Consider the following 57228-nt stretch of genomic DNA (forward strand, 5'->3'; position numbering starts at 1 on the left):
CACCCACCCGACCAGGCCAGGCCACCGTGGGGGGCTCGGGGGGCTCGGCCCCCCCGGCAAAATAAGGAAGCCCCCACCGGCGCAGCACGCACCGGTAGGGGCTGACGTGGGCGAGGGGGGAGTTGAACCCCCACGTCCGCTAGGACACACGGACCTGAACCGTGCGCGTCTGCCATTCCGCCACTCGCCCGAGTGGGACTATCTCTTAACCAGGGGACACGCTATCACGTCGGAGATGTCCGCTGCGTCGGGGGGTCGCCTACCGCGGTGGACCTGTCAAGCGGCCGAGCCGTGGGGCGTCCGCGCCCTGGGGCATACGATCTCACAGACCGGGAGAAGGGAGGTCGAGCATGGGCGTGCTACAACGCTTCGAACGGCGCCTGGGCGGCCTCGTCGAGGGTGCGTTCGCCAAGGTGTTCAAGGGCGGGGTCGAGCCCGTGGAGATCGCCAGCGCGCTGGCCCGGGAGACCGACGACCGGCGGGCGGTCAGTTCCAACCGCGTGCTGGTGCCCAACGAGTTCGCGGTGGAGCTCGCCAGCGGCGACTTCGCCCGGCTCTCCCCGTATGACCGAGCGCTGTGCGACGAGCTGGCCGAGATGGTTCGCGAGCATGCGGCCGAGCAGCGCTACACCTTCGTCGGCCCGGTGTCCGTCCGGATGTCCGAGGCGGCCGACCTCGACGTCGGCGTCTTCCGGATCCGCAGCAGCGTGGCGGCGGCGGACCCGGGGGTCGTCAGCGGGCGACGCGGCCGTCCGCGCCCGAGTGCGCCCGGCACCCCCCATCTACTGATCACGACGAAGGCCCCGGGCGGGACGGGGGGCGGCGGGGAGCGGGAGTACCCGCTGGACGCCGAGACCACCGTCATCGGGCGCAGCGTCGAGTGCGACATCCGGCTGAACGACACCGGAGTGTCCCGGCGGCACGGGGAGATCCGCCGGCTGCCGGACGGGCAGTTCCTCTATGTCGACGCCGGCTCGACGAACGGCAGCCTTGTCAACGGCCGTGCGGCCACCCAGGTCAAGCTCGTCAGCGGGGACCGGATCGAGCTTGGCACCGCGACCATCGTGTTCCGCCGTGAGGACGGCCGGGGCAGCGTCGCAGGCCGGACGCCCTCCCGCGCGACCCCCCCGCCGGAGCGGATCGGGCACCGCACGACGGCCCCGCCGGACCGGCGCCCCACGCCCCCGCCGGACGACCCGTACCGGCGTGGCTCGACCCCGCGCGGCGGCCGGCCGGAGCCGTACGAGGAGCGGGAGCCGCGCGGCGGCCAGCCCTACCCGACGGATCCCTACCGGGACCGTCCCGCCCGGGCGGGCAGCGACCCCGGCTACCGTGGGCGCGGCCACGACCAGGGGTCGGATGTCGGCCGGGTCCGTGACCAGGCCCGTCCGCCCCGCCGCGATCCCGGCCCCCGGGACCCGGGCCGCGACACCGGACCGGATCGCCCCCTGCCTGATCGCTCGCTGCCGGATCGCCCGCTGCCGGATCGTGGCGGGCGAGACCCGTATCGCCGCGATCCGCGAGACCGCCGCGACGACGGTCCCCGCCGGCCCGACCCCTACCGGGAGGACGCCGTCGACCGCTACCGCGAGCCGGCCCGGCCCGCCCGCGGCGCGGCGGGGCCCGACGGCGGCCTCGAACCGCTGGACGACGTGTACGACGCGCAGACGTACCTGCCGGGCCAGCTCGACCCCCCGGCGGGCGGCGACGGTGGGCGTGGGCGGTCGCGGTCGGATCGGGGCTGGTAGCGGCCGATGGATCCGACCGAGCCCAGCGAACTCGTCCTGCTGATCGTCAAGATCGGTTTTCTCGCCCTGCTGTGGGGATTCGTCCTGGTCGCCGTGCGCGCCGTCCGGCTGGACATGTTCGGCCCGACGAAGCGTCAACAGCGGCGCGAGCCACCGCCGATGGCGCGGCCCACACCCCCTCGGACCCCGCCACAACCGGCACGCAAGCCACAGTCTCCGAGCAAACTCGTGGTGACCAAGGGGCACTTGGCAGGCACAACGATTCCCCTAGGATCGTCACCTGTCACCATCGGACGGGCACAGGACTCGACTCTGGTCCTCGAGGATGACTTCGCATCAGGGCGGCATGCGAGACTCGTGCCCCACGACGGACAGTGGTTCGTCGAGGACCTGGGCTCGACCAATGGCACATTCCTCAACCGTTCGAAGGTGACCAGTCCCATGCCGGTACCTCTCGGCGCGCCGGTCAGGATCGGGAAGACGGTCCTGGAGCTCCACCGGTGAGCCTCAGGCTTCACTTCGCCGTCCGCTCCGATGTCGGGCACGTACGGGAAGGAAACGAAGACTCCGCCTACGCCGGGCAGCGCCTGCTGGCGGTGGCCGACGGCATGGGGGGGCACGCCGCGGGCGAGGTCGCCAGCTCCATGGTGATCTCCCGACTGGCCGACCTCGACGACGACATCGACAGCGACGACCTCGTGACGGAGCTGAACGAGGCCGTCCGCGACGCCAACCGTCAGCTGCGCGAGATGTCGCTGGAGAACAGCGCCCTGGACGGCATGGGCACCACGGTGACCGCGGTGCTCTCCTCCGGCGACATGCTCGGGGTCCTGCATGTCGGGGACTCGCGGGCCTACCTGCTGCGGGAGGGCATCCTCAGCCAGGTCACCCACGACCACACGCTGGTGCAGGACCTGGTCGACCAGGGCCGGATCACTCCCGAGCAGGCGAACACGCACCCTCAGCGCTCGCTGCTGATGCGGGCGCTGGACGGCCGCGAGGTCGAGCCCGACCTGTCGGTGCGCCAGGCCCGGGACGGGGACCGCTACCTGCTGTGCACCGACGGCCTGTCGGGGGTGGTCAGCGAGGAGACGATCCTGGAGACGCTGCTGCTGCCCACCCCGCAGGAGGCGGTGGACCAGCTCGTCGACCTGGCGCTCAAGGGCGGCGGCCCGGACAACATCACGGTCGTCGTCGCCGACATCTCCGAGGACCACGGCGAGAGCCGGCCCTACCCGCTGGTCGCCGGTGCCGCGGCGGAGAAGCGGGTGGTGCCCGGGGCCGCGTCCGCGCGCAGCGGGCCCGACCCGCGCTACCCGGACACCGAGTCCGCGGCGGCCAAGGCGGCCCGGATCGGCCGGTCGGGCTTCCACCGCCGGGACCGCCAGGAGCAGGCCAGCGACCGCGGCGACGGCGAGAGCGACGACGCGGACGGAGAAGGGGACGGCCGACGCCGCTCGGGTCGGCGGATCCTGTTCGTCTCCACCGTCGTGTTCGTCCTCGTCGTCGCGGGGGCCGCGGCGGGGTGGACCTACGTGCGCGGCCAGTACTACGTCGGCGTCGACGAGAACGGGCGGGTGGCCCTGTTCCAGGGGGTGAAGGGCAGCATCGCCGGCGTCCATCTCTCGTCGAAGGTCTCCCACAGCGACCGCCTGCTGTCCGAGATCTCCCCGGCCGATCAGGACGATGTGCGCCACGGCATCCCGGCCAACAGCCGGGACGAGGGGAAGCAGATCATCGCCCAGCTGCACACGCCGGCCCCCACGCGGCAGCCGGTCACCGCGACGCCCAGCCCGTCCCCGACCAACCGTCCCAAGTCCCCGTCGCTGGACCCCGCCGGTCTGATGTCCGCGGCGTGCCAGTCCGCGAGCCCCGCCGGCGCCGCCGTCCCAGGCTGCCCGAGCACGCCCGTACCCACCACGTCCCCGTGACCTCAGGCCAGCGATGACCCGCCCGCCGATACCCCTTCCTCCGCTGCGCAGGCCGAGGTCGGCGGACCTCACCGCGACGTTCGCCGGCCTGCCGCTGCCCCAGGGCACCGACCTGCCGCCGTACCGCCGCCGCGAGCTCGTCCTGCTGGTCTTCGCCGGGGTGTTGGCGACCAGCGCGCTGGCCGCGCTGACCTTCGCCGACATCGGCGAGCTCTCGCTCGGCATCTTCTCGATCGGCCTGGGCTTCTTCTGCCTGTGGGCGCTCGCACACCTCGCGGTCCGCCGGTTCGCGCCGGCCGCCGATCCGGTGCTGCTGCCGGTCGTCGTCGCCCTCAACGGCCTCGGCCTGGTCATGATCTATCGGCTGGACCTGGCCAAGAGCCAGGCGGCCAAGCAGGCCGGCACCCACATCCCGCCCAGCGCCGCGCAGGTGCAGCTCGTCTGGACGCTGCTGGCGGTCGTGGTCTTCGTCCTGGTGCTGGCGCTGGTGCGCGACCACCGCAACCTCTCCCGCTACGCCTACACGGCCGGGCTGATCGGCATCGTCGGCCTGTTGCTGCCCATCGTGCCGGGCATCGGCACCTCCATCAACGGCGCCCGGCTCTGGCTGCGGGTCGGGCCGTTCTCGTTCCAGCCCAGCGAGGTCTCGAAGATCATTATTCTGATCTTCTTCGCCGGCTATCTGGAGAACAAGCGGGACGTGCTGTCCCTGGCGTCGCGGTCCGTGCTCGGGGTGAAGCTGCCGCGCGCCCGCGATCTCGGCCCGGTCCTGGTGGCGTGGCTGGCGAGCCTCGGCATCCTGGTGGTGCAGAACGACCTCGGTTCCTCCCTGCTGTTCTTCGGCATGTTCATGGTCGTGCTCTACGTCGCCACCGAGCGGGCGTCGTGGTTCCTGATCGGGTTCGTGCTGTTCATGATCGGCGCCGTGCTCGCGCACAGCTTGTTCAGCCACGTCCAGGTCCGCGTCGACGGCTGGCTGCACGCCTTCGACGGCGACAACCCGTCGAGCACCTCCTACCAGCTCGTCCAGGGCCTGTACGGGTTCGCGGCCGGCGGGCTCACCGGCACCGGCCTCGGCGAGGGCCACCCGCAGAAGGTGCCCTTCGCCAACACCGACTTCATCATGGCCAGCCTCGGCGAGGAGCTGGGGCTCACCGGGGTGATGGCGATCATCACGCTGTACGCGCTGATCGTGCTGCGCGGTATGCGTGCGGCCCTCGGCGCGAAGGACGCCTTCGGCAAGCTGCTGGCGACCGGGCTGTCGTTCACCCTGGCGCTCCAGGTGTTCGTGCAGGTCGGCGGGGTTATGCGACTCATCCCACTGACCGGGCTCACCCTGCCGTTCGTCTCCTATGGTGGGTCGTCCATCGTGGCGAACGCCGCGATCATCGCGTTGCTGTTGCGGGTCAGCGACAGCGCGCGCCGTGCGCCCGAGCCGGCGTCGGACGCCCCGCTGTTCGATCCGGGCGCGGTCGCCGACAGCCCCACCCAGGTGGTGAAGACGACATGAACCGCCCGGTGCGCAAGGTCGCCGTCGCCTGCCTGGTCCTGTTCGCCGCGCTGCTGGTGAACGCCAACTGGCTGCAGGTCGGCGAGGCGAGCGACCTCAAGACCCAGCCGACCAACGGCCGCCAGATCACCGAACGGCTCGAACGCGAACGCGGGGCGATCCTGGCCGGCGACGTGGAGATCGCGCGGTCCACCCCGTCGAACGACCAGTACAGGTTCCAGCGGCAGTACCCGGCCGGCTCGCTCTACTCCGACGTCACGGGCTACTACACGCTGTTCACCGCGGCCGGGCTGGAGCGCTCCCAGGACGTGTTCCTCTCCGGCGACGACGACCGGCTGCTCGCCAGCCGGGTGACCGGCCTGCTCACCAACAAGCAGCGCCGCGGCGGCTCCGTGGTCACCACGATCGTGCCCGCGGTCCAGCAGGCCGCCGCGCAGGCGCTGGGCAACCGCAAGGGCGCCGTGGTGGCGCTGGACCCGTCCACCGGTGCCATCCTGGCGATGGTGACCAGCCCGTCCTACGACCCGAGCCCGCTGGCCAGCCACACCGAGAAGACGGCGACCAACGCCTACGGCGTGCTCTCCGGCGACCCGGCGCAGCCGCTGCTGAACCGGGCGACGCAGCAGACCTATCCGCCGGGGTCGACGTTCAAGCTCATCACCGCCGCGGCGGCGCTGTCAGCGGGTCGCAGTCCCGACACCCGCGTGTCGGCCCCCGACGAGCTCCAACTGCCGCTGAGCACGGTGCGGCTGCCGAACTTCGACGGCGAGCGGTGCGGCGACGGTGAGACCGACACGATCATCCATGCGCTGACGATCTCCTGTAACACCGCCTTCGCGCAGCTCGGCATCGATCTCGGCGCCGAGACGTTGCGCCGGCAGGCCGAGGCGTTCGGCCTGAACTCGACCTTCCCCGACTTCCCGCTGCAGCAGGCCCGCAGCGTGTTCCCGACCAAGCTCGACGGTGCGCAGACCGCGCAGTCGGCGATCGGCCAGTACAACGTCCGGGTCACGCCCCTACAGATGGCGGAGGTGGTCGCGGCGATCGCCAACGGTGGCACCGAGATGAAGCCCTACCTCGTCTCCGAGCTGCGTGGCCCGGACGAGAAGACGATCAGCCGGACCGGTCCCAAGGAACTCGGCAAGCCGGTGAGCAGCGACGTCGCCGACGAACTCAGGACCATGATGGAGAGCGTGGTGACGTCGGGAACGGGCCGCAAGGCGCGCATCGACAACGTCTCCGTCGCCGGGAAGACCGGAACCGCGGAACACGGCACGGGCGAGCCGCCGCACGCCTGGTTCGTCGGGTTCGCCCCGTCGGACGCGCCCAAGGTGGCGGTCGCCGTCATCGTCGAGGACGGCGGGGGTGAGCTGAGCACCGGTGGTGCCATCGCCGCCCCCGTCGCGAAACAGGTCATGCAGGCCGCATTGGACAGACCATGAACAACTCGCCGGGTAACCCCACCTCACCGTCGCAGCCGTTCGCGGGCGCCGCCTCGCCGAACACCGTCCTGGACAACCGCTACCGGCTCGACGGCCGGATCGCCGCGGGCGGCATGGGCGAGGTCTGGCGGGGCCTCGACCAGACCCTCGGTCGCCCCGTCGCGGTGAAGCTGCTGCGCCCGGAGTACGCCAGCGACGAGTCGTTCCTGGTGCGCTTCCGCGGCGAGGCCCGCCACGCCGCCCGGCTGTCGCACCCCGGGGTCGCCTCGGTCTACGACTACGGCGAGGTCGCCACCGCGGACGACTACCCCACCGCCTACCTGGTGATGGAGCTGGTGGAGGGCGAGCCGCTGTCGGCCGCGCTGCACCGGGAGAAGCGGCTGTCGCCCGAGCGGATGCTGGACATCCTCGGCCAGGCCGCCGACGCGCTGCAGGCCGCCCACGCCCTCGGCGTCGTCCACCGCGACGTCAAGCCCGGCAACCTGCTGCTGCGCCCGGACGGCGCCGTCAAGGTCACCGACTTCGGCATCGCCCGCGCGGTGGACGCCGCCCCGCTGACCGCCACCGGCATCATGATGGGCACGGCGTACTACGTCTCCCCCGAGCAGGCGTCGGGGCGGCCGGTGACGCCGGCCAGCGACGTCTACTCGCTCGGCGTCGTCGCCTACGAGTGTCTCGCGGGTCGCCGGCCCTTCGACGACCGCAACCCGATCGTCGTCGTGATGGCCCACCAGCAGGACACTCCGCCCCCGCTGCCCGCCGACGTCCCGTACCAGGTGCGGGCCCTGGTCGAGTCGGCCATGGCCAAGGACCCGGCCCGCCGGCCGAGTTCCGCAGGCGCGTTCGCCCGCTCCGCCGCGGGCATCCGGCGCAGTCTGTGGAGCCCGGACACCGGTCGATGGCCGGGCCCGGGCGACGCGCCGGACGCGACCGCGCGCCACCCCGGTCCGGGCACCGGCCTGCCCCCCTCGGGGCCCGGCAGCCGCCGGCCCACCTCCCGTAACCGGCCGCCCTCCTGGGTCACTCCCCCGCCGCCGACCAGCGGGCGAACCAGCGGGCCGGGCCGGGCCGGCGCCGGGTCGGACCACACCCAGGCGGTGCCCGGCGGGCCGGCGGGCCCCCCGCACGGCGCCGCCGAGCTGCCCGCGACGGCGATGCACAGCCCGTCGTTCGGTCCCGACACGGGCTATGGCGACCATCGCGGCGAGCAGGGCGGCTACGGCGCCGAGACGGCGTACGGCGAGCAGGGCTACCGGGCGGGCGACCGCGGCGACCGGGCGGGCGACCGCGGCGACCGCCGCGACAGCCGAGACCCGGGCACCCTCTACCGACCGGGTCCCCCGTCGTGGTCCCGGCCACCGGGCGGCCCGCCAGGCCCGGCCGAACCGGACCCGGCTCGGCCGGGCCGGGCGGCCCGGCGCCGATCCGGCCCGGCGGCCCGACGGCCGATGCCGCTACCGGTCCTGATCATCCTGCTGGTCCTGACGGTCGCCATCACCGCCTTCGTGACCAACAAGCTGTTCTCCAGCAAGGGCTCCGAATCGAACTCGGCGGCCACTCCACCAGGAGTGGTGTACGCGAACGCATTCGGTGATGAAATCGTCAGCGGCAACGCCGGGTCGGCGCTCTCCGACGCGGGAGGGGCGACGGCAGGGGAGTATTCGTGACCGACGCGACGGAGATGTACACACCCGACGCGGCGCCGCAGCTCATCGGTGGCCGCTACGAGCTGGGCGCGGGCATCGGCTACGGCGGGATGGCCGAGGTCTTCCGCGGACGCGACATCCGGCTCGGGCGTGAGGTCGCGATCAAGACGCTGCGTCCGGACCTCGCCCGCGACCCCACGTTCCTCGCCCGGTTCCGGCGGGAGGCGCAGTCCTCGGCCGCGCTGAACCATCCGGCGATCGTCTCGGTGTACGACACCGGCGAGGACGTCATCAACGGGACCCACATCCCGTACATCGTCATGGAGTTCATCGAGGGCCGGACGCTGCGCGACGCGCTGCAGGCCGAGGGCCGGTTCACCGAGCGCCGCGCCATGGAGATCACCTCCGACGTCTGCGCCGCGCTGGACTACAGCCACCGGATGGGGATCATCCACCGGGACATCAAGCCGGCGAACGTGATGCTGAGCCCGGACGGCTCGGTCAAGGTGATGGACTTCGGCATCGCCCGCGCCACCACCGCGACGTCCTCGACGATGACGGCGACGGCGGCCGTGATCGGCACCGCCCAGTACCTGTCCCCCGAGCAGGCCCGCGGGGCCCGCGTCGACGCCCGCAGCGACGTCTACACCACCGGGGTGCTGCTCTACGAGCTGCTCACCGGCTCCCCGCCGTTCCGCGGGGACAACCCGGTGGCAGTCGCCTACCAGCACGTCCGCGAGGATCCGGACCCGCCGTCCGCGCACGACCGCGACATCTCCCCCGAGGCCGACGCGATCGTGCTGAAGGCGATGGAGAAGGACCCGGACGACCGCTACCTCACCGCGGGTGAGATGCGCGACGATCTGGAACGGGCGTTGGCGGGACGCCGGGTGCAGGCGATGATGGGAGGTGGTGGCGCCAGCGGTGCCGCCACCACCCTCGGCCCCGCCGCCACCGCCGGTACCGCGCTGCTCGGCCGGGGCGACCGGGCGGGCTACCCGACCCGGGACCGCTACCCCGACGACCGGTTCGACGACGACGCGACCTCCTACCGCGACGACGCCTACGACGACGGCCGCTTCGGCACCGGTCCGTTCGACCGCTACGACCTCACCGGCGCCATCGACCGCCGGGCGGTGCCGGACCAGCAGCGGTCGCAGACGTTGAAGTACGTCCTCGCCGGCCTGAGCATCGTCGTCGTGTTCGTCGCGGTGGTCCTGCTCGCGACCACCTTCCTCGGCGGTGGCGGCGGCGACCACACGGCCAAGTCGTTCACCATGCCCAAGGACCTCGTCGGCCAGTCCGAGCAGTACGCCCGTGCCCGCCTCCAGAGCGCCGGCTACACCGGGAAGCCGACGATCGTCTCGGTGGACGCGCCGGACATGGCGGGCCGGGTCACCAAGGTGGACCCGGACGGGGGCAAGCAGGTCGACGTCGACGCGGTGGTCACCCTGTCGATCGGCAAGGCCGCCGGCGACATCGCGATCCCGGCCGACCTCGTCGGCAAGTCGCAGGCCACCGCGGAGGCGGAGCTGCGCGGGCTCGGCCTGGTGCCGAACTCGGTCCCCTACGCGAACGCGACGAGCCACAAGGTCGGCACGGTCGACAGCACCGATCCGCAGGTGGGTTCCGCCGTCAAGCCCGGCAGCACCGTCCTGCTGAACGTCGTCAGCGACAACGTCAACGTCCCCGACGTGCGCAACCGCTCCTTGGACAACGCCGTCGCCGAGCTCGGCCGCTTCGGCCTGAAGGCGGCCCAGCAGTCGGTGGCGAACAACAACGTGGCCCCCGGCACCGTCGTCGACCAGCAGCCCTCCGGTGGCAACGTCCCCCGCGGGTCGACGGTCCAGCTCTCGGTCGCCGCCCAGGTCCAGACGACCCCGCCGCCGAGCCCCACCCAGACCCCGCCGAGCGACCAGCAGCCGACCGAGCAGCCGGACACCGCCAGCCCGAGCCCCGCGGCCACCCAGCCCCAGCCGAACCCGTCCCCGAGCCGCACCGGCCTGCTCGGTGCGGTCGGCGCCAACCGTGGCAGCGGCACCGGCGCGGGCCCCGGCGCCGGTGGCGGTGGCGGCGCAGGTGCCGGAGCGCCGCAGAACGGGACCGGGACCGGGACCGGATGAGTCCGAGTACCGAAAAGCAGGGAGGTGGCGCGCTGATGCGCATCCTGGTCGTCGACAACTACGACTCGTTCGTCTTCAACCTCGTCCAGTACCTCGGCCAGCTCGACACCGAGTGCGTGGTGCGCCGCAACGACGAGATCACGCCGGCGGAGCTCGGCGACCTCGGTGTCGACGGCGTGCTGCTGTCCCCGGGGCCGGGCACGCCCGAGGCGGCCGGGGTGAGCATCCCGATGGTGCGCGAGTGCGCCCGGCGCGGCACCCCCCTGCTGGGGGTGTGCCTGGGACATCAGGCGATCGGCGTCGCGTTCGGGGCGACGGTCGACCGCGCACCGGAGCTGCTGCACGGCAAGACCTCCCAGGTCCACCACGACCGCGTCGGCGTCCTCGCGGACCTGCCGTCGCCGTTCATCGCGACCCGTTACCACTCGCTGGCCGTGGAGGAGGGCACCCTACCGGCCGAGATCGAGGTGACCGGCCGGACCGACAGCGGCGTGGTGATGTCGCTGCGCCATCGCGAGCTGCCACTCGAGGGCGTGCAGTTCCACCCCGAGTCGGTGCTGACCCAGGGCGGTCACCTGATCCTGGCGCGCTGGCTCGACCAGTGCGGCGACGGTGGCGCCGCGCGCCGGCTGGCACCCGAGCTGTCCGCCGAGGTCGAGACCCTGCGAGCAGCCGCCTTCGCCTGAGCCGGTCTCCGGCTCAGTCCGCCCGGCCCGTCGCGTTGCCCGGGCGGGCGAGGGTCGACGGCCCGTCGTAGGCGGGCATCCTCATGTCCGCGACCTCGCTGACGCGGTAGCCCAGCCGGTAGGCGGCGACGTACTGCTGGTAGATCGCGATCTGCGGGCTGTCGCGAAGCGCAGAGCGCAGAGCGGCCAGGCCGCCGATCGCGGTGATCCGAAACGGCGGTGAGAAGACCTCGCCATGCAGCAGCAGCGTGTTGCCCACGCACCGGACGGCCGTCAGGGCGGTGACCCGCCGATTCATGATCGTCATCGCCTCGGCGCCGCCGGCCCACAGCGCGTTCACGACCGCCTGCACGTCCTGTTGGTGCACGACCAGATCGTCCGGCCCCGGAGCGAGGATCCCCGCCGGATACGGGCCGCGGCGGCTCTCCCGCGGCGCGTCGTCAAGCTCCACGGTCAGCGCCGGCCCGTGCACCGGCGCCAGCCCGGCGGCCGCCGCCAGGCCCGTGACCGGCCCCCCGCCGGTTCTCGGCGACCCGCCGGACTCCGCCGCCGGCCCGGTCGCGGCCGAGCCGGTCGCGGCGGCCGCCGCGGGCCGGCGGGACGCCTCGGCCACCGCGTCGCGTCGCGCCGCGACCCGCTCCGACTCGTCCCCCACGACCTCGGCGATGCCGCCGGGACCCAGGGCGGTGCTGGCCGGGGAGTCGCGCACGCCGTCAGGATCGGCGAACGGTCCGGCGCTGGCGGCGGCGACCCCGGCCAGCAGGCCGAGGCAGCACACCAGCCCGATCGCCACCAGCCGCCGAGCTCGCCGGCCACCCGCCCAGCCGCCGGCAGTCCGATTCCAGCCAGCCAGCCGAGCCGCGCGGATCAGCCGGCCCGCGCTCGCCATCCGACGCCCCTCCCCCTGTCGGCGGATCACCGGTCGGCGGCGCGCGGACACGCCACCACGGACCCGGCCGGGCGATCCGTCCGCCGCGTCGGAGGTATCGCCTCTCGCCGCAGGCTACGCGGCCGGCGACACCCGCGATGCCACGTCGCGACGATCGCCTGACCCCGGTCACCAGCCGCTGCCCGCGCTTTACCCGCTGCCCGCCGTCCAATGTGTTGCCCGCCGTCTAACCTGTTGCCCAGTGCGGGACCGCTACCCGCCGAACCGGAAGGGCGGCGGCGGTCGCCGCTCGTCCACGCACGGCCAGCCGAGGAGTCCCGCAGTGCCCGAGTCACGACGTCGCAAGCCGAAGAAGCCGACGCCGAGCGTCAACGCCAGCCAGACCCGCCGCAGCAGGCCCCCGTCCCCGCCCTGGTTCGGCGGGCTCATCCTGGCCTTCTTCCTCATCGGGATCGCCTACCTGCTCGTCTACTACTTCTCCAACGGCGGCGTGCTGGGAATGGAGGGGTTGGGCGGCTGGAACATCCTCATCGGGTTCGGCTTTGTCGTCGTCGGCCTCGCCGTGTCGACCCAGTGGCGTTAGCCGGGTATCCGCCTGGCCGGCAGTCGTTCCGGCCGGCGCCCGGCACGCACTCGGGCGGACTTCCAGCGGTGTCATTTATCCACAACCGTTGTCCACAAGTGTGGATATCAACCCCCGCGCGCCATTGACGGATAGCGACCACATGAATACCGATCGTCAGCTCATCGCCGGAACATCCCCGTTCGAGGCGACCATCGGATTCTCCCGGGCTGTCCGGGTCGGTGACCGGGTGTTCGTGAGTGGTACGGGCCCGGTCTGGCCGGACGGATCGGTGGCCGCGGACGCGCAGGCGCAGGCCCGGCGCTGCTTCGAGCTCATCGGCGCCGCGCTGGAACAGGCCGGGGCGAGCCTGCGCGACGTCACCCGCACCCGCATGTTCCTCACCGGCACGCAGCACGCCGCAGCGGTCGGGGCGGTCCACCGGGAGCTGTTCGCGACGATCCGTCCGGCCGCCACCATGGTCGTGGTCGCCGGCCTGCTCGACGAGCGTTGGGTCGTCGAGGTGGAAGCCGAGGCGATACTCGGGATTGAGTAGGGCGTCGGTTGTGTCAGCGGGCGAGGACCGCGGCGCGCAGCCGGGACACGGTGCTCTCGGCGTCGTCGGCACCGATGATCAGCCGCCGGAACTCCCCGCCCGGGCGGACCTCGACGACGACCGCCGGCCGCCCCCGGTAGACGGCCGCGAAGGCCTTGCCGTCGCGGGAGCGCCACGTGCCGAGCGCGATCACGCGCGGGATCCCGGTCCCCGGCAGCCGCCATCCGCAGAGCTCGGCGAACGGTTCCGGCGCCGGACGGACGTCGAGGATCTCGTCGAGGGATACCGAGACGTCGCCGCGTAGCGCGCCGAGCCGCTCCAACCCGCTCATGACGACCTCGACCCGCTTGTCCCTGACCTCCAGGCTTGCCACGCCCCCACGTTAGTGCCACAACCGCCGCCGACGCCGCGAATACGGCCGAGGCTCAGGTGGACGGGGACGGGCGGGCGTACGCCTCGGCGTCCTCGGCCCGGATCACGTACATCACGGCGTTGATCAGGGCCAGGTGGGTGAACGCCTGCGGGAAGTTCCCGAGGTGGCGTCCGCTGTTCGGGTCGATCTCCTCCGCGTAGAGGTCCAGCGGGCTGGCCAGGCTCAGCAGCCGCTCGCAGAGCTGGCGGGCCCGGGTCAGCTCACCGATCTCGACCAGGGCCGACACCAGCCAGAACGAGCAGATCAGGAAGGCGCCCTCGTCCCCGGCGACGCCGTCGTCGGTCTCCTCGGTGCGATAGCGCAGCACCAGGCCGTCCTCGGTCAGCTCGTCGGCGATCGCGAGCACGGTCGCCTTCACGCGTTCGTCCGACGCGGGCAGGAAGCCCAGCAACGGAATCAGCAGCAGCGAGGCGTCCAGCGCCTTCGACCCGTAGTACTGGGTGAACACGCCGCGATGGTCGACGCCGGAGTCGCAGACCTCCGCGTGAATCTCCTCGGCGATCGCCTTCCACCGCGCGGCCGTCTTCGTGTCACCGCGCATCTGGGCCAGCCGGCGGCCCCGGTCCAGCGCCACCCAGCACATCATCTTCGACACGGTGAAGTGCTGCAGCGCGCCGCGGACCTCCCACATCCCGCAGTCGGGTTCCTGCCAGTGGGCGGCGGCGGCCTCGACGAGGCGCACCAGCACCGGCCACAGCCGCTCGGAAAGGTAGTCGCGCGACTTGGTGTGCAGGTAGACCGAGTCCAGCACGACGCCCCACACGTCGTGCTGGCGTTGCAGCGCGGCGGCGTTGCCGACCCGGACGGGCGAGGCCCCCTCGTAGCCCGACAGGTGACCGAGGATCTCCTCGTCGATTCGCGGCTCCCCGCCGACCCGGTACATCACCTGGATGTTCTCGTCGTGCTCCGCGACGTCGGCGATGAACGAGAAGAAGTCGTTGGCCTCGTAGTCCAGACCCAGCGTGTAGAGGCCCCACAGGGCGAAGGTGGAGTCCCGCAGCCAGCTGTACCGGTAGTCCCAGTTCCGCTCGCCGCGTGGCGTCTCGGGCAGCGAGGTGGTGGCCGCGGCCAGCAGGGCGCCCGTCGGCGCGTAGGTGAGTCCTTTCAGTGCCAGGGCGCTGCGCTGCAGGTGGCGCCGCCAGGGGTGGTCCGGGAACATCCCGCGCGAGAGCCACTGCCGCCAGAACTCGGTCGTACGGTCCACGGCGCCGCAGGCCTGCAGGTAGGTGTCCGGCAGCAGCGGTTCCTCGGGACGCCAGGTCAGCGCGACGAAGGCCGTGTCGCCCTCCCGCAGGGTCGTGCGGGCCAGGGCACGCCGGCCGTCGAAGCCCAGCCGGAGGTCCGTGCGCAGCCGCAGCGTGATGTTGCTGCCCGCGTTGGCGATCACTCCCGAGGAGTAGTCGTCCTCCTCGTACTCCCAGGACTCCGCCTGGCGGCCGTAGTCGAAGTTCGGTTCGCAGACGAGGCTGAGGTCGACCGAGCCGTGCTCGCAGCGGGCGAGGCGCAGCAGCACGTGGTCGGCGTCCCAGTCGCTGGGGGTCCGCCGGTGGGTGTTGGAACGCTCGTGGGTGCGGTGCCAGCGGCCGACGACCAGGCAGTCGGTGACGATCAGCCAGCCGTTCGGCGTCTGCCAGGTCGTCTCCAGGATGTTCGTCCCGGGCAGGTAGCGGCGCCCGGCCGGGATCTGCGTGCGGTCGGGCCCGAACCGGAAGCCGCCCGCCGAGCGGTCCAGCACCGAGCCGAAGACGCTGGGTGCGTCCGGCCGGGGCACGCACATCCACTCGACGTTGCCGCTGGGCGCCACCAGGCACGTCGTCTCGCAGTCGGACAGGAAACCATACTCGGCGATCGGCGGGAACGGACTGCCCCCGCTGCGTCGCACCGGTGAATGTGCCACCCGTACCCCCTGATCACGACCTGCCACGGCATCTCTCACGCCATCGCCACCCCACCGAGATCAATACAATGAGTGTTGATGAGATAGCGAATAGTAGCCGCTACCCAGCATGGTGCAAGCACCTCGGCCGCCCGGCAACTCGGCAATGTGGTTGCGTGGTGGCGTGACCACGCAGCCCACCGGGTCCGGGGAACCGCCCGGCGCCGACCGTCCGCCGACGTCCGCCGCCTGGTCGCCGCCGCTGTGGCGGGTCGGGCTCTATGCCCTCGGCGGCACGGCGGCGGCGCTGGTGGCCGCCGTCGGTCCGCTGGCGCAGCGGGTCGGCTCGCTCGACGCCGCCGGCCGGCTGCTCGTCGGGGTGCTCGCCGCCGGCCTGTGGGTGCTGGCAGTGCGCGACCTGCTCGCCCGGCCGACCCTGCGGGTCTCCCCCGCCGGACTCGACCTCGTCGACGGGCTGCGCCGCCGGCACCTGCCGTGGGCGGCCGTACTCCGGGTGCGCGCCGGCACCCTCACCCACAATCGGCGCGCGGTGCATCTGCGCACCCTCGAGGTGGAGACGATCGACGGCCCGATCCTGCTCACCCGCCGCCAGCTCGGCACCGATCCAGGCCCCGTGGCCGAGCGCGTCGAGGAGATCCGGCTCCGGCTGGGCTGACCGGCACGGCCGGGGCCACCGCGGCGACCGGCGGGCTACACCAGCGTCGAGGACTTGACGGCCGCCGCGACGAACAGCAGCGCGATCAGGCCGACGACGCCGCCCGCCTGCGCCCACGCCCGCCGCGGGGGCACGTAGGCGTAGATCAGGCCGACGATCACGCCGGCGGCGAGACCGCCGAGATGGCCCCACTTGTCGATGTTGCTGAACGAGAAGGTGATGAGCAGGTTGATCCCCAACACGACGAGGATCTGCCGCGAATCGACCCGCAGCCGGCGGGCGATGACGTAGTAGGCGGCGAAGAAGGCGAAGATCGCGGTGGACGCGCCGACCGAGGCCGTGGACAGGCCGCCGAGCAGGTAGCTCAGCGTGTTCCCACCGACCGCGCCGGCCACGAACAGGCCCAGGTAGCGGGCCCGGCCGAGGATCGCCTCGAGCTGGAAGCCCAGCAGGTACAGCGCGTACATGTTGAACAGGATGTGCAGCACGCCGGCGTGCAGGAAGGCCGCGGTGAGCAGCCGGTAGTACTGGTCGTCCGCCGCGATCCGGAAACCGATCATCGCGAAGTCGTCGGTGAACCGGTTGCTGTTGTCGCCGCCGGCGAGCCCCGGCGCCCCCTGGAGGATGTACGCGACCACGCACAGCCCGATGAGGATCTGGGTGACCAGCCCCTGCCGGGCGAGCTGCGCCCGGCCACCGAGGGTCGTGCGCGGCTCGCGCTCGGGCGGGGCGATCCGCCCGCCCGCCGGGCGGCCCTCCTCCGGGCAGTGGAACCCGACCGCCGCCGGCCGCATGCAGTCCGGGCAGATCGGCCGGCCGCAGCGCTGGCAGGAGACGTAGGTCTCCCGCTCCGGATGGCGGTAGCAGTGCGGAATCGACGGCGCAGGCGAGCCGGGTTGCGGGGTCCAGCCGGGGTGGCCGGCCGGCGGGCCGACGGTGGGCCGCCAGCCCGCCCCGGCCGGGCCGGAGCCCGCGTCGCCCGCGGGTCCGCCCGGCTCCGGCGGCGGCTGGGTCATCGGCCGACCCCGTGAGCGCGGCCGGGTCGCACCCGCCGCGCCGGGCACGACCGGCCGGCCGGCGGCACGTCCGGTGGTCTCATGGTCGTACTCCCGCGGGGTCGGGTCCGGCCGGCCGAACCGGTCAGGCCGGCCGACGGTCGATGACGATCTCCTGGATCACGATGTCGGTCTTCGGGCGGTCCTGCGCGGCGGTCGGCGCCTTGGCGATCGCGTCGACGACGTCGGTGCCCCGGGTGACCTCACCGAAGATCGTGTGCTTGCGGTTGAGCCAGTCGGTGGGCGCGACGGTGACGAAGAACTGCGAGCCGTTCGTGCCCGGCCCGGCGTTCGCCATCGCGAGCAGGTAGGGCTTGTTGAACGTCAGGTCGGGGTGGAACTCGTCGGCGAACTGGTAACCCGGGCCGCCGCGGCCGGAGCCCAGCGGGTCCCCGCCCTGGATCATGAAGTTCGGGATGACCCGGTGGAAGATCGTGCCGCTGTACAGCGGGGTTCCGGTCTTCTTGGCGCCGCTCGCCGGGTCCGTCCACTCCTGCGTCCCGGTCGCCAGCCCGACGAAGTTGCGGACGGTCTTGGGAGCGTGATCGGGGAACAGACGGATCTCGATATCCCCCTGAGTCGTCCGCAGCGTCGCGTACAGCTCCTCGGCCATGAGCCTCTCTTCTCTTCAGGTCTGGGTCGATGTCCGGTCAGACGGCGCCCGAGCCGGACCCGATCGTATGCGCCGGGCGCAGCCGGCGTTCCGCACCGCCCGCATCGGCATGCACCGCGTGACGGACCCGGGTGCACGCCGCCGGTGCCCCGTGCACACCCCCGGTGCACAGCCCAGGCATGTCACGCCAGGTCGGCGTGACACGCCTGCGGGGGCCCGGCGCGTTGGAGAGGGCGGCCAACGGGGTACGGCACACTGCACAGATCTTGACCGCCCGCGACCCCCCGCCACGATCTCGGCTCCAGGGAAGGACGCCATGAGCACCACCATCAAGGACCGTATTTCGCACGTCACCGACACCGCGCCGGTCAGCGGGCTCTCCGACGCGGCGAAGCACGCCGCCGACCGGGCCGGCACGGTCGCCCATCGCGCGGCGAGCATCGCCGGGGAAACCGCCGGCACCGCCGCGTCGGCCACCCGGGACGCCGGCGTGACCGTGGCGCACCGGATCTCCGACGTCTCCGGCTCCGCGACCCGCGGCGGAACGGCCGTCCCGCGCGTCGCGGGCAAGGCTGCGAGCAAGGCCGTCGCCGTCTCCGGGCGGGCCGGCCGGCGGATCGAGAAGGCCCGGTCCCAGGCCGAGCTGTCCGCCGAGCGGGCGCGCGCCGCCGCCGAGCTGCGCTCGGAGCGGCAGCGTTCGCGTAAGGCCGTGGCCAACGAGGCCAAGGCCCGCATCCAGGCCGACAAGGCCCAGGAGATCCTGGAGAAGCGGCTGGCCAAGGCCGAGGGCAAGCTCGCCAGGGTCCACCGTCGGCGCCGCCGCGGCCTGCTGACGCTCGCCCTCGCCGGCGCCGGCGCGGCGGGCACCGTCGCGGTGCGCCGCTACCTGGCCCAGCAGGACAGCCCGACGATCACCGCGGAGCCGGCGCCGATCGGCAGCACGACCGGTTCCGCCGCGGCCACCGACCGGGCGAGCGGCCGCGACGCCTTCGACGACCGCCTGTCGACCTCGACGAACAGCCTCGAGGAGATGCCGGGCGTGGACACGACGTTCGGCGAGCCCAGCCGGCCCCGCTGAGGCGCGCGGCGGCGGCAGCCGGCCGGCGGGCGTCGAGCCCGCCGGGGTCGGTTCCGCCGCCGACGTCCGTCCCGGCCTCGGCCTCGGCCAGGATTTCGTGCGGCCGGGGTGTGGGTCGGCCCGGCTCGGGTGGGTCGGCCCGGCTCGGGTGGGTCGGCCCAGCTCGGGTGGGCCGGGCCGGCTCGGGTGGGCCGGGCCGGCTCGGGCGGGCCGGGCCGGCCGGTCAACGGCGCGGCGCCGCGGCCGGATCGCCGATGCGGTACGCGCCGGGGGCGTCCGCCGGAACGGCCGGTCGGGCCGGCGCGCGGGGATCGACCCGCCGGTAGGGCTGGCCCATCGTCGGACGGGGGTCCGCTTCGCCCTTGTTCGGCCAGAACGACATGGCCCGTTCGGCCTGGGCGGTGATGGTCAGCGACGGGTTCGCCCCGAGATTCGCCGAGATCGCCGCGCCGTCGGCCACGTGCAGGCCCGCATAGCCGAAGACCCGCTGGTAGGGGTCGATCACGCCGGTGGACGGGTCCGCGCCGATCGGGGCGCCGCCGAGGATGTGCGCGGTCATCGGGATGTCGGCGATCTCCCCGACGGAGCCACCGGGGTAGCCGCCGATCCGGGCTGCGATCCGGCGGACGGCCTCGTTGCCCGCCGGGATCCACGACGGGTTCGGATCGCCGTGGCCCTGCCGGCTCGTCAGCCAGCGAAGACCGAACGGGCCGCGCCGCAGCGACACCGTCAGCGAGTTGTCGCGCGCCTGCATCACCAGAGCGATCATGGTCCGTTCGGACCAGCGCCAGGGCAGCCCCATGGCCAGTGCGTGGTGCGGGCGGACCAGTAGTTCCCGCAGGTACTTCAGCCACCGCGGCGCCCGGCCCCCGCCGTCCGTCATCGCCGCGCTGATCAGGGCCATCAGGTTGCTGCCCCGGCCGTAGCGGACCGGTTCGACGTGGGTCTGCCCGTCCGGGTAGAACGACGACGTGATCGCCACTCCGCGGGCGACCCGGCGGTCCGGGCGGAACCGCGTCGCGCCGAGGATCGACTCGGAGTTCGTCCGGGTGAGCTCGCCGAGCCGGGGGGACAGGGCGGGCAGGTCCCCGCGCTCGCGCGCCGAGAGCAACAGACGCTGGGTCCCGAGGGTGCCGGCGGCCAGCACGACCTGCCCCGCGGTCAGCGTGCGCCGCCCGCGCCGGGGCATCCCCGGCGTCCGGGCGACGTCGACCTCGTACCCGCCGCCGGGCCGCGGGCGGATGGCGGTGACGGTGGTGTCGGGCAGGACCCGCGCGCCGGCCCGCTCGGCGAGGAACAGGTAGTTGCGGTCCAGCGTGTTCTTCGCTCCGCGGCGGCAGCCGGTCATGCACTCGCCGCATTCGACGCAACCCGTGCGGCCGGGCCCGACCCCGCCGAAGTAGGGGTCGGGTACCCGGACTCCCGGCTCCTGCCGGCCGTCGCGGCCGAAGAAGACCCCGACCCGCGCCGGGGCGAAGCTCGGCCCGACGCCCATCTCGTCCGCCACCGCGTGGAACACCTCGTCGGCGTACGTGGTCGTCGGATTCGCGGTCACCCCGAGCATCCGCTCGGCCTGCTCGAAGAACGGGGCCAGCTCGGCCCGCCAGTCGGTGATGCCGCGCCACTGCGGGTCGGCGTAGAAGGCGTCGAGCGGTCGGTACAGGGTGTTCGCGTAGACGACCGATCCGCCGCCGACCGCCGTCCCGGACAGCACGATGACCCGACCCAGCCAAGTGATCTTCTGGATGCCGTGGCACCCCAGCCGCGGCAGCCACAGGAACCGGCGGATGTGCCAGTTGTTGCGCGGCAGCGTCCGCGGGCTGAACCGGCGACCCGCCTCGACGACGAGGACCCGGTAGCCCTTCTCCACGAGGCGCAACGCGCTGACGCTGCCGCCGAAGCCACTGCCGACCACGATCACATCCGCGTCGAGGCCACCCGCGTCGAGGCCACCCGCGTCGAGGCCACCCGCGTCGAGGCCACCCGCGTCGAGATCGTCGCCGGATCCGCGTTCCGCCATGCCTGTCACCTGCCGCCGTCGACGCCGGCCTTCCATGATGACCCAGCGACCGGCCTGCGCAACACCGCTCGGCGGGCGCGGCCCACCGCCACCCGGCGGGATCCGCTCAGGCCGCGCCGTCCGCCGCCTGCTGCCGTTCCCGCAGCCTGGCCTCCCGCGCCGCCTGGGCGGCTCGCTCGATCGCCTCGAGCGGCGGCCGCGGAATCTCCACCGGCGGTGCCTCGGTCGTCGCGGCCGCGGAGCGTTTCGGCTCGGCCGCGGCCGGCCGGCCGGCGCCACGACCTGCCCCACTCGGGCGGTTGAACCGGCCCCGGGGGGAAGGGGCTGACGGCGACTTCAACTGGTCGGCCCGGCGCTCCCGGCAGGAGCGGCACTCGCAGTCGGTCGACGCCCGCGGCAGCCGGTCAAGGCGCCAGGACAGGTTGTCGATCTCGTCACCATCCCCGACCAGTACCCCGGTCTGGATGATGTGGACGAGGTGCAGGGCCAGCGTGACCGGATCCCAGTTGTCCTCGTCGAAGATGATCTGCAGCTTGCCGAAGATCTCCAGGAAGTCGGAGGTCGGGCGGCGCATCGCGTTCGCCAGCACGTTGATCACCTGCGTGGCGGCGAGAGTCATCGGCGCGGGCGGCGGCGGGGGCAGCGGAACCGTGGGTGCCGGAGCCTCGTCCGCCGCGTCCTCGTCCGCCGCGTCCTCGTGCACCCCGTCCTCGTGCACCCCGTCCTCCCGCGGGGCCTCGTGCCCGAATGCGTGCGCGGTCGCATCGTCCAGCGGGGGCCGCGCTGCGGGCGCCTGGTAGGCCGCTGCCTGATCCGTGGGCTCCGCCGCGGCGGCCTCGGCGGAGATCGGCTCGGTGACGGCGGTGGCCGTGGGCGCGGCCGGGTGCGGCGGCGCGGCCGGCGCGACGGTGGCCGGTTCGTCCGGCACTACGGGTGCGTCCACCGGCTGGCGCGGATGGTCCTCGCGGCGCCAGTCCTCGGGACGCTGATGGGGCTCGGCTCGCTGATGGGGCTCGGGATGCTGGGTCGCCTCGGGGCCGAAGGGACCACGATCGCGCGAGGGGACGAGGTCGACGACGAAGCCGCCGGCCCGGTCCTGCGCCTCGCCGCCCACGGTCGCCATCTCGCGCTCGCGGGTGCGCCGCCGGGCGGCGCCCTTCGGATGGGAGCCGGCACGGCTGCGGCGCCCGCGGCGGCGGCCCGACTCACGCGAGGACTCGTGGGTTCCCGCGGCCCCGGCGCGCGTCTCGCCGGTCGGTCCGGCGGTCGCCTCGAGAGGCGACTCGACCAGGCGGACGAGACCGTCCCGGACCATCGAGTCGGGGATGCTCAGGGCGAACCGGGTCGTCCTGCCGGCGGCCGGCCGCGCCACGGTGGTCAGCCAACCCTGCCGGCGCAGCAGGGAAACCTGCCGCTGCACGTGGGTCCGGCTGTAGCCGGTCTCCTCCTGCAGGGTGATCAGCCCGGGACCGCTCACCGCCGCACCGGCGGGGAGGAACTCCGGTGCCTCGGCGAGGTGGCACGCCAGGGTGCACGCGACGAGTTTCGCCGCGGAGGGCATCGATGCGCGCAACACGGCCCGCTGCCATCCGCTGCGGTCCGCGATCAGGGTTCCCGGCTCCTGCACCGTCTGGACCGAAACCAGAGCACCAGGGATGGTGAGCTGGATCGTGTCCGGCGGCACAAGCCTCCTTCCCTCGGCTGGATCACTCGATGCTGACGGACTGCCCGGACCCGATGCGGTCACGGCCGGGTGTCCGGGGATCAGTCCCACCGGAACGGGCTCGGTGGGACGAGAGCGGGTCGACGTCTGTTCAGGCACCGTACTCCGCACCGGGTCAAGCGGCTCCTGTGGAGGGCCACCGCGGTCACATGAAGAGGACATGACTCCATCACCGCCGTTGGGTGGTCGTGGTGTGACAGAAACATCAAACATCGCCCGACTGCTGCAAAGCAAAAAGATGGCGGCGCGGCCACGAAAGGGCCACACCAATGCCGCAGAAAGGCAAGGCCAAAGCAGCCGAACAATTCGGCCGATCAAGCCGCCGAGGACAACCAGGCATCGAAATGATCGGTATTCTTCGGCCGAGTCCCTGGCCTTCCGACGAGGCGGCGGAGGTGACCGTGAGCAGGAGGCCTTCCGCACCACGCCCACGCCGGGCGGCACGCCCGACTCTGGTTCACCCCACCGCCCGGCGGCCGCCCGCGTCGCCTCCCGCCGGACGCCGTCCCGGTCCGCCCCTGGACACCCGCACGGCGGGCGCGCAGACGACCGGATCTGCCCCGGGCGCGGCGCCCGGCGCACAATCATCGCCTCTCCTCGGCCATCCCAGGCCTGCAGGGGATGGCCATTCACCAGCGGCCCCGCCCGGCCACACTCCCGACGCCGCCACGAACCGGACGGGCCGGCCGCAGCCCCGCGCGCCGCGGGGAAGCGGCGGCGGCGAGGTGGCCTGGAGGCCGCGGAAGGCTGGCCGCGGGAATTCCAGACCCCGCAGTGACGCTTCCCCGTCAGGGCCGAGGCCCCGAGAACCAGCGGCCCCGCTGCCGGCGGACAGGGCGGACAACACCGCTCCGCCGGCGAGTCAGCGCGCGACGGGCCGCCATTCTTCCGAACATCACGTCATATCCTTGCGCGATCTTTCCGGGTGATTCTGGCGTCCATTCCCCGCGCGTCCGGAGCCCGCCGCGGGCCGGGGCACCGTGCGACAACCACCGACCGACGGCGCCGGCCCGGGTCGGCCGGTACATCAATGCCGGAATTGCGGGGCAGGGCACGGCCGGCAACATCCCGTCGCGCCCGGTGACGAATGCCGCCCGGCGGCACCGTGATTCGCGCGCGGCCAGATTGGCATGATCTGCCGGATCATATGGATCATTGCCGGATCACGGCCAACCGAGACGGTCACGGATCAGATACAGCCGGGCTTGCCCAACCACGGCTCACACTCCACCGACTTTCCCGCCGGCAGGTGGGACGGAAAAGTCCCGGGTAGCGCGTGCGCGGCGACAACCCACGGTGAGAACACCACAGCGGGCCGCCATGCGGCCGGCTGCGCCCCGGACCCTCCGGACAACCGGGAAACGGCGGCCAGGAACATCGAACCCATCCGTCTGCCTATGGAGTCACCACGCCGCGGGCCCCGGTGGCCCTGGCCGGGTGGTCGGCCAGGGCGGTCGGACCCTGGGTGATCGGGTCATGGTGGCCAGCCCAGGAGGGTCGGCCCAGGAGGGTCGGCCGCGCGGGGCGGACCGCCGGCCGGGCCCGCTCGCCCAGGGTTCCCCACCGGCGGGCGGGGTATTCCGACCGTGCTTCCGCGAACGCGGCGCCACCCGGGCGGCGAAGGAGGCGGCGGATGGCCGACATCGTGGTCGGGGTCGACGGCTCAGCGGGCTCCCACGTGGCGTTGTGCTGGGCGTTCGACGAGGCTGAGCGGCACGGCTGCGGGCTGCGGGCCGTGGTCGGAATCGGGCACGGCGGACCGCCGCGGCCGGAGGCGGCCGACGGCCTGGCCGAGCGGGCGGCCCACGCGCTGCACGAGACCGTCACCGCCTCGGCCCCGGCCGGATCCTCGGTCCACGTGGCCGAGGAGGTCGTCGATCAGCCCGGGGCGGAGGCCCTGCTCACCGTGGGCCACAACGCCCGCATGATCGTGGTCGGGGCCCGCGGGCGGGGCCTGCTGCACCGACTGCGGGTCGGCTCGGTCAGCGCCTCGGTCGCCGTGCACTCGCCGGCACCGGTGGTGATCGCGCGCGGCGGCGACCCGGCCCAGACCCGCGGCCGACCGTCGCGAGCGGTGGCCGTGGGCGTGGACGGCTCCCCGAACTCACTCGCCGCCCTGGGCTGGGCCGCCGAGGAGGCCGACCGGCGCGGGGTTGCGCTGATCCTCGTGCACGCCTGGCTCGCGGCGATACCGCTCCCCTTCGCCGAGGCCCCCGGGGAGATCACCCAGGCGCTGGAGGAACAGGCCCGGGCCGCGCTCGACGAGGCCGTCGCCGCCGTGCACGACGCCCTGCCCGCCGGGCTGGAGCTGCGACGCCGGGTGGTGCCGGACTCACCGACCCAGGCCCTGCTCGCCGCCGGCCGGGAATGCGACCTCGTCGTGGTCGGCGCCCGCGGCCATGGCGGGTTCGCCGAGCTGCTGCTGGGTTCGGTCAGCCATCAGTGCATGATCCACTGCCCGACTCCCGTAGCGATCATCCGTCGGCGGTAGGCGGTAGCGGGCCGTCACCGGGTGGGTCCGTGCACGACCGTGTGCACGTCCGCCACGACCTGCGACCAGGCATACCACCGGACGTTGTCCGCACCCGGCGCGGGATCCCAGGGATTGCGCAGCAGCACCCGCCCCCGCGCGGCATCCACCGCCAGCGCCGGGTACGCGTGGGCGGCGACGAGCCCGCCGGACCGGGTCCGGCTCCGGGTCGCGAGCACGACGACCTCGCCTCGGTCGAGCAGGGCCGCGAGATCCGCGACGCTCGTCGCGCGGGCGGCTCGCCGGCTCGCCGGCCGTCCGGTGAGGGTCCCCAGGGCGAGCGAGGCGCTGCCGAACCCGATCGCGGGGTATCCGCCGTGCAGACGGGCGTAGGCCTTCTCGTAGAGCGCCGGCCAGAGCTCGGGCTGGCCCGCGGCGTTGTCGCCGTCCATCGCGATCTCCTGGACCCCCTCGCCACGCTCGCCCTCACGGCCGGTGGACGCGGGTGCCGACAGCCGGCGTGCGGGCAGCATCGCGGTCACCGTCACGCCGACCGGTGCGCCCGAGCCCGGGTGGAAGGTGATCGTGACGGTGCCGTTGGGGTTGCGGCGCAGCCGTTCGGTGAGCAGGGCGGGGTCCTGCCGGGCGATTCCGATCAACGCCGCGGCGAGGTAGCAGTCGGCGACGGCGCCCTGACCGACGTCGCCGGGGTCGGCGCCGTCGCGCACGATGGCGTCGCCGGACCGGTCCACCCCGACGACCGGCCCCGACCGCTCGCCGCCGGGGGGCGGCGGGGCGGCGGGTTCGAGCCATGGCAGGGCCCGCACCAGTTCGCCGAGCAGGTCGGGCGGCGCCCCGGCGAGCAGGTCGTCCGCGAGGCCCGCGAGTTCGGCCGCGGCGAGCACCGCCCCCGGCTTCGGCGTGCCGGCCAGCCGCGCGGCCATCGCGCCGAGAGCGGTCAACGGCCCGCCCCGCAGCAGCCCGATCACACCCGCGCGAGTCGGATCCGGCAGGTCCGCCAGCCGCGCCCGGACCGCCCGCAGCCGGTCGACGCCGAGAGTGTCCGGTACGGCGTCGGACCTGGCGCCGGCGCCGGCGCCGAACAGGGCCAGCAGCCCCGCCGCCACGGCCAGGGCGGTCGGCGACGCGGGCCGGGCAGGCGACGGCACGAACCGGGCGGTCGGCGAGGCGGGCCGGGCGCCGGGCGGCCGGCTGATCCGTTCAGGTGGACCGCCCGGCCCGACTCGACGCAGGGTGATCGGCGCGGCGGCGAAGCGGGCCATCCGCAGCTCGATGTCCCCGGCCGCGTTGGGAGCCTCGACCGCCACGAGCCGCAGCCCGCGCCCGGCCATCCCGACCGTCCCGGTCGGCGAGCCCATCCGCGCCAGGGTGCGCTCGGTCTCCCCGACGGCGACGGCGACCGTGCGGCCCAGCGCCGCCGCCCGGTCCGCGGCGGAGCGCAGGCGCGCGGCGAGGACGCCCAGCAGGACCGGATCGAAGCGAACCGGCGCGCCGCCGCTTCCCCCGGCCCCGGCCCCGGCCTCGGCCGACGCGGGCCGCCCGATCGGCCCGGGCGGCACGGGCGGCACGGGCGGCACCCGGGACGAGGTCGGTCCGGGCGAGATCGCCGCGGCGGACCAGGGACCTGGTGCGGGCAGCGCCCAGGCGGAGCCGGCCGCGAGCCGGTCGAGCAGCGCGGCGCGGGCCAGCAGCGCCTCGGCATCCGCGTCGAGGGCCGCCTGCCAGGCGAGGACGCGGCCGTCGAGCCGGGCGCGCAGGGGCGAACCGGTGCCACCCGTGCTGCGGACCCCGCTGAGCACCGCGGCCACCTCGGTGGCGGCCCGGCGCAGCGCGGTCGCGTGCCGGCCCAGGTCGTCAGCGGTGCCGGCCGACACCACGGCGCCACCCCTCGGAGCAGGTCCCTCGTGCATGCGCCCGTCCGTCCGACTCGGCCCATCCCGATGATCAAAGGTTAACCCGACCGATCCGCCCTCACCGCGCCGGCCGCGGGGCCGCGACCGAGGGCACCGAGGCGCGCTAAAGTTTGATCATTTAGCCACGTGTGCCGCGCGATCACGTGACCGCGGCGCCGAGCTTCCGGGAGGGCGTCCGTGACCGAGGCCGTCGTCGTCGCCGCCGCTCGCTCGCCGATCGGGCGGGCCTTCAAGGGCACGCTGCGGGGGCTTCGGGCCGACGACCTCGCCGCGACGATCATCCTGGCCGCGCTCGACCAGGTTCCGATGCTCGACCCCTTCGAGATCGACGATCTGATCGTCGGCTGCGGGCTTCCCGGCGGAGAGCAGGGGCACAACATCGGCCGGGTCGTCGCGGTCAGCCTCGGCCTCGACAGGGTGCCTGGCACGACCGTCTCCCGGTACTGCGCGTCGTCCCTGCAGGCGATCCGGATGGCGCTGCACGCCGTCCGCGCCGGGGAGGGCGATGTGTTCGTCGCCGCCGGGGTCGAGGTCGTCAGCGGCTTCGTCAAGGGCAACAGCGACAGCCTGCCCGACACCCAGAACCCCAGCTACGCCGGTGCCCAGGCGCGCACCGCGGCGCGGGCCGGCGCCGGCTCCCCGCCGTGGACGGATCCCCGCCGCACCGGCGAGCTGCCCGACGTCTACATGGCGATGGGCCAGACGGCGGAGAACGTCGCCCGGCTCACCGGCGTGGGCCGTGCCGAGCAGGACGAGTTCGCCTGCCGGTCGCAGAACCTCGCCGTGCAGGCCATCGCCGCCGGCTTCTACAAGCGGGAGCTCACCCCGGTCCGGCTGCCCGACGGCACGGTCGTCGACGCCGACGACGGCCCCCGGCCGGGCACGACCATCGAGGCCCTCGCCGCCCTGCCGCCGGTCTTCCGGCCCGACGGCACCGTGACCGCGGGCAACGCCTGTCCGCTCAACGACGGCGCGGCGGCGGTCGTCGTGATGAGTGACACCCGCGCCCGTGAGCTGGGCATCACGCCGCTGGCCCGGCTCGTCTCCACCGGCGTGAGCGCCCTGTCGCCCGAGATCATGGGGTTGGCGCCGGTCGAGGCGTCCCGGCAGGCTCTCGCCCGGGCCGGGATGACCATCGACGACGTGGACCTCGTCGAACTCAACGAGGCGTTCGCCGCGCAGGTCATCCCGACCTACCGCGAGCTCGGGGTCGACCTAGCGAAGCTGAACGTGCACGGCGGCGCGATCGCGCTGGGGCACCCGTTCGGCATGACCGGAGCACGGATCCTGACCACGCTGATCAACGGGCTGCGCACCACCGACGGGACCATCGGGCTGGAGACGATGTGCATCGGCGGGGGCCAGGGAATGGCGCTCGTCCTGGAACGGCTGTCCTGACTGCCGCCGACCCTGACGGCCGCCGACCCTGACGGCCGCCGACCCTGACGGCCCGCGACCCGAGCCGCTGGCGCCCCGGGCTTCCTCAGGTGCCGGCCACTTCTCCGGCATCGTCCTCGGCGGCGGCCCGCTGCGGCGGCGCGGCACCGGACGCATTCCCGCCGGGCGGGGCCGCAGCGCGGGCGGCGGTCGCATCGGCGGCGGCCGAGGAGCCCGTCCTGGCCCGCGGCACCTTCGACGCGGGCCGACCGGCGGCCCCTGGACGATCCTGGCCGATCGCCACGGGTGACGGCCCTACCGCCGACGTCCCCGGCGCGCCCGCCATCGCGGCGGCGGGCAGGGCCCGGACCGGCAGGCGGACGGCGATGGCCCACAGCCGCAGCCGGGCCTGGACCTCCGGCCGGGTGAGCTGGACCGCGGCCACGACCAGGCCGCCGCCGATGATGCCGTCGAGCCAGTAGTGGTTCGCCGTGATGACCACGACGATGGTCGTGATGATCGGGTGCAGGACCGCGAGCCACCGGGCTCTGGCGCGCAGGATCGTGATGACCCCCCACGCCTCCAGGATGGACCACCCGATGTGCAGGCTCGGCATCGCCGCGTACTGGTTGGCGACGGTGTCGTGCGGCCCGTAGGGCGTCGGCCCGAACACCGCCCCGGTGTCGACGAGATTCACTCCGGGCACCAGCCGCGGCAGGAATCGCGGCGGCGCCAGCGGGTAGGCGATGTGAATCAGCAACGCCGCGCCGGTCGACGCCATGATGACCGTCCGCACCCGGCGCCAGGACGGCCGCTGAAAGATCAGCACCCAGAGCAGAAAGATGATCGCCGCGGGGAAGTGCACCCCGACGTAGAAGCGGTTCGCGAACTCCAGCAGGTGGCTGGAGTGCAGCGCGAGGGACTGAATGGACGACTCGTTCGGCAGGTCGAACAGCCGCTCGACGTGCCAGACGCGCTTCGCGTGGTGCAGGGCGACGAGCTCCCGGCCGTCGGCGAAGTGCCGGCCGAGCCCGTAGAGCCAGTACAACGAGCCCAGCAGAACGACCTGACCCACGATGAAAACGCTGTTGCGCAGCGCCGCAGCCGCCCGACCAGGTCGGTCACCCCGACCGGAGCCCCGGGCCAGCGCGGCCGGCCGGACCGGCCCGCCCATCAGGGTCTGGCCCGTTGTGCTCACCATGAGCAGCTCCGAACCATCTCCGCCTCCCCATCACGACACTTCCCGTTAACCCATCCATCGTTCCTACCGACCGATCGGTAAGGAGGACCGGGAAAAAGATGTGAGATAGGGCTCAGTCCCCGGAACTCTTCTCGACATCTCACGCTGGGTCGCATAGCGGTCCCAGCCGTGAGACCGGCGGCGAACGAGTGATCGCCTTCCACGGCGGACTTACCCGCAGATTAACAACAGGGAACCCGCTGTCTCCGATTTCGTCGCAGGTTGGACGGCGCAGAGCGAACGGCCCGCCTCCGGACATGCCCGGCGTAGGACGAACGATCCGGCGACGGCGGCGGGTGTGACCGGATGGGGACCCCCAGCCGCCGGCGGTGCCCGTGATTCCCGCCGCGCGGGCTGTGCCGCCCCGGCCGACGACCGGCCGACGACCCGCCTCGACCAGCCTCGACCGGCGGAGATCCGTGCGGACCGGCCGGACTCGCCCACGACTTCGGCGACCTATCGGACTTCGGGCCGGCCGCGCCCCCGCAGCTGTGTTACGCAGATAGCGCAGGTGCATGCCATCGGTCACCACAACGGCAGGGAGGTTGACCGCCATGATGTCCGCATCCGTCGGAGACAGGTTCGTCGTCCACGGCCGCACCGTGGGCAGCCCGGAACGGCACGGCGTCGTGATCGAGATACGCGGCGCCGACGGCGGTCCGCCGTACGTCGTTCGATGGGACGACGGGCACGAGGGGCTGTTCTTCCCGAGCTGCGACTCGCTCGTCGAGCTCCACAGCGCCCGGGAGACCCTCCGGGTCTGATCGGCCGACGTCGACGGCCGGCCCGGCCCGCCCCGCCCCGCGCCGGCCGGCCGTCGACGAGCACGCCCCGCGCCGGCCGGCCAGCCGGCGATCATGTCGCGCGGCCGCCGCGCACCGGCACCATCGGGCGACGCACGGGGGAGGTGCGGGGTCGCTCCCCGGCCCGCCCGTTCCTACGGCCACCTTCAGGCCGAACGAGGGTCACCGGGACGGCCTTGCGTCTATGAGGCGTCGAGACCTCCGCCGCCGATTACGCATTGTGCCCCCTCGGTTTCATTCAGAAGTTGCACAAAAGATCAACGTCCGAGCTACTCCACTCAGATGTGATCTGCGCTATACACCGAGGGGTGTAGCCCTCGGACCGACCGGTCACTTTGCGTTGATCCGGAGGCCAACGAAGACTCCGGAGCGTGCCCGATGCCGCCAAGCACCATGCCAGCCGATGATCCGACGAGTCCTCCTGCCCCGACCGACCGCACGCGCTCGTCCGACGCGGATCCCGGCGGCCGGCGTTTCCGTGTCGTCGCCGTCGTGACCCTGCTCGTCACGCTCGTCCTCGGGTACGGGCTGAACCGGCTGGAGTTCACCACCGGCCAGGACAACTACCTCAACAGCGATTCGCAGGTGGCCCGGGACAACGTCGACTACCAGTCGTTGTTCGGCGGCCAGGCGATGCTCACCCTGTTCACGATCGAGCGCGGCGCCGACGCCGACGACCTGTTCACCCCGCGCAACATCAAGCAGTTCAGGGACCTGCAGACCGAACTCGACGCGGACCCGCGCATCCAGTCGACGATCACCCCGCTGACCGCGCTGGAGTTCACCGACAACCTGGTGCGCAGCAGGAACGGCAACGTCCTCGACAGCCCGGCCGCGAAGATCCTGCTGGGCGCCCAGAGCCGCGACCCGGACCCGGGCTCCGCGCAGCGCCGCCTCGCCGACTCGCTGGCCACCCTGAAGCGGATGCAGGCGATCCCCGAGGCGCAGCGCACGTTCGACAACCCGGCCTGGGTGGACTTCCTGCTCCACGACAACACCGGCGCGATCCGCAAGTCGCTGCGGCCGTTCTTCCCGACCCCGTCGACGGCCCAGATGGTCACCCGGCTGGAGGGCAACGCCTCGCTGGCGGCCGAGGGCGAGGGCGCGCGGATCGTCGAGCGGGCCACCTCCGGAGTGCGGTTCGACCACGCGACGGTGATGACCACCGGCGCCGCCGTGCTGCTCCGGGACATCAACAACTACCTTCGCGGCGGCTTCCTCACCCTGGGCGTCATCTCGCTGGCCCTGATGGCGGGGCTGCTGATCGTCGCGTTCGCGGTGCGCTGGCGGCTGCTGCCGCTCGGGGTCGTCGGGGTCGGGCTCATCTGGGCCTTCGGTCTCGCGGGCTACATCGGCGTGCCGCTGTCCGTGGTGACCATCGCCGGCCTGCCCGTCCTGCTCGGCGTCGGCATCGACTTCGCGGTGCAGCTCCACAGCCGGGTCGAGGAGGAAGCCCAGCTCGACCGGGCCGGCAACCCCGTGCTGGCGGCCCTGGCCGGGCTGCTGCCCGCGCTGGCGCTGGCCACGGTCGCCGCCGTGCTCGCCTTCCTGGCCCTGGAGTTCAGCCAGGTGCCGATGATCCGGGACTTCGGCACGCTGCTCGCGCTCGGGCTGCCGGTCATCGTCATCGCGACGGTGCTGCTGCTCAGCGCGTCGCTGACCATGCGGGAACGGCGCCGCCCCACGCCGCCGAAGGACTACACCCACGGCCCGCTCGGCCGCACCGTCATCCGGCTGGGCGCCCTGCCGCGGATCACCGCGATCCCGCTCGTCGTGGCCGCCGTGGCGATCTTCGTTGGTGGGATCTTCGCGGACGGCCGGCTGACGATCCAGACGGATCCCGAGAAGTGGGTCGACCAGCAGAGCCAGGTGATCAAGAACATCAACGCGCTGCGGGCGAGCACCGGCTCGGCCAGCGAGCTGGGCATCTTCGTCCAGTCGGGCGACGTGTTCGACGACGCGACGGCGGGCTTCGTCGGCAGGTTCGCCAACGCACAGCTCGCGGCCCACCCCGACGACCTGCTGGACGCCTCCAGCCTGGTCACGACGATCAGCTTCATGATGGAGGTGCCGAACACGAGCGTCGTGATGCCGACCGGCGCCGACATCCGGCTCGCCTACCAGGTGGCGCCGCCCGACATCCAGCGCGCCATGGTCAACCGCGAGCACCACGCGCTGAACCTCGTGTTCCGGACCGGCTCCGGGTCGCTGGAGCGCCAGGCCGGCGTCGTCGACGACATCCGCGACCACGTGCGCCCCCCGGCCGGCATCAGCGCCACCCCGTCGGGCCTCGCCGTCGTCGGCACCGGTCTGCTGGACAACTTCGCCAAGAACCGGGTCGAGCTGACGTACTACGCCCTGGCCGCCGTGTTCGTCCTGCTGCTGCTCTACAACCGCAGCCTGGTGCGGGCGGTGCTGTCGCTGGTGCCGGTGCTGATCGCGGTGGGGCTCAGCTCGATCATCGCCCTGCTGATCGGGGTCGACCTGAGCCCGCTCACGGCGGTCAGCGGCCCGTTGATCATCGCGTTGTGCACGGAGTTCACCACCCTGCTCGTGCTACGCCACCTGGAGGAACGCCGCCGGGGCCTGGGGCCGCTCGCGGCGGTCGAGGCGGCCGCGGCCCGCACCGGGCGGGCCTTCCTCGTCTCCGCGCTGGCCGCCGTGATCGGCGTCGCCGTGCTGGCGTTCAGCTCGCTGCCGCTGCTGCGGGACTTCGGCCTGCTGGTCGCCCTGAACGTGGCCGTCGCCCTGCTGTCCGCGCTGGTCGTCCTGCCGCCGCTGCTGGTCTGGGCCGACGAGCGGGGCTGGGTGCACCGTCACGGCGGCGGTGCGGGCTCGGTCTCGGTCTCGGCGCCCGGCCCCCTGGACAAGTGGCTCATAAGCGGACATGCGGCTACGGAGAGGACGGGAGCGTCCCGGCCGACCGACGCACCGCGCGGCGGCGGGGACGCGGCGGCCGGCACCGGTGGCGCTCGGCCGGGCGTGGCGGGAGCCGGGCCGGCAGCGGGAGCCGGGCCGGCAGCGGGTGTCGAACCAGCTCAGCGGGCATCACGGCGAGGGTGAGACGAGGGTGACGGTGATCCCGGGCCGGGCTACCCCGCCGTAAGGGTGTGATCGCGCGGTCGCGCCGCCCGACTGGCCCGGGTCTTCGTTCCCCTGCCCGCATGTGGCACGCTCAGGAAACGTGTTCCCGGGCCGGCGCATCACGGCCACCGCCTGCCGGCGGGTGGTTCCCGGGACTCCGCACCCGCCACCCAGGCTCGGCAGCCGCCCGAGCGTCGAAGGAGAAGGCATGAGTTTCGACTTCAAGGTCGCGGATCTCGCGTTGGCCGAGTTCGGCCGCAAGGAGATCCGTCTTGCCGAGCACGAGATGCCCGGCCTGATGGCCACCCGGGCGGAGTACGCGGCCAGCCAGCCGCTGCGGGGCGCCCGCATCATGGGCTCCCTGCACATGACGATCCAGACCGCGGTCCTCATCGAGACCCTGGTGGCGCTCGGCGCCGACGTCCGCTGGGTCTCCTGCAACATCTTCTCCACCCAGGACCACGCGGCCGCGGCGATCGTCGTCGGGCCCAACGGCACCAAGGACGACCCGCAGGGCGTTCCGGTCTTCGCCTGGAAGGGCGAGACCCTCGAGGAGTACTGGTGGTGCACGGACCAGGCGCTGGCCTGGCCGGACGGCGGCGCGCCGAACATGATCCTCGACGACGGCGGCGACGCGACCCTGCTCGTGCACAAGGGCGCGCAGTTCGAGGCGGCCGGCGCGGTGCCGGCGACGGACCCCTCCGACAGCGAGGAGTACGCGATCGTCCTGGAGACGCTGCGCCGCACCATCGCCGAGAAGCCCGGTCGCTGGACCGAGACGGCGGCCAACATCAAGGGCGTCACCGAGGAGACCACCACCGGCGTGCACCGTCTCTACGAGATGGCCAAGGCCGGCACGCTCGCCTTCCCGGCGATCAACGTCAACGACTCGGTGACGAAGTCGAAGTTCGACAACAAGTACGGGTGCCGCCACTCGGTCATCGACGGCCTCAACCGCGCGACCGACGTGCTCATCGGCGGGAAGGTCGCCGTGGTCTGCGGCTACGGCGACGTCGGCAAGGGCTGCGCGGACGCGCTGCGCGGCCAGGGCGCCCGGGTCATCGTCACCGAGATCGACCCGATCTGCGCGCTGCAGGCCGCGATGGACGGCTTCCAGGTCACCGTGCTCGAGGACGTCGTCGGGATCGCCGACATCTTCGTCTCCACCACCGGCAACTTCAACATCATCACCGCCGACCACATGGCGGCGATGAAGCACCAGGCGATCGTGTCGAACATCGGACACTTCGACAACGAGATCGACATGGCCGGCCTGACGAAGACCCCGGGCATCGAGAAGATCAACATCAAGCCGCAGGTCGACGAGTGGGTGTTCCCGGACGGCCACTCGATCATCGTGCTCGCCGAGGGCCGGCTGATGAACCTCGGCTGCGCGACCGGCCACCCGAGCTTCGTGATGTCGAACAGCTTCACCAACCAGGTGATCGCGCAGATCGAGCTGTTCACCAAGACCGAGAGCTACCCGATCGGCGTCTACGTGCTGCCCAAGCACCTCGACGAGAAGGTGGCCCGACTTCACCTCGACGCGCTCGGGGTGAAGCTCACCGAGCTGACCAAGCAGCAGGCGGACTACATCGGCGTGCCCGTCGAGGGTCCGTACAAGGCCGACCACTACCGCTACTAGTACCGGCGGCACCACCACCGGCGGCTACCGGTACTGGCGGCTACCGGTACTGGCGGCCATCCCCGCCGGGGGCCCTCTCCACCGCCTGGAGAAGACCAGGGCCCCCGCCGGGGCGCGGCCCGGCCGTCAGCGTTTGAAGGACGACCAGCAGACCGACGTCCACGCCGGGTTTCCGGTGTCCCCGAGGTCGTACCAGCCGTCCGGCAGGTAGGTCCCCCAGGTCACCGGCGGCCCGGCGGCACCGTTCGCGCCGTCGGCGAGGGCGGGGCGCGGCACACCGAAGGTCGCCTCCCCGCCCGGGCAGCCCTGGTGCTCGAACCGGAACGTGGGCTCGCCCGCGTCGACCCCGCGGCCGGCCTCGGTCCGGCACAGCAGCGCCGTCACCGGCCGCCAGAACGTCGCGATGTGGGCGTAGTAACCGGCCTCGAGCCAGGTCGCGCCGGTCGCCGGCGCCCCGTCCGACGCCGGCACGCTGACCTCGCTGACCTGGCCGGACGGGCAGCTCGCCCAGATCACGCCGCCGGCGCGGGCGGCCCCGGCGTCGGCCACGGCGAACAGCCCGGTCAGGGCGATCGTGGCGCCGGCCGCCGCGAGGGTCCTGCGGGCCGGCCGGGATCCGCGCAGGCACCGGCCCCGCCGGCCTGCGCTCGGCCGGGTCGGCGGGTGGTGGTCACCGGGAGCGGGCGGGGCCCCCGCGGGGGCGGGCATCGGCTGCCCGGCCCGCCGACGCGAGGCTGCGGCATACGGCATTGAATGCCTCCTTGTCGAACCCGGCCACGAACGACCGTCGGACCACAGCCGTCTGCGCGGGATCGGAACACCCGTTCCACCCTTTGGTCCGGGATTCCCGTAAATAAAACAGCAGATACCCGCCAGGATAGCGAGAGTTGTCAGGACGTTGGGACTTCGTTCGTCCCTGCCGGTGAGGACAGCGGGCGGCGGAACTCGATTTCGGTCGTGGCCGAGAGGTCGTGCAGGTCGCGGCTGTGCCCGGTGGCCTGGTAACCCAGCCGCCGGTACAGCCGGTGCGCGTCGGTGAACCTCGTGTCGGTCCACAGCCGCATCTGCCGCGCCGCCCACCGCCGGGCCTCCCGTTCCGCGCGGTGCACCAGGGCCGCACCCAGCCCTCGGCGGCGGACGAGGGCCGACACGTACAGCGTCTTCAGCTCGGCGGCCGCGCCGGGATCGGCGGCCGCCGCGGGATCCGCCGCCGGTCGCGCCCACACCGCCACGCTGGCGAGCACTCCGCCGGCCGGCCCCGCCCCGATCGGACCGGCAGCGTCCGCCGAGACCACCCACATGGCCCGAGCGGGCTCCCCCGTGCCCGCCGCGTGGGCCGATCCGGGGGCCCGCAACCACGGCTCCTCGGCGTCCACGTCGAGGACGCAGCCCGGGTACTCCGCCCAGACGGTCGCGATCAGCTCCTGGAGCGCCGCGGCGTCGGAGTCCCGCACCCGCCGCAGGCCGGGGAGCAGCTCGCGGCGCATCCACACGTGTTCGATGCCCGCCTCGACGTCGGGTTCGCCGATCGGCCGGTACCCCTGGCGGGTGTAGAAGTCCGCCACCCTCGCCTGAGCGTGCAGCTCCACGGCCGGCAGACCGCGCTCCCCCGCCCGTGCCTCCAGGGCCGCGGTGACCAGCCGGCCCAGGCCCCGGCCGCGCCAGGCGGCGGAGACGGCGACCCGCCCGATGATCCCCACCGGCTCCGCGTCCGGCCGGTGGGGCCCCGGATCGAGCAGGCGGGCCGTGGCCACCGCCCGCCCGTCGTCATCGAGGACGACGGCATGGTCCGCGGTCGCGTCGAGGCCGTCGTACTCCAGCTCCGGCGGCACGCCCTGCTCGCGGACGAAGACCTCGTATCGCAGGTCGAGCGCGGTGCGCGGGGGCGTCCCCGCGACCACGGTGACCGCGGCGTCGCCGGCGCGCCCGCTCACCGGCACCGGTCCGATCGGGGGAGGCACGGGCCGGATCCGGACATAGGCCGGCAGTCTAGGCGCCGGTCCCGCAGCCGACCGGCGGGTGCGTCACCAGGCCGACGATGCGCGACGCGTAGGTTTCCGTGGGCGGTATGTCCGGGCATCCTGCCCGATACGGACCGACCCACCAGACCCGGCATCGCGACCATCTCGACGCTCCGAGTAGAAAGCAGGACTGTACCGGTCGGGACCGACCATCCTGGGTCGACCGACTATCGACCGCACGAAGAGGAAGCGGCCCGGAATCGTGAATGTCCAGACGAGAACCAGTCGTGACGACGCGTGCGCGCGGAAGGGCCGCTGACGATGGCGCCGACCCTCTACCCGCCCGCCCGGCTGCGCCCGGTGCGGAACACGTCCGGCGCGATGATCCAGCCGACCCGCGGACTCATCCCGCACGTCCAGGTCGGCACCGGTTCGCTGTTCGGCTGGTTCGACAACGCCGCGAGCCAGGTCAGCTCCCATCTGTGGCTGTCCAGGAACGGCGACTTCGAGCAGTATGTGCCGTTCGATCAGCGGGCCTGGGCGCAGGCGGCCGGGAATCCGTACTGGATCTCGTGCGAATGCGAGGGTTACGACACCGAGGACTACACACCGGTACAAATCACCCGGCTGGCCGAGCTGTTCGGCTGGGGGATGCGGGAGTTCGGCTGGAAAGCGGAGATCGCCGACTCGCCGAACGGCTATGGCCTCGGCACCCACCGGATGGGCGGGCAGGCCTGGGGCGGACACACCTGCCCCGGCGACCTCCGGGCGGCACGCCGCGGCGACATCCTGTCGCTCGCACTCGGTGACGGTCGCGGGGTGACGTCCGATCCCCGCGAGCGGTACGCCGGCCGGCCGACGCTACGCGAGGGAGCCCGTGGCGCCGACGTCGTGGAGCTCCAGAACGCGCTGAACATCGTCTTCGGCCACGAGGCGCCGATCGGCGATCCCAACCGGATCAGTCCGGATGGCGCGTACGGTCCACGCACCACCGCGCGGGTGGCCTCGCTGCAGCGCTACGCGTCCCCGTGGTTCGGCCGCATCCCCGACGACGGCGTCTGCGGAACGAACACCTGGCGCAAGATCGGCTACATCCTCACCGGGATGAACCGCACCGTCTGACGTCGGCCCCGCCGTCCCGCCCGACCGGGCTGGCAGGGCTGGCAGGGTCGACACACTCTCGCTGCAACGTCAGCCAGCCTGGCCGGCCAGCTCCGCGCCGGCCGCGCGCAGCCAGCGCAGCGGCTCGGCGACCGCCGCCGGCGCACCGCCCGCCAACCGGGCCAGGGCGACCTCGGCGATCGCCCCCTCCGGACGAGGGGCATCGATCTGGCCCGCGGCCAGAAGCAGCGGCACGCCCGCCGCCCGGGCCAGGGTCAGCACCCCGCCCACCACCTTGCCCGCCAGGGACGTCCGGTCGAAGCGGCCCTCGCCGGTCACCACCCAGTCGGCCCCGGCGAGGGCGGCCGGCAGCCCGGCCGCCTCGGTGATCGTCTCAACACCCGGCACCAGGTCGGCGCCCCAGGCCGCGGCGAGACCGTAGGCGGTGCCGCCGGCCGCACCCGCCCCCGGAGCCGCCGGTTCACCGCCGAGCACCTCGGCCAGCCGCCGCAGCCCGGCCGCGAGCAGGTCGACGTCGGCCGGGCCCGCCCCCTTCTGCGGACCGAACACGGCGGCCGCGCCCGCGGGGCCCAGCAGGGGGGCGTCCACGTCGACCAGACAGCGCACTCCCCCGGGCGGGGGGGTGCGCAGGCCGGCCAGCTCCACCCGGGCCAGCTCCGGCAGGGCGCCCCCGCCCGGGGGCAGCACCGCCCCGCGCGCGTCGAGGAAGCGGGCACCCAGCGCGGCGAGGGCACCGGTGCCGCCGTCCGTCGAGGCCGAACCGCCCAGCGCCACCAGGATCCGCCGGGCGCCGCCGACCAGGGCGGCCCGCAGCGCCTCGCCGAGGCCGATGGTCTGGGCCCGCAGCGGGTCCGGGGCCGGCATGAGCGGCAGGCCGCTGGCTCGCGCGAGTTCGACCACGGCCACGTCGCCCGGCAGCGCCAGCCATTCGGCGTCGTGTGGACGCCCGTCCGGGCCGGTCACGCGCACCGGGTGGCGCACCGAGCCGGGCACGGCGGCGGCGAAGACGTCGAGGGTGCCCTCGCCGCCGTCGGCGATCGGCAGCGTCACGATCTCGTCGCCCGGCCGGCGCGAGCGCCAGCCGTCCCCGAGCGCCGCGGCGACCTCCGTCGCGGTCGCCGAACCCTTGAACGAGTCGGGGGCGATGACCACCCGCCGCGGCCGGTCATCCGCCACCGACCCGGCTCCGCCCACGGGGCACACCGCGGCGCCTCCGGCTGCCCGGCTCAGCCGGCGGCCGGAGCGGTCAGCGGGGCCGGCGTCGCGAGCCAGGCGTCAATGCCGGCCAGGGCCGCCGCCCGCACCGCCTGCGGGGCCGCGCCGGCGAGCACCGAGCTACGCGCGCAGGCCGCCAGCTCCTCGTCGGACAGGCCGAGCTCGCGGCGGCACAGCTCGTACTCCTCCAGGCAGGTGGGCCCGAACAGCAGCGGATCGTCCGCGTTGATGGAGCAGCGCACCCCGGCGCGCAGCAGCGCCGGCAGCGGGTGCGCGGCCAGGGAGGGCACCACCGACAGCAGCACGTTGGAGGTGGGACAGACGTCCAGGCACGTGCCCCGGTCGAGCAGGTCGTCGACGAGCGCCGGGTCCTCGATCGCCCGGATGCCGTGCTGCAGGCGGTCGGCGCCGAGGGTCTCGACGGCGCCGCGCACCGACTCCGGACCGTCGAGCTCGCCGGCGTGCGGGGTCGACAGCAGCCCGCCCTCCCGGGCCACCCGGAACGCGGCCGCGAACGGCTCCGGCGGCCAGCCGTTCTCGTCGTTGTGCAGTCCGAGACCGACGATGCCCCGATCGGCGTGGCGCAGGGCGGTGTGGGCCACCTCCACCGCCTGATCGGGGGAGTCGTAGACCCGGTCCACCGCGGCCATCCAGCGAACCGTGACCCCGTACCGCGCGCCCGCCTGTTCCGATCGGGCCAGCACGGTCTCCCAGGCGGCGTCGGCGCTGCCGAAGACGCCCAGGTGGGCATACGGCCAGAAGCTGGGCTCGAGGTAGACGACGCCCTCGTCGGCCGCGTCGCTGACCATCTCGTCCACGAGCCGCTCGAAGTCCGCGGGACGGCGGAAGACCGGCAGGATTCCGCCGATCACGTCGCTGAAGCCGCCGAACTCGGTGAATCCCCCGGTTCGGGGGGTCGCGATGCCCGCGGCGGCGGCCAGATCGGCGAGCGTCGACGGCCGCATTCCCAGCTCGAAGTGCAGGTGCAGATGCCCCTTGGGCAGGTGGCGGAGGTCCCGCATCGACGTTCTTCCTCCTCGCGGCACGGCTTCACGCCCTCGCGGGACGGCCCTGACGCCGTCCCCGCCGTCCGGACTATCACATGCCGGCGGCGGCGGTGGATCAGAACCGGTTCCGGCTCCGCGGGGCCGGGTCCGCTCCGCGGAGGCCTGTTACCTCCCTGTCATCTCCCGGCCTGCGGGCGGCGCCGGGCGACGTTCGGAGGATCAAGGAAGAGAAGGAGAAGAAGGAGGAGAAGAAGAAGCGGCGCGGCCGGCCCGAGGTCCGGACCGGCCGCGCCGCCTGTCGTGCACTGGTGCACTGGTGCACTCGTGCCTTGGTGCCTTCATGCTTCGTGCCTTCGCGCTGTGTTCAGCCGCGCTCACCAGCCGCCGGCAGGGCTCCCCGGGGTCCGGTTCTGGGCGCCGGAGGCCTGGCCACGGCCACCCGCCGCGCCGCCCGAACCGGGGGTGTACGGCGCGCCACCGGTGCCGGGTGCGCCCGAGGCACCACCCGCACCCGGGCCGCCGCCCGACCCCGGGGCGCCACCCGACCCGGGAGCGCCCGTCGAACCGCCCGAACCGGGGAAGCCCGACCCACCGGTCGACCCGGGAGTCCCCGTGGCGCCGAAGGACGGCTCGCCCGTCGTCCGGCCCTGGCGGGGATCCCCCGCACTGCCGGCAGGCCCGGCGGCATCGGGCCGGGGCACCTCGCCGCGCCAGCCGCCGGTCTCGCTCTGACGGTGCTCGATGAACGACTTGAACCGCTTGAGGTCGGCCTTGACCCGCCGGTCGTCAGCACCGAGCGCGGCACCCGCCTTCTCGGCGAGCCCCTCGGGCTGCCAGTCCATCTGGACCGTCACCCGGGTCTCGTCGTCCGCGAGCCGGTGGAAGGTCACCACGCCGGCATGCGAGGTGCCCTCGGTGCTCTTCCACGCCACCCGCTCGTCGGGCAGCTGCTCGGTGATCGTGGCGTCGAACTCCCGCTCCTGCCCGCCGACCTTCACCTTCCAGTGGGTGTGGGTGTTGTCGAGCTGGGCGATGGACTCGACACCGTCCATGAAGTTCGGAAAGGACTCGAACTGCGTCCACTGGTTGTAGGCGGTGCGAATCGGGACGTGGACCTCGATCGATTCCTGTACCGTGCTCGCCATGTTTCCTCCCGGCTGACTTCGGTGTCGGATGCAACGCTCATCCCCAGCCGCCAGCCCCTAACACACCTACGCGCCGGGCACCCTCGTCGAGGTTCGCCTGGCCGCGGCCATCGCGACCGCGGCCTGGGCGAAGCCGCGGATGACCGGGTGCGGGCGGCTGGCGTCCGAGCCGAGCTCGGGCTGGAACAGCGTCGCCAGGAAGAACGGATGGCCGGGCAGCTCGAGGACGCGGACGTCGCCGGCCTCGTCCACCCCGCTGAAGCGCAGGCCGTGGGCGAGCAACAGGCCGACGTGGTCCGGGTTGATCCCGTACGAGCAGTAGTACCGCTCGACCGTGCGGTCCGCGCCGATGACCCGTTCCGCGAGAGAGTCGCGGGTGATCCGGACGGCACCCTCGTGACCGTTCAGGGCGCAGGCGATCGGCACGATCAGCGGGTGGGGCGCGTCGGGGTCCACCTCGGCGTGCGCGGCGTCGGCGAACCCGCACACCGAGCGGGCGAACTCCAGCACGACGTGCTGGAGGCCGCCGCAGGTCCCGAGGAACGGGATGCCGCGCTCCCGTGCCGTACGGACCGCCGCGAGCGCGCCCGCCTCGCTGGCGTACGGGCTGCCCGGCACGAGCCAGATGCCGTCGAAGCCGTCGAGCGGCCCCGCGGCGACCACCTCGTCGGTCGGGATCCAGTAGGCGTCCAGCGGGAGTCCGTCGCGTCGGCGCAGCGCGTCGAGCAGGTCGGGGATGCGGCCATGCGCGGCGATCTCGGCGCTGCGGTCGCCGACCAGCGCCACGCGAGCAACCGGGGCGGACCGCGGGAAGGGGGCCGAGGACGCGACGGGTGTGGACGGTGTGACGGCGGCGCTGGAGGTCATGGCTCGATCGTCGGTGTGCACCCAGTTCAGGTCCAACGATTATCGGTGCAGCCCGGATAAGCAAGACTGATGTCGTGGATCCCCAGCACCTGCGCACGTTCGTCGGCGTCGCCACCGCCGGGTCGTTCTCGGCCGCCGCCCGCGAACTGGGCTACACCCAGTCCGCCGTCTCGCAGCAGATCGCGGCGCTGGAGGCCGACCTCGGCGTCGTGCTGCTGCACCGCCGGCCCGTAGGCGTCACGGAGGCCGGCGCCCGCCTGCTGGAGCATGCGGGGCCGTTGCTGCTGCGCCTGGCCGCCGCGCGCACCGACGTCACGCGCGCTGCCGGCGCGCCGAGCGAGCGGCTGTCGGTCGCCACCCATGCGCTGGCCGCCGACCGGCTCGCCCCGGTCCTCGCCGACGTCCTGGCCGGCCGGCCCCGGCTGGACGTCCGCGTCGTCGTCGCCGGCACCGCGGCGGTGGCCGACGGCGTGGCCCGGGGGGAGTTCGATCTCGGCCTCGCCGTCGGGCTGGCCACACCCGGCGACCCGTTGCGGCTACCCGATGTGGGGCCCGTTCGGGCGGTCGGGGTCGCCGCGGATCCGGCCGCCGTGGCCCTCCCCCGCGGGCACCCGTTCGCCCGGCGCACCGGGCTGCGGTTGGCCGACCTCGTCGACGCCCGCTGGATCGACGCGCCCGAGGTGGCGACCGCGATGGCCGATCTTCGGCTCGTGACCGGGGAGCTGCGCTTGCGGGCGCACCTGCGCTACGACGGCGCGGACGTCGCGGGCCTGCTCGCGCTGGTCGCCGCCGGCCAGGGCCTCGGGATGCTCCCCCGCCGCCTGCTCGCCGCCGGCCGGCGCCACGGTCCGGCCGGCGGCGAGGATCTCGACCCGCACGACGCCGACACGCGCGGCCCCGCCACGTCCGGCGGCGCCGAGCACGGCGGCGACGACAGCCCGGGTACCGTCCGGGCGGACCCGATCGGCGTGCCGCTGCTCGGGCCCGCCCCGGAGTTCCGCACGGAGCTGCTCTGGACCGGCCGCCCGGGACCTGCGGCTCTGGCGCTGTCCAGGGCGTTCGGCGGGTGATCGCCGAGCCCGGACCGCAGCGAGTCCGACGCTGGTACTGCGCGTCGGGCCGGGCGGGGGGTAGGCTGGAGGTGTTGCTTGTTTCTCGGTGCGTGACCTACGCGGGAGAACGGCACGACCAGACCACGGAACCGATCGGGGTCTGGTGCGAGGCCGGTACGCGAAGGACGCCTACCGGGAGCGCGGCAAGGAGAAAGTATCGTGGCGCAGGGTACCGTCAAGTGGTTCAACGCGGAGAAGGGCTTCGGATTCATCTCCGTCGACGGTGGCGGCCCGGACGTGTTCGTCCACTACTCCTCGATCGTGGCGGACGGCTACAAGTCCCTGGATGAGGGCCAGAGCGTCCAGTTCGAGATCGTGCAGGGCCAGAAGGGGCCGCAGGCGGACAACGTGACTCCCGCCTAAGGTCGCACCACCCCCAGCTTTGCGTTCGGCGCGTGGCTCCGCTCCAGGAGCCACGCGCCGAAACTGCGTTGTGGGCCGGGTCTCATCTGGCGATACTTCGCCGATGTCCTCCTTCTCGCAGTTCGACCTGCGCGGATACCCGACCGTGGACGTCCGGACCGGTTACGAACAGTGGTCGGCCAGCTATGACCAGACGGTCGAGGACTTCATGGACCTCGCGCTGTTGGACCGTCTCCGTCAGCCGGCCTGGACGCAGGTCGGGCGGGCGGCGGACCTGGGCTGCGGCACCGGCCGCACCGGCGCCTGGCTGCGCGCCCGCGGGGTCGCGGCCGTCGACGGCGTGGACCTGACCCCGGGGATGCTGGCGCTCGCGGCGCAGCGAGGTGCGCATGACCGGCTGATCGAGGCGGACGCGACCGCCACCGGCCTGCCCTCCGCCGGTTACGACCTCGTCGTGGCCTGCCTGATGGACGAGCACCTGCCCGCACTCGTCCCGCTCTACGCCGAGGCGGCCCGGTTGGCCCGGCCCGGCGCCCTGTTCGTCCTGGTCGCCTTCCACCCGCACTTCATCATGACCTCCGGCATGCCGACCCATTACACCGATCGCAGCGGCGTGCACCGGGCGATCACCACCCACGTCCACCTGGTCAGCGACCAGATCGAGGCGGGTCTGTGCACCGGCTGGGCGTTGGCGGAGATGCGGGAGAACGTCGTCGACGACGCCTGGCTCACCGCCAAGCCGCAGTGGGGACGATTCCGCGGGCATCCGTTCGCCCTCGCCCTGGTGTGGCGCCGGGGCCCAGCACTCAGCGGCGGGGCAGGCGGACGACCGTGATGAAGAAGTCGTCGATGAAGCGCACGTCGTCGACGAAGCGATCGAAGTCGACCGACTTCGTCACGTAGGCGTTGGCGTACAGGTTGTAGCTGCGCAGGATGTCCTCGGCCGCGTCCGACGTCGTGAGCACCACGACGGGGATGCGGCGCAGCTCCGCGTCGGCCTTGATCTCCGCGAGCACCTCGATGCCGTTGCGGCGGGGCAGGTTGAGGTCGAGCAGGACCAGGTCGGCGCTGGGGACGTCGGTGAACGGCGCCTCGCGCCGCAGGAACGCCATGGCCTCGATGCCGTCGTTGACGACGTGCAACCGGCCGTTGATCCGATCGTCGGCGAACGCCTCACGGGTCATGAGGACGTCCCCCGGATCGTCCTCGACCAGCAGTACGTCGAACGAGTTGACGGGCCGACTCGTCGTCATCTGGCACCTCAGGATGTGTTGGCCGACCCGCGATGCGGTCGGCCGACGGTGAAGGCGGGGGCGTCCGCGACCTCGTCGAGGAAGATCGGAGACAGCCGCTGACCAGAAGCCCGCATACAGGACCGAACTAGCGGTCGTTTGACCGTACGCCAGATGAGCTGACCTGTCGCCCTCCACCTCGGCAACGATGCCGTCACCCTGGGCACTGTAAGGCGACCGCGGCCGGCTCTGTGGCGACTGTCACAGGCGACCGCCCCGGTCGGGGTATGGCGCCGGCACTCCCGGCGGAGGGTCGCGGCCGCGCTGCCCGGCGAGACGTAGCCTCGGTAGCGGGGACCGCCTCGTTCCACCACGGCCCTGCCGGAACCCGCGCTCCACTGTCGACGCTCGGCCGACCCGGATCCCTTCGAACACGGCTGGTCCCGCGGACGGCCCGCAGCCCTGGGAGGCCAACACGGACGCCATGGCCGACAGCAGCGCGCGGGCCGACAACACCGCGCGGGCCGACAGCAGCGCGCGGGCCGACAGCACCGGGCAGCCCGACAGCAGCGGGCGGGCAGATGTGGGCGGGCGGGCGGACATCGGTGGGCGGGCGGACATCGCCGCGCTGGTGACGGAGTTCTATCGACGGGCGTTCGCCGACCCGCGGCTCGGCCACGTCTTCGTCGACGTCGCGCGGCTCGACCTGCCCGCGCACCTGCCGGTGATCTGCGACTTCTGGCAGGCGGTGATCTTCCGGGCCGGCACCTACCGGCGCAACGCCTTCGGGGTGCACGCCGACCTGCACTCCCGCGTCCCACTCACGCCCGAGCTCTTCGCCCGCTGGCTGGAGCTGTGGACGACCACCGTCGACGAGCTGCACAGCGGCCCCCACGCGGACCGCGCCAAGCTCCAGGCCCACCGGATCGCCGCCTCGATGGGCCGCCGCCTCGCCGAAGCCCCGACGGCCCCCGGGACGCCCGCCCCCGCCAGCACCCGCGCCGCCACGGCCACCGTCGCAACCGCCGTCACAACCGCCGTCACGGCCCCCGGTCGGCATCGTAGGCCGTCCGAGCCCGGCTGATCTCTGCCGCCGACGCCTCGAACAGGTCGGCCAGGGCGCGCAGCTGCCCGGCGACCCGGCCACCCAGCGGGGTCAACGAGTACTCGACCCGCGCCGGGATCGTGCTGACCACCTCCCGGATCACCAGGCCGTCGCGTTCCAGGACCTGCAGCGTCCGGGAGAGCATCTTCTCGCTGACACCCTCGACGCGGCGACGCAGCGCGTTGAACCGATAGCTGCCCTCGCCCAGCGCGAGCATGGCGAGCATCCCCCACTTGGACCCCACGTCCTCCAGCGCCGCCCGCGAGCTGCATCCCCGGGCGAAGACGTCACTGATGAGCTCGTCGCTGGGCCCGATCTCCCCGGGACACGGCTCGCGCACCGCCATATCACGCTCGGAAGACATGGTCACAAGCCTACGATCCACCTGGCGGCCACCGCTGTCTGATAGTTAGTACTTACCAAAGGAAACCGCAACCGACAGGGGAGAACACCATGGCCACCATCGCCGTCACCGGAGCGACGGGACACCTCGGCCGGCTCGTCGTCGAGGAGCTCCTCGCCCTCGGGGTCGAGCCGTCCACGATCGTCGCGGTGGTGCGGACGCCCGCCCGCGCCGCCGATCTCGCCGAGCGGGGGGTGCAGGTCCGGGCGGGCGACTACTCGGACCCGGCGAGCCTGCCCGCCGCCCTGGCGGGGGTCGACACCCTGCTGCTCGTCTCGGGCAGCGAGCTCGGTCAGCGCGTCGCCCAGCACACCGCCGTGATCGAGGCGGCGAAGGCGGCCGGCGTCGGGTGGATCGTCTACACCAGCGCGCCGCGGGCCGACGTCACCGACCTGTCCCTGGCCGCCGAGCACAAGGCCACCGAGGAGGTGCTCGCGGGCGCGGGCGTGCCCTTCACGGTGCTGCGCATCAACTGGTACCACGAGAACTACACCGCCCAGCTCGGCCAGTACCTGAGCCAGGGCTTCGTCCTGGGGGCCGCGGGCGACGGCCGGATCAGGGGCGCCTCCCGGGCCGACTTCGCCGCGGGCATCGCGAAGGTCCTCACGAGCACGGGGCACGAGAACGCGATCTACGAGTTCGGCGGCACGCCCTTCACCCTCGCCGAGCTGGCCGCCACGATCACCGAGGTCACCGGCACCACCGTCACCTACCGCGACGTCACGGTCGCGGAGCTCGCCGCCACGCTGGGCCAGGTCGGGCTCGACGAGGCGACGGCGGGCCTGTTCGCCGGCATCGACGGGTCGATCCGCGGCGGCGCGCTCGATGTGGACGCGGACGACCTGCAGCGGCTGCTCGGACGGCCGACCACCAGCCTGGCCGACTCCGTGCGCGCCGCCAAGGTCTGACGCCGCCGCACCCCGACCACCCAGCCCCGGCCTCGCCCGCCCTCTCCACAGGGACGAAGCGGAGATCGAGACGTCCAGGCGGGTGAGCCCGGACCCGGCGGGGACCGGGTGCGGTGCGCTCTGCACGGCCTGAGCCCCGAAACCGTGCCCAACGCACCGCGATGCTTCCCCCGCCGGCCCCGGGCCCCGCCGGCCCCGCCGGCCGCCCGACGACCACGGCGGGGCCGCTGCGGCCCGGGGTCGACGATGAGTCGATCCTCTCGGCGACGGTCGGGGAGCAGTCCGCCACCGACGCCGGCCAGGCCTGCGACGCGTCGCCGCGGCGCAGCGACCCGCGGCGACTCATGGTGACCCGAGGCGGCCCGAGGCAACTCGTTGTGACCCGAGCCGACCCGAGCCGCGCCAGGTCCCGCCCGACGCCGGCGGCCCGGGGATAAACCTATCCTTAGGTTTTTCCCGGGGCCGCGAGATCCTCATATCGATGGCCGCAGAGTTCGAGTCGACTTGTTTACGCTCCCTTTACAGCCGTCCTCGCCAACCGGCCCGCTCCCCTGTTACGCTTTCCTGGAAGCCGCAAGTAAGGCCGAACCGTAGAACCGGGCCGGTTCCGGTGGCACGGATTTCGTGGTCGACGACGGAGTCCACCATCGATCCGCGGGTCACCGAACACCCGGCCCGCCTTCAACACTCGACCCGTCCCGGCGACCGGCAAAGAAGGCACTCATGACGTTTGTCGTCACGTCCGCCTGCATTGATGTGAAGGATACCGCCTGCCTGGGCGAATGTCCGGTCGACTGCATCTATGAGGGCGTGCGGAAGCTGTACATCAATCCGAACGAGTGCATCGACTGCGGGGCGTGCGAGTCGGCCTGTCCGGTCGACGCGATCATGAGTGTCCGGCTGGTACCGCGGGCGGAAGCCGAGTTCGTCGTGGACGAGGCCCGCTTCTTCACCACCATCCTGCCTGGGCGGGATGCACCCGTCGGCGATCCGGGCGGCGCAGGCAGGGTAGGCCCGATCAGGGCCGACACCCCCTTCGTCGCGGGGTACGGACGCTGACGGCACAAGCCGCCGGCGAAGGCTGACGCGGCCACGGCGTCAGCGGGACCGCCGGCTACGGCCGGTGCTCAGGACCACCCCCGTCCGGGCACCGGCCTTTCAACGTCACATCATGCCGCCGGTCGGCCGCAGCGAAGCGGCCGACCGGCGGCTTTGTCGTGGGCCCCCGCCGGCAGACGATGCCCCGACCGGCGCCGCTTTCCCACTCGACTTCTCCCGGCTCAGGCCCACTCCGTGCGCCGACCCACTCCGCTCCGGCCTTCTCCCGACCTTTCCGGATCCGGCCCCCGGTTCCGGCCTTTCGCGCTGCGGCCTTTCCGGCTGCGGCCTTTCCGGTTCCAGCCTTTCCGGCTTCGGCCTTTCCGACTGCGGCCCCCGGTTCCGGCCCCCGGTTCCGGCCTTTACGGTCCCGGCCTGCCGGCTCCGGTCTCTCCCCCACCGGTCTTTCCGGCCTTCCGATACCGACCCGCCCGGACAGGTTCCCCCGTGCGGGGTCGGCCGACGCGGTATTTCCCGGGCGGCATTCCGCGGTGGTAGACCCGGCCGTGCCACACAGGAGGGGACCAGGCCGACCGGAGTCGGCCTGGTCCCCTCACATCGCGGGACGGGCGGTCCGCCCGGCCGCCCGTCCGCCCCGGCCAGGGGCGCAGCTCCCCGGCCGGCGATCTGGTTGCTAGCCGGCGTGGACCCAGGAGTCGGTGCCCTTGAGCAGCGTCCCCAGGTCCCCACGACCGCCGGGACGCGCCGTCGCGAGCCGCTCCTGGTAGAGCTGGTCGAAGCTCGGCTGGGAGACCGACCGGTACACCCCGATGGGCGGCTCGGCGAGCGACGTCTCCGCCAGGCGGGCCAACGCGTAGGCGTAGGTCGAGTTCTGGGTGCCCGGGTCGTGGACGACGACGCGGGAGTCGCCGCCGTGCCCGATGCCCAGCTCGCCGGTGCTCGGGTCGCGGATCACGCCCCACTGCTCGTTGCTGCCGAAGACGATCGGCAGGCCGGGCGAGAGCCGGATCGGGCCGTGCTCGGGCGCCCCCGGGTTGTCCGGCTCCGCGGGAGCCGCCTGGGCGGCACCCCGGCCGCCCTGGCGGGGGATCGCGCTGAACGTGGGGCAGCCCTGGCGGATCTCCACCAGCGCCGCGCCCTTGTGCGCCGCGGCGGCGGTCAGCGTCGCCGTGAGGTGGCGGCGGTCGGAGTCGATCGTGCGGGCCACGAACGTCGCCCCGGCGCCGAGCGCGAGCGCGACCGGGTTGAACGGGTTGTCGAGCGAGCCGAACGGGCTCGACGGGCCGATCGTGCCGACCTTGGACGTCGGCGAGGCCTGCCCCTTGGTGAGGCCGTAGATCTCGTTGTTGAGCAACAGGATCTTGAGGTTCACGTTGCGCCGCAACGCGTGGATCAGGTGGTTGCCGCCGATGGCGAGCGCGTCGCCGTCACCGGTGACGACCCAGACCGACAGGTCCGGCCGGTTGATCGAGATGCCGGTCGCGAACGACGGCGCCCGACCGTGGATCGAGTGGATGCCGTAGGTGTCGAGGTAGTAGGGCAGCCGCGAGGAGCAGCCGATGCCCGACACCACCACGGTGTTCTCGGGCGCGACGCCGAGGGCCGGCAGCAGCCCGCGCATCGTCGACAGGATCGCGTGGTCCCCGCAGCCGGGGCACCAGCGGACCTCCTGGCCGGTGGTGAAGTCCGCCACCGTGGGCGCCCGTCGGCCGCTCGCGCCGGCCGGCTCCTCGGCCTTTCCGTTGACCGTGCTCATCGTCCCGCCTCCCGGGTCGCGTCGTTCTGGGTACCGGTGGGGGTGCCGGTGTGTGCCGCGGGCTTCGCCGACGCCGCGTCCGACCTGGCCGCGAGGCGCGCGCCGACGTCGCCGAGCGGCTTCGTGCCCGCCTCCGGCGCGGTGTCGGCGTCGATGCCCTGGATCACCCGGGTGATGACGGAGGTGAGCTCCGCCGTCCGGAACGGCATCCCGCGGGTCTGGTTGTAACCGACGGTGTCGATCAGGGTCTCGCGGCGCAGGTGGCCGGCGAGCTGCCCCAGGTTCATCTCGGGCACGAGCACGGTGTGGTACTCGGAGAGCACCGAGGCGAGGTTCGCCGGCAGCGGCGCGATGTGACGCAGGTGCGCCTGGGCGACCTTCAGGCCCTGGGCCCGAACCTCCCGGCAGGCCTCCCCGATCGGGCCCCACGTCGAACCCCAGCCGATCACGAGCACGTCCGCGCCGGATCCGGGCGGGCCGCTCGGGTCGTCGACCTCCAGCGGCGGCACGTCGATGCCATCGATCTTCGACTGCCGGGTCCGGATCATGAGGTCGTGGTTGTCCGGGTCGTAGGACACCGCGCCGGTGAGGTCGGCCTTCTCCAGGCCGCCGATCCGGTGGGTCAGCCCCGGGGTGCCGGGGATCGCCAGCGGCCGGGCGAGAGTGATCGGGTCACGCGCGTACGGCAGGAAGACCGGGTTGCCCTCGGCGTCGACCGCGTTCGGCTCGGTGGCCAGGTCGATCCCGATGAACGGCAGCTCCTCGACGTCGGGGACCCGCCAGGGCTCGCTGCCGTTGGCGATGTAGGCGTCGGAGAGCAGGATGACCGGGGTGCGGTAGGTCAGCGCGATCCGCGCGGCCTCCATCGCGGCGTCGAAGCCGTCCGCCGCCGAGCGCACGGCGAGCACCGGCAGCGGCGCCTCCCCGTGCCGGCCGTAGAGCGCCTGCAGCAGGTCGGACTGCTCGGTCTTGGTCGGCAGGCCGGTGGACGGCCCGCCACGCTGCACGTTGACGATGACGAGCGGCAGCTCCATGATCACCGCGAGGCCGAGCGCCTCGGCCTTGAGCGCCATCCCGGGCCCGGAGGTGACGGTCACCCCGAGCATGCCGGCGAAGGACCCGCCGATCGCCGCGCCGATGGCCGCGATCTCGTCCTCGGCCTGGAAGGAGCGCACGTCGTTGGACGCCAGCGCGGACAGCTCGTGCAGGATCTCCGACGCCGGGGTGATCGGGTAGGCGCCGAGGAACAGCGGCATCCCGGCCTGGTGCGCCGCGGCGACCAGCCCGTAGGCGACGGCCTTGTTGCCCTTCATGTGCCGGTAGGTGCCAGCCGGGAGCGGGGCCGGCTTCACCTCGTAGACGTTCGCGAAGGCCTCGGTCGACTCGCCGTAGATCCAGCCGGCGCGCAGCGCGGAGACGTTCGCGGCCTGCACGTCGGGCTTCGAGGCGAAGCGCTTGTGCAGGTAGGCGATCGTGTCCTCGATCGGCTGGCTGAACATCCAGGAGACCAGGCCGAGGGCGAACATGTTCTTCGTCCGCGCGGCGTCCTTGCGCTTGAGGTTGTGATCGGCGACGGCGGCCGCGGCGAACCCGGTGAGGTTGATCGCGTGCACCTGGAAGGCGTCCAGCGAGCCGTCGGTCAGCGGGTCGACGTCGTAGCCGGCCTTCTCCAGGCCCAGCACCGAGAACGCGTCGGTGTCCAGGATGATGACGCCGCCGGGACGCAGCTCGCCGACGTTGGCCTTGAGCGCCGCGGGGTTCATGGCGACGAGGACGTCAGGCTGGTCACCGGGGGTCCGGATGTCGTGGTCGGCGATGTGGAGCTGGTAGCTCGACACGCCGGCCACGGTGCCCGCTGGGGCGCGGATCTCCGCCGGGTAGTTCGGCAGCGTCGCCACGTCGTTGCCGATCGCGGCCGCCTGGGCGCCGAACCGGTCACCGGTGAGCTGCATCCCGTCGCCGGAGTCACCGGCGAAGCGGATCACCACGTTCTCCAGCCGTCTGGCCCCTTCGGACCGTTCGGACAACTGCTCGGTGGGCATGAGGGACCTCATCTCAACGTCGCGATCCCGCGCCGGGAGTGCCAGGACCACGGCGTGGCGAGACTGGCAGCGCGGGCCGTCATTCAGGGCAGGGCAGATCGGGGAACGGGGAGTTCCGGGGTCCGCCCCTGGGGCGGGGTGGCCGCGCCGGACCAGCCGGCGGGGGGCCGGCCGCTCGCACCCGGCCGCTCGGGCCCGGCGGGCCCGGCAGGCCCGGCGGACTCGGCGGGTTCGGGTTCCGCGGGCTGGGGGACCTCGCCGGACCCGACCGCCCGCAGGGACTGCACGCGCAGCACGGCACGGGCCACCGTCGCGGCGGCGGCGTGGATCTGGTCGACGGTGGTGAAGCGGCCCACGCTGAACCGCAGGCTCTCCCGCGCGGCGGTCGCCGAGCGGCCCATCGCCAGCAGCACCGGGGACGGTTCGTCTCCCCCGCCGTGGCAGGCGGAGCCCGCGGACACCGCGACGTCCGGCAGGCAGGACTGGACGGCGTCGGCGTCGGCGCCGAGGAAGCGCAGGTTCAGCGTGTTCGGCAGCCGGATCGGGCCGGGCCGGCCGGTGCCGTCCTCGACCGGCCCGTTGACCTCCAGGGCACCCACGCCGAGCCAGCCGACGAGCAGGTCGAACAGCAGCTCCGTCTGGGCCCGGTGCCGGGTGGCCTCGTCGTCCATCAACGCCGCGGCGATGCGGGCCGCGGCGCCGAAGCCGACGATGCCGGGGGTGTTGAGGGTGCCCGCGCGCAGGCCGCGTTCCTGGCCGCCGCCGTGGATCAGCGGCGCCAGGCGCGCCCGCGCCGACCTGCCGGCGATCAGCGCACCGGTGCCCTTGGGACCGTAGATCTTGTGCGCGGACGCTGTCGCGAAGTCGATCCCGGTCTCGGTGACCGAGACCGGGATGCGACCGAACGCCTGCGTGACGTCGCACAGGAACAGGGCGCCGGCCTCGTGGGTGAGGGCGGCGACCGGTCGGGGATCGTTGAGCGTCCCCGTCTCGTTGTTGGCCGCCATGACCGCGACCAGCGCGACCTCGTCGACCTCGTCGACCTCGTCGACCTGGTCGGCCTCGTCGGCCTGGTCGGCCTCGTCGCGGCCCCGGGAGCCCCCTGAGCCCCCGGGATCCGCGGCCGGCCCGGCCCCTGTGGACAGCGGCACGGGGTGCAGCAGCGCGCGCAGGTGGGTCAGGTCGACGGCGCCGCTCGGATGGACCCGGACGGTCTGCACGCTGCCCCCGTGCAGGTCGGCGGCGGCGTGCGCCGCGGCGAGGACGGCCGGGTGCTCGGTCGCCCCGACCAGGACACGCCGCCGGTGCGGGGGCGCCGTGGCGAGCACCCCGGCGATCGCCAGGTTGGCCGCCTCGGTCGCCCCGCTGGTGAACACCACGTCGCGCGGGCGCGCGCCGGCCAGGGTGGCGACGTCGCGGCGGGCCCGTTCGACGAGCCGGGCGACGGCCTGACCGGCCGGGTGCGGGCTCGCCGGGTTGGCGAAGTGCTCCCGCAGCAGCGGCAGCATGGCGTTGAGGACCTCGGGGTCGACCGGCGTCGTCGCGTTGTGGTCGAGGTAGATCACGGCGTGCTCCCCGGGCCGCAGTCCGGGCAGGCCGGGTCGCGTCGGGTCCGCGGGGTGCGCAGGTCGACGTCCCACAGGTCGAGATGGACGAGGCGGCCGACCGCCGACTCGCCGAACCCGCCGGCGATCTTGAGTGCCTCCGTCGCGGCCAGGCAGCCCACCGTGCCGGCGACGGCGCCGAGCACCGGGAAGCCGAGCGGCTCCCAGGCCGGGTCGCCCTCACCGAACACGCAGCGCAGGCACGGCTCCCCCGGCCGGACCACCATCAGGTACGCCTCGGTGGCGTTCATCGCGGCGACGACCAGCGGCACCGCCGCCTGCACGCACAACCGGTTGATCAGGTAGCGCTCGGGAGAGTTGTGCCGGGCGTCGACGACGACGTCCGCCTCGGCGATCAGGCCGGGCACGGCCGGGTCCGTGAGGTCACGGTCGACCGCGACGATCTCGACGCCCGGGTGGTGGGCGCGCAGGGTGTCCGCCGCGCAGAACACCCGGGGCTCGCCGACCCGCTCCGGCCGCATGAGCGTCTGCCGGTTCAGGTCGGGCTCCGCCAGGTCGCCCGGGTGGATCAGGATGAGGCGGCCGACCCCGGCGGCGGCCAGGTAGGTCGCCGCCGCCCCGCCGACCCCGCCGACGCCGGCCACCAGCACCGTCGCCTGGCTCAACCGCCGCTGGGCCGCCACCCCGAAGCCGGGGATGGTCACCTGCCGGTCGAAGCGCCGGGAGGTCTCGGCCGTGGGCGGAGTCGCCTGGACGGGCAGGATCCGCGCGGGCGGGCCGGGGCACATCGACCGCAGGCGCGGGTGTGAGTGAGACCGGGCAGTGACCATCGAGCTCTCCGCGGATTCGGCAGGACGGTGGGAAAGGCGGAGCGGTCGGGCGGGGCGCCTCAGGCGACCAGCGCGACCCGGCCGATCTCCGGCAGCTCCTGCCTGAGCCGGGCCTCGATCACGCCGGTCAGCGTCGCGTTCGCGCTGGAGCAGCCGCCGCAGGCGCCGGTCAGGCGCAGGTGCACCTCGGCGGAACCGGGCTGCCCGCCCCCGGCGAGAACGGCGACGACCTCCGCGTCCCCACCGTCCCCGCGCAGCATCGGGCGGATCTCCTCCATGATCTCCTCGACCTGCTCGCGCAGCTTCGCGTCGGCCGCGGTGCGCTCGGGATCGTCCGACGAGCCGAACGACGACCCGCAGCCGCAGGAGCTCTTCGCGTTCGGGTTGGCGAAGGTGAAGCCGGAGGAGGTCAGCGTCTCGGTGTAGTCGACGCGCATCCCGCGCAGCAGATCGACGCTCGTCGTGTGCACGACGACGTCGAAGCCGTCCTGCGGCAGCACGACGTCGCCGGCCTCGGCGCCGGGCACGAGCGCCAGCTTGTAGGTGTAGCCGGAGCAGCCGCCCGGGTCGACGCCGATGCGCAGGGCGAAGCCCTCGGTGCCCGGGGTCGAGCCGAGCAGGTGGCGCACCTGCGCCACGGCCTTGTCGGTCAGTTCGATGACGGTGGCGGTCGCGGTCATGGGGTGCCTACCTCCGCAGGGGCGCGGTCCGTGACGAGGCGGGCGCCGACTTCGGCCACCGCCTTGTCGATCAGGTCGTAGATCTCGACCGGCTCGATGCCGGCCTCCTCGAGCGCCTCGCGCGGCCCGAGGCCGATCTTGCTGCACAGCACGGCGGCGCAGTCGGAGAGCATCTCGATCGTGCGGTCGAGCTTCGAGGCGTCCTCGTCGCAGTCCGACGGGCCGTTGCAGTAGCGGTCGACGTCGCGGGTCTGCACCAGACGGGCCCAGCCGGGGCCGGCCTCGTAGATCCAGAACTCGCCGGCGTGGCCGAAGTGCTGGTTGACGACGCCGCTGCCCTTGGTGGCGACCGCGACGAGGACGACCTCGTCGGGCCGCACGGGCTCGGCCGCCGGCACATCGGGGATGCGCGCGCCGGTGGCGATGTTGAGGGTCTGCCGGGTCGCGGCGACCTCGGTGCGCCAGCGCTCGATCTCCTCGTGCGCCTGCTGGCGGCCGGCGAGGTCGTAGGCGATCTCGCGGCCCTGGAACGTCTCGGGCAGGAACTCGTCGCCGCGGTCCTCACCGAGCAGGCCGACCGCGTCGGCGCGGCACTGCCGGCAGTGGCGCATCATGTTCATCTCGGCGCCGTCGTCCTGCTCGCACCGGTCCTGCAGGGCCTTGAGCTCCTGCGGGGTCGGTCCGCGCTGGCCGGTCAGGCCGAAGACGGTGCCGTGCTCGGGCGCCGAGACCAGCGGCATCACGTTGTGCAGGAAGGCGCCGAGTCCCTTGACGGTCCGGGAGACCTCGACGAGGTGCTCGTCGTTGATCCCGGGGATCATCACCGAGTTGACCTTGCAGAGGATCTTCCGCTCGGTCAGCGCCGCGAGCCCGGCGAGCTGCTGCTCGGAGAGGATCTTCGACGCCTCCCGGCCGGTGTACCGCTTGCCCCGCCAGGCGACCCACGGGTAGATCCGCTCGCCGACCTCGGGGTCGATCATGTTGATCGTGATCGTCACGTGGTCGACGTTGAGGTCGACGATCCGGTCGACGAACTCCGGCAGGCGCAGGCCGTTGGTCGACAGGCACAGCTTGATGTCCGGGCAGTCCCGGGCCACCAGCTCCATCGTGCGGAAGGTCGGCTTCGGGTTCGCCAGCGGGTCACCGGGGCCGGCGATCCCCAGCACGCTCATCTGCTTGATCTCGCTGGCGACCAGCTTGACCTTGGCGAGCGCGTCCTCGGGAGTCAGCAGGGTGCTCGTGACGCCCGGCCGGCTCTCGTTGGCACAGTCGAACTTCCGGTTGCAGAAGTTGCACTGGATGTTGCAGCCCGGCGCGACCGCGACGTGCATGCGGGCGTAGTACTGGTGCGCCTCGGCGCTGTAGCACGGATGGTTGGCGATCTTCTCGGCGATCTCCGGGTCCTGCACCGGGGCGCTGGTGCCGCAGCTCGTCGTCGTCTTGCAGCCGCCGGCCGGGGCGGGCGCCTGCGCAGCGCGCCGGGGGAGCCCGCCGGCGGGGACGGCAGCGACCACCGGCAGCCCGGCCAGCTCCCCCGTCACCGTCGGCCGTCCTTCGCGCCGGGCGTGCCGGCGCCGACGGTCTTGCCCGCGGGCGTGGCCGGCGGCGCGGGCTTGGCCGTGGTGGCGGGCTTGGCCGGGGCGGCGGGCTTGGCCGGGGCGGCGGGCTTGGCCGGGGCGGCGGACGTGGCCGTCGGCGTGGGCTCGGCGGGCGTGGCCGGCACCGCGGGCTCGGCG

49 protein-coding genes and 1 tRNA gene (1 of these 50 only partly in view) are annotated in these 57228 nt (G+C 73.3%); 24 read left to right on the plus strand and 26 right to left on the minus strand.

The window, feature by feature from the left end:
* Positions 1-107: 107 nt before the first annotated feature.
* Positions 108-190, minus strand: a tRNA-Leu gene (locus tag FRAAL_RS29465).
* Positions 191-350: 160 nt separating this feature from the next.
* On the opposite strand from FRAAL_RS29465, the gene FRAAL_RS29470 reads away from it, so the two are divergent.
* Genes FRAAL_RS29470 through FRAAL_RS29505 form a run of 8 tightly spaced genes read left to right on the plus strand, consistent with a single transcriptional unit; the run spans position 351 to position 11086 of the window.
* A complete protein-coding gene (locus FRAAL_RS29470; protein ID WP_011607785.1) occupies positions 351-1748 on the plus strand; it encodes an FHA domain-containing protein in 1398 nt (465 codons plus the stop codon).
* 6 nt (positions 1749-1754) lie between these two features.
* The gene (locus FRAAL_RS29475) at positions 1755-2252 is read left to right on the plus strand and encodes an FHA domain-containing protein FhaB/FipA (protein WP_011607786.1); all 498 of its coding nucleotides are present in this window, start codon (positions 1755-1757) and stop codon (positions 2250-2252) included.
* Complete coding sequence (locus FRAAL_RS29480; protein WP_041939970.1) at positions 2249-3679, plus strand: Stp1/IreP family PP2C-type Ser/Thr phosphatase; 1431 nt, start codon at positions 2249-2251, stop codon at positions 3677-3679. Before FRAAL_RS29475 ends, FRAAL_RS29480 begins: the two co-directional genes overlap by 4 nt.
* A 13-nt stretch (positions 3680-3692) precedes the next feature.
* On the plus strand, positions 3693-5189 hold the full coding sequence (locus FRAAL_RS29485; protein ID WP_011607788.1) for an FtsW/RodA/SpoVE family cell cycle protein: 1497 nt from the start codon (positions 3693-3695) through the stop codon (positions 5187-5189).
* The gene (locus FRAAL_RS29490; protein WP_041939971.1) at positions 5186-6631 is read left to right on the plus strand and encodes a peptidoglycan D,D-transpeptidase FtsI family protein; all 1446 of its coding nucleotides are present in this window, start codon (positions 5186-5188) and stop codon (positions 6629-6631) included. The genes FRAAL_RS29485 and FRAAL_RS29490 overlap by 4 nt, the downstream gene beginning before the upstream one ends.
* Positions 6628-8298 carry a serine/threonine-protein kinase gene (locus tag FRAAL_RS29495; RefSeq protein WP_011607790.1) on the plus strand — a complete coding sequence of 557 codons (1671 nt, stop codon included), beginning with the start codon at positions 6628-6630 and terminating at the stop codon, positions 8296-8298. Before FRAAL_RS29490 ends, FRAAL_RS29495 begins: the two co-directional genes overlap by 4 nt.
* On the plus strand, positions 8295-10400 hold the full coding sequence (gene pknB / locus FRAAL_RS29500; protein ID WP_011607791.1) for a Stk1 family PASTA domain-containing Ser/Thr kinase: 2106 nt from the start codon (positions 8295-8297) through the stop codon (positions 10398-10400). The genes FRAAL_RS29495 and pknB overlap by 4 nt, the downstream gene beginning before the upstream one ends.
* A 35-nt stretch (positions 10401-10435) precedes the next feature.
* Positions 10436-11086: an aminodeoxychorismate/anthranilate synthase component II gene (locus FRAAL_RS29505; protein ID WP_041939972.1), complete on the plus strand. Its 651-nt coding sequence runs from the start codon at positions 10436-10438 to the stop codon at positions 11084-11086.
* A 13-nt stretch (positions 11087-11099) separates the two neighbouring features.
* Here FRAAL_RS29505 and FRAAL_RS29510 read toward each other — a convergent pair whose 3' ends face one another.
* Positions 11100-11975, minus strand: coding sequence for a DUF881 domain-containing protein (locus FRAAL_RS29510; protein ID WP_083866962.1), 876 nt, complete (start codon positions 11973-11975; stop codon positions 11100-11102).
* 322 nt (positions 11976-12297) lie between these two features.
* Here FRAAL_RS29510 and FRAAL_RS29515 point away from each other — a divergent pair, with 322 nt between their 5' ends.
* On the plus strand, positions 12298-12558 hold the full coding sequence (locus FRAAL_RS29515) for a cell division protein CrgA (protein ID WP_041939973.1): 261 nt from the start codon (positions 12298-12300) through the stop codon (positions 12556-12558).
* 142 nt (positions 12559-12700) lie between these two features.
* The gene (locus tag FRAAL_RS29520; protein ID WP_041939974.1) at positions 12701-13093 is read left to right on the plus strand and encodes a RidA family protein; all 393 of its coding nucleotides are present in this window, start codon (positions 12701-12703) and stop codon (positions 13091-13093) included.
* A 13-nt stretch (positions 13094-13106) separates the two neighbouring features.
* On the opposite strand, the gene FRAAL_RS29525 is transcribed toward FRAAL_RS29520, so the two are convergent.
* Both FRAAL_RS29525 and FRAAL_RS29530 read right to left on the minus strand, forming a co-directional pair.
* On the minus strand, positions 13107-13466 hold the full coding sequence (locus FRAAL_RS29525) for a hypothetical protein (protein WP_011607796.1): 360 nt from the start codon (positions 13464-13466) through the stop codon (positions 13107-13109).
* A 52-nt stretch (positions 13467-13518) separates the two neighbouring features.
* Positions 13519-15423: a glycoside hydrolase family 15 protein gene (locus tag FRAAL_RS29530; RefSeq protein WP_041939975.1), complete on the minus strand. Its 1905-nt coding sequence runs from the start codon at positions 15421-15423 to the stop codon at positions 13519-13521.
* Between the two features lie 163 nt (positions 15424-15586).
* Between FRAAL_RS29530 and FRAAL_RS29535 the strand changes: the two genes are divergently transcribed.
* Complete coding sequence (locus tag FRAAL_RS29535) at positions 15587-16078, plus strand: PH domain-containing protein (RefSeq protein ID WP_011607799.1); 492 nt, start codon at positions 15587-15589, stop codon at positions 16076-16078.
* 35 nt (positions 16079-16113) lie between these two features.
* Here FRAAL_RS29535 and FRAAL_RS29540 read toward each other — a convergent pair whose 3' ends face one another.
* Positions 16114-17094 carry a rhomboid family intramembrane serine protease gene (locus FRAAL_RS29540; RefSeq protein WP_157892257.1) on the minus strand — a complete coding sequence of 327 codons (981 nt, stop codon included), beginning with the start codon at positions 17092-17094 and terminating at the stop codon, positions 16114-16116.
* A gap of 124 nt (positions 17095-17218) precedes the next feature.
* Positions 17219-17746 carry a peptidylprolyl isomerase gene (locus FRAAL_RS29545; protein ID WP_011607801.1) on the minus strand — a complete coding sequence of 176 codons (528 nt, stop codon included), beginning with the start codon at positions 17744-17746 and terminating at the stop codon, positions 17219-17221.
* A gap of 316 nt (positions 17747-18062) precedes the next feature.
* Here FRAAL_RS29545 and FRAAL_RS29550 point away from each other — a divergent pair, with 316 nt between their 5' ends.
* Positions 18063-18824 (plus strand): hypothetical protein, encoded by a 762-nt coding sequence (locus tag FRAAL_RS29550; RefSeq protein ID WP_011607803.1) that lies wholly within the window; start codon positions 18063-18065, stop codon positions 18822-18824.
* A gap of 223 nt (positions 18825-19047) precedes the next feature.
* On the opposite strand, the gene FRAAL_RS29555 is transcribed toward FRAAL_RS29550, so the two are convergent.
* On the minus strand, positions 19048-20844 hold the full coding sequence (locus FRAAL_RS29555; RefSeq protein ID WP_231861424.1) for an FAD-dependent oxidoreductase: 1797 nt from the start codon (positions 20842-20844) through the stop codon (positions 19048-19050).
* Positions 20845-20950: 106 nt separating this feature from the next.
* A complete protein-coding gene (locus FRAAL_RS29560; RefSeq protein ID WP_011607805.1) occupies positions 20951-22528 on the minus strand; it encodes a hypothetical protein in 1578 nt (525 codons plus the stop codon).
* Between the two features lie 1672 nt (positions 22529-24200).
* Between FRAAL_RS29560 and FRAAL_RS29565 the strand changes: the two genes are divergently transcribed.
* Positions 24201-25058: a universal stress protein gene (locus tag FRAAL_RS29565; protein WP_041939977.1), complete on the plus strand. Its 858-nt coding sequence runs from the start codon at positions 24201-24203 to the stop codon at positions 25056-25058.
* A gap of 14 nt (positions 25059-25072) precedes the next feature.
* Here the strand turns inward: FRAAL_RS29565 and FRAAL_RS29570 are convergent, their stop codons facing one another.
* On the minus strand, positions 25073-26935 hold the full coding sequence (locus tag FRAAL_RS29570; RefSeq protein WP_231861425.1) for a C2 family cysteine protease: 1863 nt from the start codon (positions 26933-26935) through the stop codon (positions 25073-25075).
* 213 nt (positions 26936-27148) lie between these two features.
* Here FRAAL_RS29570 and FRAAL_RS29575 point away from each other — a divergent pair, with 213 nt between their 5' ends.
* Positions 27149-28369: an acetyl-CoA C-acetyltransferase gene (locus FRAAL_RS29575; RefSeq protein ID WP_011607810.1), complete on the plus strand. Its 1221-nt coding sequence runs from the start codon at positions 27149-27151 to the stop codon at positions 28367-28369.
* A gap of 85 nt (positions 28370-28454) precedes the next feature.
* Here the strand turns inward: FRAAL_RS29575 and FRAAL_RS29580 are convergent, their stop codons facing one another.
* Positions 28455-29549 (minus strand): phosphatase PAP2 family protein, encoded by a 1095-nt coding sequence (locus FRAAL_RS29580; RefSeq protein ID WP_011607811.1) that lies wholly within the window; start codon positions 29547-29549, stop codon positions 28455-28457.
* Between the two features lie 596 nt (positions 29550-30145).
* Between FRAAL_RS29580 and FRAAL_RS29585 the strand changes: the two genes are divergently transcribed.
* From FRAAL_RS29585 to ahcY, 3 genes are all read left to right on the plus strand, one after another.
* Positions 30146-30352: a DUF1918 domain-containing protein gene (locus FRAAL_RS29585; protein ID WP_041941151.1), complete on the plus strand. Its 207-nt coding sequence runs from the start codon at positions 30146-30148 to the stop codon at positions 30350-30352.
* A 417-nt stretch (positions 30353-30769) separates the two neighbouring features.
* Positions 30770-33454 (plus strand): efflux RND transporter permease subunit, encoded by a 2685-nt coding sequence (locus tag FRAAL_RS29590; protein WP_011607814.1) that lies wholly within the window; start codon positions 30770-30772, stop codon positions 33452-33454.
* Between the two features lie 229 nt (positions 33455-33683).
* Positions 33684-35120 carry an adenosylhomocysteinase gene (ahcY, locus tag FRAAL_RS29595; protein ID WP_041939978.1) on the plus strand — a complete coding sequence of 479 codons (1437 nt, stop codon included), beginning with the start codon at positions 33684-33686 and terminating at the stop codon, positions 35118-35120.
* 126 nt (positions 35121-35246) lie between these two features.
* On the opposite strand, the gene FRAAL_RS29600 is transcribed toward ahcY, so the two are convergent.
* Both FRAAL_RS29600 and FRAAL_RS29605 read right to left on the minus strand, forming a co-directional pair.
* The gene (locus tag FRAAL_RS29600) at positions 35247-35870 is read right to left on the minus strand and encodes a hypothetical protein (protein ID WP_041939979.1); all 624 of its coding nucleotides are present in this window, start codon (positions 35868-35870) and stop codon (positions 35247-35249) included.
* A 140-nt stretch (positions 35871-36010) separates the two neighbouring features.
* Complete coding sequence (locus FRAAL_RS29605; RefSeq protein ID WP_231861427.1) at positions 36011-37054, minus strand: GNAT family N-acetyltransferase; 1044 nt, start codon at positions 37052-37054, stop codon at positions 36011-36013.
* A 348-nt stretch (positions 37055-37402) separates the two neighbouring features.
* On the opposite strand from FRAAL_RS29605, the gene FRAAL_RS29610 reads away from it, so the two are divergent.
* Positions 37403-38203 carry a peptidoglycan recognition protein family protein gene (locus FRAAL_RS29610; RefSeq protein WP_041941153.1) on the plus strand — a complete coding sequence of 267 codons (801 nt, stop codon included), beginning with the start codon at positions 37403-37405 and terminating at the stop codon, positions 38201-38203.
* Positions 38204-38272: 69 nt separating this feature from the next.
* Here FRAAL_RS29610 and FRAAL_RS29615 read toward each other — a convergent pair whose 3' ends face one another.
* From FRAAL_RS29615 to FRAAL_RS29630, 5 genes are all read right to left on the minus strand, one after another.
* A complete protein-coding gene (locus tag FRAAL_RS29615) occupies positions 38273-39379 on the minus strand; it encodes a glycerate kinase (RefSeq protein ID WP_231861428.1) in 1107 nt (368 codons plus the stop codon).
* Between the two features lie 50 nt (positions 39380-39429).
* Positions 39430-40440: an adenosine deaminase gene (gene add, locus FRAAL_RS29620; protein ID WP_011607820.1), complete on the minus strand. Its 1011-nt coding sequence runs from the start codon at positions 40438-40440 to the stop codon at positions 39430-39432.
* A gap of 161 nt (positions 40441-40601) precedes the next feature.
* Entirely contained in the window at positions 40602-40739 is a 138-nt protein-coding gene (locus tag FRAAL_RS36235; RefSeq protein WP_372666196.1) for an MYXO-CTERM sorting domain-containing protein, read from the minus strand.
* Between the two features lie 60 nt (positions 40740-40799).
* Positions 40800-41570, minus strand: coding sequence for an SRPBCC family protein (locus FRAAL_RS29625; protein WP_011607821.1), 771 nt, complete (start codon positions 41568-41570; stop codon positions 40800-40802).
* A 66-nt stretch (positions 41571-41636) separates the two neighbouring features.
* Positions 41637-42437, minus strand: a complete 801-nt coding sequence (locus FRAAL_RS29630; RefSeq protein ID WP_157734316.1) for a CTP synthase C-terminal region-related (seleno)protein — start codon at positions 42435-42437, stop codon at positions 41637-41639.
* Positions 42438-42511: 74 nt separating this feature from the next.
* Between FRAAL_RS29630 and FRAAL_RS29635 the strand changes: the two genes are divergently transcribed.
* The 3 genes from FRAAL_RS29635 (at position 42512) to FRAAL_RS29645 (ending at position 44747) form a co-directional block, all read left to right on the plus strand.
* Positions 42512-43507, plus strand: coding sequence for a LysR family transcriptional regulator (locus FRAAL_RS29635; RefSeq protein WP_011607823.1), 996 nt, complete (start codon positions 42512-42514; stop codon positions 43505-43507).
* A gap of 201 nt (positions 43508-43708) precedes the next feature.
* Positions 43709-43912, plus strand: a complete 204-nt coding sequence (locus FRAAL_RS29640; protein ID WP_009741546.1) for a cold-shock protein — start codon at positions 43709-43711, stop codon at positions 43910-43912.
* Positions 43913-44015: 103 nt separating this feature from the next.
* A complete protein-coding gene (locus FRAAL_RS29645) occupies positions 44016-44747 on the plus strand; it encodes a class I SAM-dependent DNA methyltransferase (protein ID WP_041939981.1) in 732 nt (243 codons plus the stop codon).
* On the opposite strand, the gene FRAAL_RS29650 is transcribed toward FRAAL_RS29645, so the two are convergent.
* On the minus strand, positions 44719-45165 hold the full coding sequence (locus FRAAL_RS29650) for a response regulator (protein ID WP_011607825.1): 447 nt from the start codon (positions 45163-45165) through the stop codon (positions 44719-44721). The two genes, FRAAL_RS29645 and FRAAL_RS29650, sit on opposite strands and share 29 nt — an antisense overlap.
* Before the next feature lie 463 nt (positions 45166-45628).
* Here FRAAL_RS29650 and FRAAL_RS29655 point away from each other — a divergent pair, with 463 nt between their 5' ends.
* Positions 45629-46228, plus strand: a complete 600-nt coding sequence (locus tag FRAAL_RS29655; protein WP_063822670.1) for a group III truncated hemoglobin — start codon at positions 45629-45631, stop codon at positions 46226-46228.
* On the opposite strand, the gene FRAAL_RS29660 is transcribed toward FRAAL_RS29655, so the two are convergent.
* Complete coding sequence (locus FRAAL_RS29660; RefSeq protein ID WP_083867063.1) at positions 46185-46613, minus strand: winged helix-turn-helix transcriptional regulator; 429 nt, start codon at positions 46611-46613, stop codon at positions 46185-46187. The two genes, FRAAL_RS29655 and FRAAL_RS29660, sit on opposite strands and share 44 nt — an antisense overlap.
* Positions 46614-46702: 89 nt before the next feature.
* Here FRAAL_RS29660 and FRAAL_RS29665 point away from each other — a divergent pair, with 89 nt between their 5' ends.
* Both FRAAL_RS29665 and fdxA read left to right on the plus strand, forming a co-directional pair.
* A complete protein-coding gene (locus tag FRAAL_RS29665; protein ID WP_011607828.1) occupies positions 46703-47560 on the plus strand; it encodes an SDR family oxidoreductase in 858 nt (285 codons plus the stop codon).
* A gap of 723 nt (positions 47561-48283) precedes the next feature.
* Positions 48284-48619, plus strand: coding sequence for a ferredoxin (fdxA, locus tag FRAAL_RS29675; protein WP_011607830.1), 336 nt, complete (start codon positions 48284-48286; stop codon positions 48617-48619).
* Between the two features lie 673 nt (positions 48620-49292).
* Here fdxA and FRAAL_RS29680 read toward each other — a convergent pair.
* From FRAAL_RS29680 to FRAAL_RS29710, 7 genes are all read right to left on the minus strand, one after another.
* A complete protein-coding gene (locus FRAAL_RS29680; RefSeq protein ID WP_011607832.1) occupies positions 49293-50375 on the minus strand; it encodes a 2-oxoacid:ferredoxin oxidoreductase subunit beta in 1083 nt (360 codons plus the stop codon).
* Positions 50372-52417 carry a 2-oxoacid:acceptor oxidoreductase subunit alpha gene (locus FRAAL_RS29685; protein ID WP_041939982.1) on the minus strand — a complete coding sequence of 682 codons (2046 nt, stop codon included), beginning with the start codon at positions 52415-52417 and terminating at the stop codon, positions 50372-50374. The genes FRAAL_RS29680 and FRAAL_RS29685 overlap by 4 nt, the downstream gene beginning before the upstream one ends.
* Positions 52418-52500: 83 nt before the next feature.
* Positions 52501-53982, minus strand: a complete 1482-nt coding sequence (locus FRAAL_RS29690; protein ID WP_041941155.1) for a cysteine desulfurase family protein — start codon at positions 53980-53982, stop codon at positions 52501-52503.
* The gene (locus FRAAL_RS29695; protein ID WP_011607835.1) at positions 53979-54812 is read right to left on the minus strand and encodes a HesA/MoeB/ThiF family protein; all 834 of its coding nucleotides are present in this window, start codon (positions 54810-54812) and stop codon (positions 53979-53981) included. The genes FRAAL_RS29690 and FRAAL_RS29695 overlap by 4 nt, the downstream gene beginning before the upstream one ends.
* 59 nt (positions 54813-54871) lie before the next feature.
* Complete coding sequence (locus FRAAL_RS29700) at positions 54872-55492, minus strand: iron-sulfur cluster assembly accessory protein (protein ID WP_041939983.1); 621 nt, start codon at positions 55490-55492, stop codon at positions 54872-54874.
* Positions 55489-57033 carry a nitrogenase cofactor biosynthesis protein NifB gene (gene nifB, locus FRAAL_RS29705; RefSeq protein ID WP_041939984.1) on the minus strand — a complete coding sequence of 515 codons (1545 nt, stop codon included), beginning with the start codon at positions 57031-57033 and terminating at the stop codon, positions 55489-55491. The genes FRAAL_RS29700 and nifB overlap by 4 nt, the downstream gene beginning before the upstream one ends.
* A protein-coding gene (locus FRAAL_RS29710) for a nitrogen fixation protein NifZ (RefSeq protein WP_011607838.1) crosses the window boundary here: on the minus strand, positions 57030-57228 show its final stretch. Its footprint extends 452 nt past the window's final position; only the last 199 of its 651 coding nucleotides appear in the window; the start codon falls outside the window, past its right edge; it ends in the stop codon at positions 57030-57032. Before FRAAL_RS29710 ends, nifB begins: the two co-directional genes overlap by 4 nt.

It is taken from the genome of Frankia alni ACN14a (genome assembly GCF_000058485.1).
Taxonomy (GTDB): domain Bacteria; phylum Actinomycetota; class Actinomycetes; order Frankiales; family Frankiaceae; genus Frankia; species Frankia alni.

What these genes read in the sequence shown, in the direction of transcription:
- FRAAL_RS29470 (WP_011607785.1), top strand. Translation starts at nt 351, where the DNA reads ATGGGCGTGCTACAACGCTTCGAACGGCGCCTGGGCGGCCTCGTCGAG.
- FRAAL_RS29475 (WP_011607786.1), top strand. Translation starts at nt 1,755, where the DNA reads ATGGATCCGACCGAGCCCAGCGAACTCGTCCTGCTGATCGTCAAGATC.
- FRAAL_RS29485 (WP_011607788.1), top strand. Translation starts at nt 3,693, where the DNA reads ATGACCCGCCCGCCGATACCCCTTCCTCCGCTGCGCAGGCCGAGGTCG.
- FRAAL_RS29490 (WP_041939971.1), top strand. Translation starts at nt 5,186, where the DNA reads ATGAACCGCCCGGTGCGCAAGGTCGCCGTCGCCTGCCTGGTCCTGTTC.
- FRAAL_RS29495 (WP_011607790.1), top strand. Translation starts at nt 6,628, where the DNA reads ATGAACAACTCGCCGGGTAACCCCACCTCACCGTCGCAGCCGTTCGCG.
- FRAAL_RS29505 (WP_041939972.1), top strand. Translation starts at nt 10,436, where the DNA reads ATGCGCATCCTGGTCGTCGACAACTACGACTCGTTCGTCTTCAACCTC.
- FRAAL_RS29510 (WP_083866962.1), bottom strand. Translation starts at nt 11,975, where the DNA reads ATGGCGAGCGCGGGCCGGCTGATCCGCGCGGCTCGGCTGGCTGGCTGG.
- FRAAL_RS29520 (WP_041939974.1), top strand. Translation starts at nt 12,701, where the DNA reads ATGAATACCGATCGTCAGCTCATCGCCGGAACATCCCCGTTCGAGGCG.
- FRAAL_RS29540 (WP_157892257.1), bottom strand. Translation starts at nt 17,094, where the DNA reads ATGACCCAGCCGCCGCCGGAGCCGGGCGGACCCGCGGGCGACGCGGGC.
- FRAAL_RS29545 (WP_011607801.1), bottom strand. Translation starts at nt 17,746, where the DNA reads ATGGCCGAGGAGCTGTACGCGACGCTGCGGACGACTCAGGGGGATATC.
- FRAAL_RS29550 (WP_011607803.1), top strand. Translation starts at nt 18,063, where the DNA reads ATGAGCACCACCATCAAGGACCGTATTTCGCACGTCACCGACACCGCG.
- FRAAL_RS29555 (WP_231861424.1), bottom strand. Translation starts at nt 20,844, where the DNA reads ATGGCGGAACGCGGATCCGGCGACGATCTCGACGCGGGTGGCCTCGAC.
- FRAAL_RS29565 (WP_041939977.1), top strand. Translation starts at nt 24,201, where the DNA reads ATGGCCGACATCGTGGTCGGGGTCGACGGCTCAGCGGGCTCCCACGTG.
- FRAAL_RS29580 (WP_011607811.1), bottom strand. Translation starts at nt 29,549, where the DNA reads ATGGTGAGCACAACGGGCCAGACCCTGATGGGCGGGCCGGTCCGGCCG.
- FRAAL_RS29585 (WP_041941151.1), top strand. Translation starts at nt 30,146, where the DNA reads ATGTCCGCATCCGTCGGAGACAGGTTCGTCGTCCACGGCCGCACCGTG.
- FRAAL_RS29590 (WP_011607814.1), top strand. Translation starts at nt 30,770, where the DNA reads ATGCCGCCAAGCACCATGCCAGCCGATGATCCGACGAGTCCTCCTGCC.
- ahcY (WP_041939978.1), top strand. Translation starts at nt 33,684, where the DNA reads ATGAGTTTCGACTTCAAGGTCGCGGATCTCGCGTTGGCCGAGTTCGGC.
- FRAAL_RS29600 (WP_041939979.1), bottom strand. Translation starts at nt 35,870, where the DNA reads ATGCCGTATGCCGCAGCCTCGCGTCGGCGGGCCGGGCAGCCGATGCCC.
- FRAAL_RS29610 (WP_041941153.1), top strand. Translation starts at nt 37,403, where the DNA reads ATGGCGCCGACCCTCTACCCGCCCGCCCGGCTGCGCCCGGTGCGGAAC.
- add (WP_011607820.1), bottom strand. Translation starts at nt 40,440, where the DNA reads ATGCGGGACCTCCGCCACCTGCCCAAGGGGCATCTGCACCTGCACTTC.
- FRAAL_RS29625 (WP_011607821.1), bottom strand. Translation starts at nt 41,570, where the DNA reads ATGGCGAGCACGGTACAGGAATCGATCGAGGTCCACGTCCCGATTCGC.
- FRAAL_RS29630 (WP_157734316.1), bottom strand. Translation starts at nt 42,437, where the DNA reads ATGACCTCCAGCGCCGCCGTCACACCGTCCACACCCGTCGCGTCCTCG.
- FRAAL_RS29645 (WP_041939981.1), top strand. Translation starts at nt 44,016, where the DNA reads ATGTCCTCCTTCTCGCAGTTCGACCTGCGCGGATACCCGACCGTGGAC.
- FRAAL_RS29650 (WP_011607825.1), bottom strand. Translation starts at nt 45,165, where the DNA reads ATGACGACGAGTCGGCCCGTCAACTCGTTCGACGTACTGCTGGTCGAG.
- FRAAL_RS29655 (WP_063822670.1), top strand. Translation starts at nt 45,629, where the DNA reads ATGGCCGACAGCAGCGCGCGGGCCGACAACACCGCGCGGGCCGACAGC.
- FRAAL_RS29660 (WP_083867063.1), bottom strand. Translation starts at nt 46,613, where the DNA reads ATGTCTTCCGAGCGTGATATGGCGGTGCGCGAGCCGTGTCCCGGGGAG.
- FRAAL_RS29665 (WP_011607828.1), top strand. Translation starts at nt 46,703, where the DNA reads ATGGCCACCATCGCCGTCACCGGAGCGACGGGACACCTCGGCCGGCTC.
- fdxA (WP_011607830.1), top strand. Translation starts at nt 48,284, where the DNA reads ATGACGTTTGTCGTCACGTCCGCCTGCATTGATGTGAAGGATACCGCC.
- FRAAL_RS29680 (WP_011607832.1), bottom strand. Translation starts at nt 50,375, where the DNA reads ATGAGCACGGTCAACGGAAAGGCCGAGGAGCCGGCCGGCGCGAGCGGC.
- FRAAL_RS29685 (WP_041939982.1), bottom strand. Translation starts at nt 52,417, where the DNA reads ATGCCCACCGAGCAGTTGTCCGAACGGTCCGAAGGGGCCAGACGGCTG.
- FRAAL_RS29695 (WP_011607835.1), bottom strand. Translation starts at nt 54,812, where the DNA reads ATGGTCACTGCCCGGTCTCACTCACACCCGCGCCTGCGGTCGATGTGC.
- FRAAL_RS29700 (WP_041939983.1), bottom strand. Translation starts at nt 55,492, where the DNA reads ATGACCGCGACCGCCACCGTCATCGAACTGACCGACAAGGCCGTGGCG.